Origin of the sequence: Nostoc sp. EspVER01 (assembly GCF_034530635.1) — a bacterium.
Classification (GTDB): Bacteria; Cyanobacteriota; Cyanobacteriia; order Cyanobacteriales; family Nostocaceae; genus Nostoc.
Window position 1 is genome coordinate 57,672 of record NZ_JAVRCS010000023.1, and the last position, 57,671, is coordinate 115,342.

Annotated in this window: 43 protein-coding genes (1 of these 43 only partly in view); 22 read left to right on the plus strand and 21 right to left on the minus strand. The window is 40.8% G+C overall.

Annotated features, from left to right (window positions below):
- The first annotated feature begins 252 nt into the window (after positions 1-252).
- Positions 253-2,403, plus strand: coding sequence for a PAS domain S-box protein (locus RMX69_RS19240; RefSeq protein ID WP_322638408.1), 2,151 nt, complete (start codon positions 253-255; stop codon positions 2,401-2,403).
- A gap of 37 nt (positions 2,404-2,440) precedes the next feature.
- Here the strand turns inward: RMX69_RS19240 and RMX69_RS19245 are convergent, their stop codons facing one another.
- The 5 genes from RMX69_RS19245 to RMX69_RS19265 all read right to left on the minus strand — a co-directional run bounded on the left by RMX69_RS19245 (position 2,441) and on the right by RMX69_RS19265 (position 9,497).
- A complete protein-coding gene (locus tag RMX69_RS19245) occupies positions 2,441-2,893 on the minus strand; it encodes a nitrate reductase associated protein (RefSeq protein ID WP_322638409.1) in 453 nt (150 codons plus the stop codon).
- A 113-nt stretch (positions 2,894-3,006) separates the two neighbouring features.
- On the minus strand, positions 3,007-3,465 hold the full coding sequence (locus RMX69_RS19250; RefSeq protein ID WP_322638410.1) for a phosphate-starvation-inducible PsiE family protein: 459 nt from the start codon (positions 3,463-3,465) through the stop codon (positions 3,007-3,009).
- 332 nt (positions 3,466-3,797) lie between these two features.
- Positions 3,798-6,038 carry a nitrate reductase gene (locus RMX69_RS19255; protein WP_322638411.1) on the minus strand — a complete coding sequence of 747 codons (2,241 nt, stop codon included), beginning with the start codon at positions 6,036-6,038 and terminating at the stop codon, positions 3,798-3,800.
- A 172-nt stretch (positions 6,039-6,210) separates the two neighbouring features.
- On the minus strand, positions 6,211-7,713 hold the full coding sequence (locus RMX69_RS19260; protein WP_289797987.1) for a NarK family nitrate/nitrite MFS transporter: 1,503 nt from the start codon (positions 7,711-7,713) through the stop codon (positions 6,211-6,213).
- Positions 7,714-7,901: 188 nt separating this feature from the next.
- Positions 7,902-9,497 (minus strand): ferredoxin--nitrite reductase, encoded by a 1,596-nt coding sequence (locus RMX69_RS19265; protein WP_322638412.1) that lies wholly within the window; start codon positions 9,495-9,497, stop codon positions 7,902-7,904.
- 510 nt (positions 9,498-10,007) lie between these two features.
- Here RMX69_RS19265 and RMX69_RS19270 point away from each other — a divergent pair.
- The 4 genes from RMX69_RS19270 to RMX69_RS19285 all read left to right on the plus strand — a co-directional run bounded on the left by RMX69_RS19270 (position 10,008) and on the right by RMX69_RS19285 (position 14,932).
- Complete coding sequence (locus RMX69_RS19270; protein ID WP_289797985.1) at positions 10,008-10,421, plus strand: ubiquinol-cytochrome c reductase iron-sulfur subunit; 414 nt, start codon at positions 10,008-10,010, stop codon at positions 10,419-10,421.
- A gap of 213 nt (positions 10,422-10,634) precedes the next feature.
- Positions 10,635-11,936, plus strand: coding sequence for a HEAT repeat domain-containing protein (locus RMX69_RS19275; RefSeq protein WP_322638437.1), 1,302 nt, complete (start codon positions 10,635-10,637; stop codon positions 11,934-11,936).
- Between the two features lie 894 nt (positions 11,937-12,830).
- Positions 12,831-13,724, plus strand: coding sequence for a WGxxGxxG-CTERM domain-containing protein (locus RMX69_RS19280; RefSeq protein WP_322638413.1), 894 nt, complete (start codon positions 12,831-12,833; stop codon positions 13,722-13,724).
- 230 nt (positions 13,725-13,954) lie between these two features.
- On the plus strand, positions 13,955-14,932 hold the full coding sequence (locus RMX69_RS19285) for a LysR family transcriptional regulator (protein ID WP_322638414.1): 978 nt from the start codon (positions 13,955-13,957) through the stop codon (positions 14,930-14,932).
- On the opposite strand, the gene RMX69_RS19290 is transcribed toward RMX69_RS19285, so the two are convergent.
- Both RMX69_RS19290 and RMX69_RS19295 read right to left on the minus strand, forming a co-directional pair.
- A complete protein-coding gene (locus tag RMX69_RS19290) occupies positions 14,900-15,790 on the minus strand; it encodes a DUF4157 domain-containing protein (protein WP_322638415.1) in 891 nt (296 codons plus the stop codon). The two genes, RMX69_RS19285 and RMX69_RS19290, sit on opposite strands and share 33 nt — an antisense overlap.
- Before the next feature lie 153 nt (positions 15,791-15,943).
- Positions 15,944-17,203 (minus strand): hypothetical protein, encoded by a 1,260-nt coding sequence (locus RMX69_RS19295; protein WP_322638416.1) that lies wholly within the window; start codon positions 17,201-17,203, stop codon positions 15,944-15,946.
- Positions 17,204-17,397: 194 nt separating this feature from the next.
- Between RMX69_RS19295 and RMX69_RS19300 the strand changes: the two genes are divergently transcribed.
- The 11 genes from RMX69_RS19300 (at position 17,398) to RMX69_RS19350 (ending at position 29,998) form a co-directional block, all read left to right on the plus strand.
- Positions 17,398-17,637 carry a hypothetical protein gene (locus RMX69_RS19300; protein WP_289797980.1) on the plus strand — a complete coding sequence of 80 codons (240 nt, stop codon included), beginning with the start codon at positions 17,398-17,400 and terminating at the stop codon, positions 17,635-17,637.
- Positions 17,637-18,161 (plus strand): phage tail protein, encoded by a 525-nt coding sequence (locus tag RMX69_RS19305; RefSeq protein ID WP_322638417.1) that lies wholly within the window; start codon positions 17,637-17,639, stop codon positions 18,159-18,161. Before RMX69_RS19300 ends, RMX69_RS19305 begins: the two co-directional genes overlap by 1 nt.
- 23 nt (positions 18,162-18,184) lie before the next feature.
- Positions 18,185-21,310, plus strand: a complete 3,126-nt coding sequence (locus RMX69_RS19310) for a hypothetical protein (protein ID WP_322638418.1) — start codon at positions 18,185-18,187, stop codon at positions 21,308-21,310.
- A 37-nt stretch (positions 21,311-21,347) separates the two neighbouring features.
- Positions 21,348-21,911, plus strand: coding sequence for a hypothetical protein (locus RMX69_RS19315; protein ID WP_289797978.1), 564 nt, complete (start codon positions 21,348-21,350; stop codon positions 21,909-21,911).
- Positions 21,912-22,027: 116 nt separating this feature from the next.
- Positions 22,028-23,761 carry a VgrG-related protein gene (locus tag RMX69_RS19320; protein ID WP_322638419.1) on the plus strand — a complete coding sequence of 578 codons (1,734 nt, stop codon included), beginning with the start codon at positions 22,028-22,030 and terminating at the stop codon, positions 23,759-23,761.
- 89 nt (positions 23,762-23,850) lie between these two features.
- Positions 23,851-24,348 carry a PAAR domain-containing protein gene (locus tag RMX69_RS19325; protein ID WP_289797976.1) on the plus strand — a complete coding sequence of 166 codons (498 nt, stop codon included), beginning with the start codon at positions 23,851-23,853 and terminating at the stop codon, positions 24,346-24,348.
- 52 nt (positions 24,349-24,400) lie between these two features.
- Positions 24,401-24,787, plus strand: coding sequence for a four helix bundle protein (locus tag RMX69_RS19330; RefSeq protein WP_181929858.1), 387 nt, complete (start codon positions 24,401-24,403; stop codon positions 24,785-24,787).
- Positions 24,788-24,926: 139 nt separating this feature from the next.
- Positions 24,927-25,340 (plus strand): GPW/gp25 family protein, encoded by a 414-nt coding sequence (locus RMX69_RS19335; protein WP_322638438.1) that lies wholly within the window; start codon positions 24,927-24,929, stop codon positions 25,338-25,340.
- Between the two features lie 85 nt (positions 25,341-25,425).
- Positions 25,426-27,624, plus strand: coding sequence for a putative baseplate assembly protein (locus RMX69_RS19340; protein ID WP_322638420.1), 2,199 nt, complete (start codon positions 25,426-25,428; stop codon positions 27,622-27,624).
- A 67-nt stretch (positions 27,625-27,691) separates the two neighbouring features.
- Positions 27,692-28,726, plus strand: coding sequence for a phage tail protein (locus RMX69_RS19345; RefSeq protein ID WP_322638421.1), 1,035 nt, complete (start codon positions 27,692-27,694; stop codon positions 28,724-28,726).
- 72 nt (positions 28,727-28,798) lie between these two features.
- Positions 28,799-29,998: a DUF4159 domain-containing protein gene (locus tag RMX69_RS19350; protein WP_322638422.1), complete on the plus strand. Its 1,200-nt coding sequence runs from the start codon at positions 28,799-28,801 to the stop codon at positions 29,996-29,998.
- Between the two features lie 516 nt (positions 29,999-30,514).
- On the opposite strand, the gene RMX69_RS19355 is transcribed toward RMX69_RS19350, so the two are convergent.
- From RMX69_RS19355 to serA, 7 genes are all read right to left on the minus strand, one after another.
- A complete protein-coding gene (locus RMX69_RS19355; protein WP_322638423.1) occupies positions 30,515-31,711 on the minus strand; it encodes a hypothetical protein in 1,197 nt (398 codons plus the stop codon).
- Positions 31,712-32,077: 366 nt separating this feature from the next.
- Positions 32,078-32,812, minus strand: a complete 735-nt coding sequence (locus RMX69_RS19360) for a hypothetical protein (protein WP_322638424.1) — start codon at positions 32,810-32,812, stop codon at positions 32,078-32,080.
- A 188-nt stretch (positions 32,813-33,000) separates the two neighbouring features.
- A complete protein-coding gene (locus tag RMX69_RS19365; protein WP_322638425.1) occupies positions 33,001-34,641 on the minus strand; it encodes a DUF4062 domain-containing protein in 1,641 nt (546 codons plus the stop codon).
- A gap of 217 nt (positions 34,642-34,858) precedes the next feature.
- Positions 34,859-35,350 (minus strand): hypothetical protein, encoded by a 492-nt coding sequence (locus tag RMX69_RS19370; RefSeq protein WP_322638426.1) that lies wholly within the window; start codon positions 35,348-35,350, stop codon positions 34,859-34,861.
- 997 nt (positions 35,351-36,347) lie between these two features.
- Positions 36,348-37,616 (minus strand): hypothetical protein, encoded by a 1,269-nt coding sequence (locus RMX69_RS19375; protein ID WP_322638427.1) that lies wholly within the window; start codon positions 37,614-37,616, stop codon positions 36,348-36,350.
- Between the two features lie 112 nt (positions 37,617-37,728).
- Positions 37,729-38,649 (minus strand): 50S ribosomal protein L11 methyltransferase, encoded by a 921-nt coding sequence (gene prmA / locus RMX69_RS19380; RefSeq protein ID WP_322638428.1) that lies wholly within the window; start codon positions 38,647-38,649, stop codon positions 37,729-37,731.
- A 78-nt stretch (positions 38,650-38,727) separates the two neighbouring features.
- A complete protein-coding gene (gene serA / locus RMX69_RS19385) occupies positions 38,728-40,308 on the minus strand; it encodes a phosphoglycerate dehydrogenase (protein WP_322638429.1) in 1,581 nt (526 codons plus the stop codon).
- An 840-nt stretch (positions 40,309-41,148) separates the two neighbouring features.
- Here serA and RMX69_RS19390 point away from each other — a divergent pair.
- The 3 genes from RMX69_RS19390 (at position 41,149) to RMX69_RS19400 (ending at position 44,073) form a co-directional block, all read left to right on the plus strand.
- The gene (locus RMX69_RS19390; RefSeq protein ID WP_289797966.1) at positions 41,149-41,346 is read left to right on the plus strand and encodes a hypothetical protein; all 198 of its coding nucleotides are present in this window, start codon (positions 41,149-41,151) and stop codon (positions 41,344-41,346) included.
- 18 nt (positions 41,347-41,364) lie between these two features.
- The gene (locus RMX69_RS19395; RefSeq protein WP_322638430.1) at positions 41,365-43,014 is read left to right on the plus strand and encodes a PRC-barrel domain-containing protein; all 1,650 of its coding nucleotides are present in this window, start codon (positions 41,365-41,367) and stop codon (positions 43,012-43,014) included.
- A 297-nt stretch (positions 43,015-43,311) separates the two neighbouring features.
- Positions 43,312-44,073 carry a Uma2 family endonuclease gene (locus RMX69_RS19400; protein WP_289797964.1) on the plus strand — a complete coding sequence of 254 codons (762 nt, stop codon included), beginning with the start codon at positions 43,312-43,314 and terminating at the stop codon, positions 44,071-44,073.
- 104 nt (positions 44,074-44,177) lie between these two features.
- On the opposite strand, the gene RMX69_RS19405 is transcribed toward RMX69_RS19400, so the two are convergent.
- Both RMX69_RS19405 and RMX69_RS19410 read right to left on the minus strand, forming a co-directional pair.
- Complete coding sequence (locus RMX69_RS19405; protein WP_289797963.1) at positions 44,178-45,032, minus strand: HIT family protein; 855 nt, start codon at positions 45,030-45,032, stop codon at positions 44,178-44,180.
- Positions 45,033-45,110: 78 nt separating this feature from the next.
- On the minus strand, positions 45,111-45,872 hold the full coding sequence (locus tag RMX69_RS19410; protein ID WP_289797962.1) for a Uma2 family endonuclease: 762 nt from the start codon (positions 45,870-45,872) through the stop codon (positions 45,111-45,113).
- Between the two features lie 206 nt (positions 45,873-46,078).
- Between RMX69_RS19410 and RMX69_RS19415 the strand changes: the two genes are divergently transcribed.
- Entirely contained in the window at positions 46,079-47,503 is a 1,425-nt protein-coding gene (locus RMX69_RS19415; protein ID WP_322638431.1) for a HEAT repeat domain-containing protein, read from the plus strand.
- A 154-nt stretch (positions 47,504-47,657) separates the two neighbouring features.
- Here RMX69_RS19415 and RMX69_RS19420 read toward each other — a convergent pair whose 3' ends face one another.
- Both RMX69_RS19420 and RMX69_RS19425 read right to left on the minus strand, forming a co-directional pair.
- Positions 47,658-49,814, minus strand: a complete 2,157-nt coding sequence (locus tag RMX69_RS19420) for a polyribonucleotide nucleotidyltransferase (RefSeq protein ID WP_322638432.1) — start codon at positions 49,812-49,814, stop codon at positions 47,658-47,660.
- A 101-nt stretch (positions 49,815-49,915) separates the two neighbouring features.
- The gene (locus tag RMX69_RS19425) at positions 49,916-50,461 is read right to left on the minus strand and encodes an N-acetyltransferase (RefSeq protein ID WP_322638433.1); all 546 of its coding nucleotides are present in this window, start codon (positions 50,459-50,461) and stop codon (positions 49,916-49,918) included.
- Positions 50,462-50,603: 142 nt separating this feature from the next.
- Between RMX69_RS19425 and RMX69_RS19430 the strand changes: the two genes are divergently transcribed.
- A complete protein-coding gene (locus tag RMX69_RS19430; RefSeq protein ID WP_322638434.1) occupies positions 50,604-55,319 on the plus strand; it encodes an SNF2-related protein in 4,716 nt (1,571 codons plus the stop codon).
- A 99-nt stretch (positions 55,320-55,418) separates the two neighbouring features.
- Entirely contained in the window at positions 55,419-56,255 is an 837-nt protein-coding gene (locus tag RMX69_RS19435; RefSeq protein ID WP_289797956.1) for an SWIM zinc finger family protein, read from the plus strand.
- 19 nt (positions 56,256-56,274) lie between these two features.
- Here the strand turns inward: RMX69_RS19435 and RMX69_RS19440 are convergent, their stop codons facing one another.
- The 3 genes from RMX69_RS19440 to psbC all read right to left on the minus strand — a co-directional run.
- Positions 56,275-56,919 carry a Uma2 family endonuclease gene (locus tag RMX69_RS19440; protein ID WP_289797955.1) on the minus strand — a complete coding sequence of 215 codons (645 nt, stop codon included), beginning with the start codon at positions 56,917-56,919 and terminating at the stop codon, positions 56,275-56,277.
- Between the two features lie 21 nt (positions 56,920-56,940).
- Complete coding sequence (locus RMX69_RS19445; RefSeq protein WP_289797954.1) at positions 56,941-57,129, minus strand: PCP reductase family protein; 189 nt, start codon at positions 57,127-57,129, stop codon at positions 56,941-56,943.
- Between the two features lie 129 nt (positions 57,130-57,258).
- Positions 57,259-57,671 carry the 3' portion of a photosystem II reaction center protein CP43 gene (gene psbC, locus RMX69_RS19450; RefSeq protein WP_289797953.1) on the minus strand. 979 nt of this gene lie beyond the right edge of the window, so 413 of the gene's 1,392 nt are visible here — the last part of the coding sequence; its start codon lies off the right edge, out of view; it ends in the stop codon at positions 57,259-57,261.

Sequence of the window (57,671 nt, forward strand, 5' to 3'; positions counted from 1 at the left end):
GGCAACAGGGAACAAATGAGACTGCGCAGATTTGTTCAGAAATCAAATATTAGTCCTATAGTTGAAGAGGTAAGGATATAGCTGCTACCTCTTGGAGACATTTAATGGACGTACTGATGCCTTCGAAGTTGTCCTCTTTTTACTACGATTTCCAACAGATAGATGTTATCAGAAAGAGGAATGTTATATTACCTAAATAATAGGGAATCCTAGATTTAAGAACCAAACAAATCTATTAGTCAGTTAGATAGGATGAACTTTCAACAACAAGGCATTCAATCCAGCAACAATTTTTCTGTAAACCAAGCGCTAAAAGTTGATGAAGTCAGTATAAATGGTCAAGAAATTGCACATCAATTAGCAGAACCAGATTTGAAACAGTTGCAAGATAAAATTTTATTACTTATAGAACGTAATCCTTTACCTTTAATTGAGTGGAATACAGCGTTTCAAGTAATACAATGGAATCCGGCTGCTGAACAACTATTTGGATACAGCAAAAGTGAAGTACTCGGTTGTCAGGTACCAGAAATAATTGTGCCAGAAAGTGAGAGATTACAAGTCATCAAAAGAATGGAGTTATTAATTGAAGAGAAAGTGGGAGGTAATAATCTCAGTAAGAACTTGACAAAACATGGAAGAGTGATTATTTGTGATTGGTGTCACACTCCTATAACTAACGTTGATGGCAAGGTAATTAGTATTGTTTCAACAGTGCAGGATATTACAAAAGTAAAATCTTTTGAAAACGCTCTGCGCGAAAACGAAAAGACCTATCAGCAAATTCTTGATGCAATTACAGATATGGTGCTGGTTAAAGGTGCTAAATCTCGAATTATTTGGGCAAATAAGGCATTCCGTGATTATTACGGTATGAATGAGGAACAGCTTCAAAATATGATTGATGCACCCTTCAACGAAGTAGATCATACCCTGCAATATATCAAAGATGATGCTTACGTATTTGAAAGTGGACAGACCCTAGAAATTCCCCAAGAGCCAGTAACTCGGTACGATGGCGAAGTACGCCTATTCCATACAATCAAATCTGCTATTCGTAACGAATTAGGTCAAACGATCATGACTGTTGGTGTATCTCGTGATATTAGCGAGCATAAACAAGCCGAGAAAGAACAGGCGAAGTTGTTGGCAATTCTAGAAGCAGCACCAGACTTTATCAGCACTGCTGACTTAACTGGGCGGGTTCTTTACTTTAATAAAGCAGCTCGCAAAATATTAGAACTGGGGGAAAAAGAATCTTTTCAGGAGAGAAATTTGTGCCAAAATCATCCGAAATGGGCAAATGATATTATCCATAATCAAGGATTACCAGAATCAGTTCGAGTCGGTGATTGGGTTGGGGAAACGGCTCTTTTAAAAGCAGATGGACGAGAAATTCCCATATCCCAACTGATTATTGCTCACAAATCACCTGATGGAAAAGTTGAATATTTCTCGACGATCGCCAGGGATATCAGCGAACTCAAAACTGCGGAAGAAACTTTACGGCAAAAAGCGGAAGATTTAGAGTGCGCTCTTAAAGAACTCCAAAGCACCCAAGCTCATTTGCTACAAAGCGAAAAAATGTCTTCTATTGGTCAATTGGTTGCTGGAGTTGCTCACGAAATCAATAATCCTACGAGCTTCATCTACAGCAATATTCAGCCTGCTAACGAATACATTAACGATTTGCTGCTTTTGATTGAGCTTTACCAAGAACATTATCCGAATCCCGTCAAGGTTATTCAAGAACAGATAGAAGCCATTGATCTAGAATTTTTAATGGCGGATTTGCCCAAGTTACTCTCGTCAATGAAAATGGGGGCAGATAGAATTAAACAAATCGTTCTTTCATTACGAAATTTCTCCCGTATGGATGAAGCGGAATGTAAAGCCGTGGATATTCACTTAGGGATTGATAGTACTTTAGTAATTCTAGAACATCGCCTCAAGGCACAACATAACCGTCCAGCAATTGAAATCATTAAGGAATATGGCAAGCTACCTTTAGTAGAATGCTATGCAGGGCAGCTAAATCAAGTTTTTATGAACATTCTGGTTAATGCTTTAGATGCATTAGAACAACGGGATGCAAAGCGGTCTATTGAACAGATGCAAGAAGCACCCAGTACTATCAATATTTTTACTCAATTATCTCCTCATGGGAAGGTCATGATTCGGTTTGTTGATAATGGAGTAGGAATACCAGAGAATGTACTAAAAAGATTGTTTGACCCTTTCTTTACAACTAAGCCAGTAGGGATAGGTACAGGGTTAGGGTTATCAATTAGCTATCAGATTGTAGTAGAGAAGCATAAAGGAAAACTTACGTGTTTATCAATACCAGAACAAGGAACTGAGTTTCAAATTGAGATACCTATTAGCTTGCCTTTAGGAGACTAAGAAGACGATAATTCAACGAATATGCTCTAATGGTAAATTAAAGCAGATGGAATTCTGCGATCGCTCTCTTAAAATTTTTGTTTTCATGTCCTGGCTGGCTAAGTTTAATTAAAGCAAAACGCTGTAAGGGTGTTAAAGCTGCCCAATTTTGCTGTGTCAAGGTTACACCTATTTCTTGAGCTTTTTCCTGAAGGCTAGCTGGTACAGTGGCAGAGTCTAGCCATGCAGGATAAGACTCAATGGGCAATTTTGTCGCTGGTGTACCTGTGCGTTGTAGAATTAATTGCTCGATATGCTGGCGGTAAGACTGAATTTCCGTTTCTGTAGTGCAAGGTAATTCGACTAAAGCTTGACGCTCGGCTGTAGTCATTTGATTCCAGTCAGGCAATTTTAACTTGATGCCACAGGTATCTAATTTACAACGCACCTGCATGGGGATGCAACGCAGAGAATCAACAAAGTCTGCTTCAAATTCAAAGAAATCTGTCATTGTTCGACAACCCCAAAGTTGATGGGGGAGTATGGGGAATAGGGAATAGGGAATGAAAAAAGTGGCAAGTTTTGTGGTGGGGTATAAATCACCATTACGAATTATGAATTACTTCAACTTGCATCTTTGGAATTACTGAAACGAATTATCAAATAACTAATTGATAAGGCAAGAATAGCTACACCTAGACCAATTATATCAATACCTCCAATTTTTTCTAAGTCAAGAATAATAATTTTTCTGGCAACAGCAATTAAAGAAGTGACAATCACTAATTCAACTTGAAAAACGTGTCTTCTTAAATAGGCTGTAATATTTTCTAGGATTTCTAAGGCAATTAAAATATTTAAAAATAAACCGAAAACCTTATACAGCGTTGTGTTAAACTTACCATAAGGTATTGTAAATAATTCTTTAAAAATAAAAACTCCTAAATCTGCGATCGCTACCAAAATTACGACCACCATAAAAATAGATAGAATTTTAGAAACTAGCACTTCTATGTTTTCAATGATGTGCATGAAGTTCTCATCTTTGGTAGCTCCTAGAATTCGCCTCACTAGTTTTCTCATCTGCTGCACCCGATTCTAAAATAAAAGAAAATCCTATAGATAAATCTAGAGGATTAAAATAATTCGTAATTCGTAATGACGCTCCTGCGTCGCTAACGCTGCGCTAACGTAATTCGTAATTCAGTTTTGCAACTCTTAGACATATCAAAAAACTTACCATTCACGCTTGTCAAACCTCTTGTTACTAGAGATTGTGACCCCTTAGATATAGTAATTGGTAACAGTCCAAATTAGAGAGTTATAAAAAATGATAATAACTATTGACTATTAATTATTGACAAAATTACTTATTGCTGGTTATAAATTACCGCTTTAGAGCTACACTTTGCAGTTTACCATTGTGAGGACTGGAGTTGATAATCTTTGATGGTAACTTCCACCGAAATTGGTATCAACTGCACAGCACAGGCTTTTAATTCTGGTTGCAGTGAATCGGGGCACGATTCTGGATGGGTGAGGGCGTTGGCTTCAGCATTATCTGCCCACAGTGAACCCCAGTGCATAGGGACAAAGACTGTACCAGGTGCGATCGCTTTTGTTACTTTAGCAGGAAACTTGGCTTTACCCCGACGCGATCGCACTTCTACATCCATATTATCGACAATACCTAGCCGAGCAGCATCACGGGGATGAATTTCGATAAACGGTTCGGGATGCATTTTGCAAATTTTTTCAATTCGACCTGTGCGTGTCTGCGTATGCCAATGTCCGTAAAGTCGTCCATTAGTTAGCACAAACGGATAATCTGGGTCTGGCGGTTCTGCCAATCCCTTGGAGTAATATGCCCCAAATCGAGCGCGTCCATCAGGGGTGTGGAAGCGGAGATTGGTGTAGAGGCGTTTGGAGTTAGGAGTTAGGAGTGAGGAGTTAGGAGTTGAAGATTCTAATTCATAACTCCTCACTTTTAACTCATCACTTTTTTCTGGGTGAGGCCATTGAGTCGGGCCTTGTGTCTGTAATTGCGCGTGACTCAGACCTGTCATATCGCAGGGGCGATTTTTAGTTAGTTTGACAAACTCAGCATAAACTTCCGCAGAGTTAGCAAAGGCAAATTCTCTCTCAAAACCTAATCTACGTCCAACTTCGGCAAAAATTTCCCAATCGGCTTTAGCTTCTCTTGGCGGTTGGCGAAATGCTGAACACAGAGTTACTACGCGTTCAGAATTTGTCATCACGCCAGTTTTTTCACCCCACTGGGCTGCTGGTAATAGAACGTGAGCGTAGGCAGAGGTTTCTGTAGGATAATATGCGTCTTGGTAAATGGTGAAAGGCGATCGCAACAATGCCTTTTTAGTCCGCTCTAAATCTGGCATACTTACCGCAGGATTAGTAGCCGCAATCCACAATAACTCTACAGCGCCATTTTCCAACCCAGTAATCATATCCCAAGCAGTCAAACCAGGATTGGGCGAAATCTGTCCCGGCTTAAGTCCCCAAAACTCTTCAACTTCTGCACGGTGCTGAGGATTTTTCACCACCCGATAACCCGGTAATAAATGTGCCAAACCTCCGGTTTCCCTTCCTCCCATCGCGTTCGGTTGACCAGTGAGAGAAAAAGGGCCAGCTCCAGGTTTGCCAATCTGTCCAGTCATTAGGTGCAGGTTAATAATCGTTCTTACTTTAGCCGTCCCTTCTGAGGATTGATTCACACCCATTGACCACAAAGACAGTACGCGCTGCGATTCACCCCAATAGCGAGCTGCTGTTTCTAAATCTTCAATGCTGATTCCACATTGACGAGCCACTACTTCTGGCGGGTAATGGCGAATTACTTCAGCATAAGCCGGAAAGTTGCTGGTGCAGTCGTCCATGAACATCGTATCAATGTAGTTCCAGCGCATCAACAAGTGGGCGATGCCGTTCAATAAATCGATATCTGTACCGGGACGAATGGCTAAATGCAAATCAGCGGCTTCTGCGGTTGGTGTGCGACGGGGATCAACCACAATCATTTTGACTTTGCGGTTCTTTTTGTGATATTTTTCCAGCCGATTGAAAACGATGGGGTGACATTCGGCTGTATTAGTACCAATTAAAAATGCACAGTCGGTTAATTCTAAGTCTTCGTAACAGCATGGAGGCCCATCTGAGCCAAAACTTTGAATGTACCCAGCCACAGCACTAGACATACATAAGCGAGAGTTGGCATCAAAATTATTAGTACCTAGACAGCCTTTCATGAGTTTCTGGGCTATATAATAATCTTCAGTTTGGAACTGACCAGAACCATACATACATAAGGCTTCTGGCCCTTGTGTGAAGCGGATAGTTTGAATACGTTTGGTGATGAGATCAAAAGCTTCATCCCAACTAACGCGGCGAAACTCTTGATCTAATGAGTCTCGCACCATTGGGTAATGTAATCTATTTTTATCTAAAGATTCTGCGATCGTTGCACCTTTGACGCAAACCATACCCTGACTAGATGGGTGGGCTTTATCGCCGCGCACCCGCCAAGTTGGATTTCCTTGGCTATCTCGATTAGTTGCTTTGCCAAGTTGGGCTGGAGGTGAAACTTCTAAACCGCAGCCAACACCACAGTAGGGACAGAGAGTTTTGGTAAATTCACTCATGGCAGTTGTACCATTTTGTTATTTTGATTGTGCAACCTCAGATGTAGCGCCAGGTTGAGGGTTTGTAGTAAGCAGTGGAGGCTCAGATCCCCGACTTCTTGAAGAAGTCGGGGATCTTTTTGTTTACTGCAAGGATTGCTATAGTGAGTTTTCTATTTCATCCTTGAATTGATTATTCTTCAGTTAAGAAGATAGGGTTTTTCGTTGCGGTTTCTGGTAATTCACCCTCAAATGTAGCGGCAAAGGAACCTTTTGGTTCTTTGAGGAAGAAGGCACACATAAAAGCACAGACTAGTGCAGCTAAACCCATTGTGCTAAATAGTGTTGGAGCGTCGGTTAAGCTAAAAATTGTCAGGTAAACTACGCCGCCAAAATTACCGTAAGCTCCCACATTTCCAGCAATTTGTCCAGTGGCTTCTTTCTTAATTAGGGGGACGATGCTGTAGGTTGCACCGCAGCCAGCTTGGGCAAAGTAAGCGGCAAACATTGTGACTGCGATCGCTACTGGAATCGGCCAATTACCATTAATAAAATGTGCAATCAAATAACTAACACCGATGCCGGCACTGATAATTGTCATTGTCCATTTACGGGAGCTAAATTTATCAGAAATTAAGCCACCACTGGGACGAGAAACTAAATTTAAGAATGGATAGGTAGCAGCAATCATCCCAGCTACAACATGTTCTAAAGCAAAAGTTTTTTCAAAGAATGCTGGGAGCATGGAAACAACTGCTAGTTCGCTGCCAAAGTTAGTTATGTAAGTGAATTCGAGTAAAGCTACTTGACCAAATTGAAAGCGTTCAGATGGAGCGTAAGTTTTCTTGCCAATTAGAAGTTCTCGGTTTACCTGCCAAGCTTGGTAACTTTGGTAAGCAAACAATCCTGCTAATACTAACCAAGCCAGATACATTTGGCTTAAAGTTAGGAAGTGAATGTTCTTTTGTTCCAAGCGCCAAGCTAATAAACCTAGAGCGAAAATTAAACCAAAATTCGAGACAATCAGCGCCCAAAAGCTTTTAACACTGGTTACTTCTAGAGAACCATTTTTCTTAGGTTTTTTGTAGACTTTACCTGTGGGCGTATCTTGGACACTGTTGTAATAAATTACGCCATAGATGGCTGTAATTATCCCTGTAAGTGCGATCGCAAACCGCCAGTTAGAAGCACCACCAGCGAAAAAACTCGTAGAAACTGCAAGTATCGGCAAGGCAAACTCTGCGCCAAAAGCCCCAAAGTTTCCCCAACCTCCATAAATACCTTGAGCAATTCCCATCTCCTTCGGCTCGAACCATTCGGCCACCATGCGGATACCCACCACAAACCCAGATCCGACAATTCCCATCAGCAAACGACTGATGACTAGTTGATTAAAGTCTTGCGCTAGTGCTGTCGCCAAACAAGGAACTACCGCAAACATCAGCAGGATTGAGTAGGTGATTCTGGGACCAAAACGATCCAGAAGCATACCAATAATTAGCCGTGCAGGGATTGTGAGGGCGAGGTTACAGATGCCCAAAGTTTTGATTTGCTCAGGCGCTAAACTTAGCTCTTTGCCAATGGTTGTAGCGAAGGGAGCAAAGTTAAACCAACATACAAAGGTGAGAAAGAAAGCAAACCAAGTCTGATGTAAAATGCGGTAGCGATCGCTAAATGAAAATAAGTTTTTAAGCATTCCAATCTTTCTAATTGAATAAAATACGGTGAAGAGGTAGCCGAAGTTGAGCCTTTAAGGTCGAAGGTTAAGCCTTTAAGGTCGAGGGTTAAGTCTTTAAGGTCGAAGGTTGAGCCTTTAAGGTCGAAGGTTAAGTCTTGAAGGTCGAAGGTTGAGTTTTACCCAATGCCGAATACCCCTAATAAGTACTAGCAGTTACCAACTAGTAAGGCTTCTTGCTTGAGTTTTGCCCCAAACTTTTGGATGAGTAAGTCTTGCAATATTGGTTGCAAATCTTCGCATGGTATGCCTTTGATGATGCAAGTTCCCAAATGGGCATCTTTGCCAACTTTGCCGCCCATATATATATCAACACCTTCCAAGGTTTTGCCATTTTTACGAGTTTTAGTTCCCATCAAGCCGATGTCTGCAACTTGCGGTTGTCCGCAAGAGTTAGGGCAACCTGTCCAGTGAATTCGCACTGGTTTGGTAAAGGTTAACTCTTCTTCTAAGATTTTAATCATTGCCAGGGCGCGGTTTTTGGTTTCTATGAGGGCAAAGTTGCAAAATTGTGCGCCTGTGCAAGATACTAGCGATCGCGCCAGTAAACCAGGGTTAATCGAAAATCTTTCCAGCAACGTTTCTGTTAAAAATGTTGCTAAACGTGAGTCAGCAATATTGGGAATAACAATGTTTTGCTCAACTGTGAAACGGATTTCGCCAGTGCCGTAAACTTCTGCTAGACGAGCGATTTCAAACATATCTTCGGCATACAACCGACCGACAGGAATGTTCAAACCTGCGTAATTTAATCCTGCTTGTTTTTGTTTATATACCCCAATGTGGTCGCGTTTTTCCCAGTCGATCTCGTCTTTAGGTGCTGCGGGTAATAATGATTTACCCAAACGGCTTTCTACTTCTGCTCGAAACTTATCTAAACCCCATTCATCGATTAGCCACATCAAGCGCGATTTTTGCCGATTTGCACGTGGCCCATGATCGCGAAATACTTCCAAAACCGCTCTACACACAGCGACTACATCTTCAGGAGCCACCCAAGCATTTAGAGTAATCGCCGCTTCACAACGTTTAGCTGAGAAAAAGCCACCAACTATAACGTTAAACCCAAAAATTTTGTCGTGGGAATGGGCAGACGGGAAATTTTGCTCCCCTGCTTCCTTAAATGCTGGCACAAAAGCTAAATCGTTAATTTCAGCGTGAACCGAATTGTCTCGTCCACCTGCGATCGCAATATTAAACTTCCGTGGTAAGTTGCTAAATTCTGGGTTTCCTTCCCCTTTATTGGTGAGCATATCTTGAATTTGCTGTACTAGCTCTCGCGTGTCGTACAACTCATCTGCATCTAACCCCGCCACGGGATCGCCTGTGATATTGCGAACGTTATCCATCCCTGACTGAACGCTGGTTAAACCAACTGCGTGAAATCTATTAAAGATATCTGGTAAATCTTCAATCCTAATTCCCCGTAATTGAATATTCTGTCTGGTAGTAATATCAGCGCAACCATCATCACCGTAACGTTGCACTACTTGGGCCAAAACACGCATTTGGCTGCTTGTAAGAATACCGTTAGGCATCCGCAACCGCATCATAAACTTGCCTGGAGTAACTGGCCGAAAAAACACGCCTACCCATTTGAGTCGATGATCGCGATCTGTTTCGTTCATCGCCTCCCAACCCAGAGCGGCAAATTTCTCTATTTCACTTTTGATGGCAAGTCCATCTTTTTCTGCTTTTAATTTCTCAAACTTATTAAGGTTAGTGGTAGTTGCTATGTCTGTCATGAGGCTGAATCTCGTTGCAAATTACTGATATGATCGGGAACTGTGGTCGTAATTTCCCAATACCAATCAATCCGTAGTTACATCAGGTGCTGTATCTACGAGGGTTAGGGAATAAAAACTTAATATTTAACTACGGCTGATTATTTTTACTCAAGAACATTCCAACGCGAAACTTCAAATCCGTGGTTAGTTAAAGAAAAGTTGTGGCCATTTACATCTTGGGAATTTGTCAAGCAGGTTTAGATAATGTTCATGTAACAATTTCGATACTCATAACTTAAGATGATTTTTTTGTTAAAATCGTATAAATTGTTACGTTTTTTGGTACAATCTTCCAAAAACGCATGAATAATATGCATTTTTTACATTAAAGTCACTAAGGAACGATGTAGAACCCTTAATCAACGGTATTTGAGATGACTAAAGCAATTTTGGAGTGCCATAGATTAATCTCAAATCCAAAATTGAATGGCAGATGTTAGCTAAAACTTAGATATTATTTCAGCAGCTATGAAACGTCGTGACTTTATTAATTGGGTAGGTTTGGGTTTGATTGCGAGTTCTCTACCTGTAGCGATCGCAGCTTGTTCTTCTCAAACAACTCCAGTATCTAAAGATTGGCAAACAGTAGGTACGTTGGCAGATTTAGATAAAACAGGTCAATTGCTGGCAAAAGACTCACCTGCTGGGCCTGTGCTGGTAGTCGGAACATCTAAAGCCGGAACTCTAACTGCTGTTAACCCTACCTGTACTCACGCAGGTTGCACCGTAGCATGGAAAGCTGATGCCAAAAAATTCGCTTGTCCCTGTCATGGTTCAGAATTTGGGGCTGACGGTAAAGTGCAAAAAGGCCCAGCGACAGAAGCGCTCAAAACTTATGCCGCCAAAATTGAGGGTAATTCGGTTGTAGTTAAGCCAACTTAGAAGATGTTTTAAAAGTGGTCAGATGTAATTTTAGGTACTTCTAGATCCCCCCTAACCCCCCTTCAAAAGGGGAGAACCCGGAATAAAAGTCCCCCTTTTTAAGGGGGATTTAGGGGGATCTAAAACGTTTTGTTACCGACCAAAGAACTTTTAAAACATCCTCTTAGTGGAGGCAGGGATGTAAGGGACAGAAGATAATAATTAAAGCAAGATATTGTGAGTAACATCAAACAGCTTTTGGTACAAGCCGAGGCAGCACATAATGCCGCTGATTGGTCATCACTAATTCAATATTTGCAACAGTTAATTTTAGGGACAGACTCGGAACATCCAGAGATAGTTAAAAATCGAGAATATCTCCTGAAATTAACACTTTCCATCTTAGAAATGGGGGATTTTCAACAACGCTGGGAAATCACCAAAGTATTGACTAACTTAGGAAATATTGCCATCCCACCTCTCGTTGAAATATTAGAAGATGAAGACGCAGAAGAAGAATTGCGCTGGTATGCAGCAAGGACTTTGGGCGAATTTAAACACCCAGAAGCGATCGCGTCAATAGTTGAATTGTTGAAAAATGATGAGGATGAAGAACTCAAAGCGATCGCAGCTACAGCACTAGCACAAATGGGTACTGTTGCCATTGCTTCACTAACTGAACTTCTATTAGACGAAAATACACGATTGTTAGCAGTGCGATCGCTTTGTTGTATTCGGCAACCAGAAACGATCGCTCCGCTGTTAAGTGTAGTGCAAGATCCACAAGCAGCAATCCGCGCCGCCGCAATTGAAGCCCTCAGCAGTTTTCATGACGAACGCGTACCGCCAGTATTGTTAAAAGCTTTGGATGATCCCGCCGCCACAGTGAGGCGTGCAGCAGTACTTGGTTTAGGTTTTCGTCCCGACTTACATCAAGCATTAGATTTAATAACGAGACTGCAACCCAAACTTTACGACTTTAACCTTGATGTTTGTTGTGCAGCCGCAGTGACCCTTTCTCGCATAGGTAGTGATGATGCTGCTAAACACTTATTTGATTTGCTGATTTCACCTCAGACACCGATAACGCTGCAATTAGAAACCATCCGCGCTTTAAGTTGGGTGGGGACGTTATCGAGTTTGGAATATTTGCAAACAGCACTGAATCAAAGTACATCAGAAACAGTGTGGCAAGAAATTGTCATAGTTTTGGGACGAGTCCAAAAACCGCAGTTAACTACACCATCTGCGGAAATCTTACTGCAAATACTGCGATCGCCACATCCGGCCACAGAGATTGTTAGCATCAAAAGTGCGATCGCTTTGTCTTTAGGACAGTTAGGCGAAATGCAAGCAATTGAACCATTGATTTCGCTGTTAGGCGATTCTAATGCATCGGTGAGACTACATGCGATCGCCGCCCTGAAAAATCTGGATGAGAAAGCCACACATCAACAATTGCAGCAGTTAGCAAATAATGACGCAATCACACCAGATTTAAAACAAGGAATCGCGATCGCTTTAGCCGAATGGTAAATTTCAGTGTCAACTTTTAATCGCGTAGCGTCTCGTTAGCGTAGTCACTGAGCGGAGTCGTACCCCTCCGGGGAAGCAAGCTACGCGCAGGGTCTGTCTGCGACACGCTGCGCGTTCGCGTAAGCGTCCCGCAGGGAACGTAGAGAAGTGCAGCCTTTCGTAGAGAAGAGAGGATTAAAATCCTTGCTACAAACCTTTAATTATTTATGCCATCCTACTGAACTGACAATAAAAGGGGAAAGGGTAAAGGGGAAGGGGAAAAGGGATGAATAGGTCGCCCTAACGTGGCGAGGTTTTTACCTGACCCAAAATACAAGGATTATTTCGCTTAACGTCGGGCGAGGTTTTTACCTTTCCCCTTTCCCCCTTCCCCTTCATATAAAAGTATTCCTTAAGTCTAAAGCAAGACACACCTGGAGTATGAAGTTATAAGTTCTCAGGTGAAATAATATTGTGAAGTATTCTTAATAGAATCTCAACTGCTAGCAGCATCTGGCTGTATAAAGTTTTTAGTTAAGTAGAAGTCCGACAAAAAACTAACACTCATACTATCTAACAGGAACAAAATAATTCATAATAAGTAATTAAATAAAATAGAATAAATAGAAGTAAATACAATATTTAGTTTCTGTTTTTCTGAACAAGCAAATTTTTTCGTAGGTTCTTAATCCTGAAATAGTAATTACTGATTATGAGTTATTTTGCTTAATGTGACGAATAGTAAGTTGTTGTGATATCTTCAAATCCTTTCGACTTTTCCAGAAGAAGCTAAGTAAAACACTCTTCAATCTATCTTGTCAGAATTTACCTAATTTAGTAGTGGATTGAAGAGACAATATTGCTTTTGTAAATCAATTAACCACACAAATCTAGAACATAAAAGGAACCATAAGCATGAAGCCTTTCGATTTATCTAAAGCTGTTTTAGCTACTGTCTTTGCCATCAGTTTCGCTTCTGTATCCTTACCTCCTTCAGTTTCTGCCCAAAGTGGAGGTTCCGGCAGTGGAGGCTCCGGTAGCGGAAGCTCCAGTGGTAGCACTGGCTCAGGCACTGGCGCTGGTACTGGAACAACAGGTACTGGCACTAGTACTGGAACAACAGGTACTGGCACTGGTACTGGAACAACAGGTACTGGCACTGGTGCTGGAACAACAGGTACTGGCGCTGGTGCTGGAACAACAGGTACTGGCACTGGTGCTGGAACAACAGGTACTGATACCACAGGTACTGGAACAACAGGTACTGGCACTGGTACTGGAACAACAGGTACTGGCACTGGTACTGGAACAACAGGCACTGGCACTGGTAATGGAACAACAGGCACTGGCACTGGTACTGATACCACAGGTACTGGAACAACAGGTACTGGCACTGGTACTGATACCACAGGTACTGGAACAACAGGTACTAGCACTGGTACTGGAACAACAGGCACTGGCACTGGTAATGGAACAACAGGCACTGGCACTGGTACTGATACCACAGGTACTGGAACAACAGGTACTGGAACAACAGGTACTGATACTACAGGTACTGGAACAACAGGTACTGATGCTACAGGTACTGGAACAACAGGTACTGATACTACAGGCACGGGCACTGATGCCACAGGTACTAACAGGAATACAGGCGTCGTAACTTCCGAAAGACCTAGCGATCGCGGTTTTAATTTGGGTTGGCTAGGTTTGCTAGGTTTAGCTGGTTTAGCTGGACTAGCTCGTAATCGCGAAAAAGTCCGGGCTTATAGCGATCCTGATGAAGTAGCAGGTTCTCGCTCCAGAAAATAGTATTTACCACACTCTAGGAGGGTACAAATTTAGTTTGTGCCCTCTATTATTTTTTTGGCGAAATTTACCGAAAAAATCGGTGCAAAGCGCATCATTCAAGACAAAGGCGGTCAAATCTGATTTACTTAAATGTCAATCATATAAAAAAAGCTGTAACAAACTATACTAAATTGTGGATAAAAATCCGTTAACTTAATAAAACTGATAAATGTAATTCAGGCTACATAAAAATGCGCCTAGAGCAGTTGCAAGCCTTTCTAGCGATCGCCCAAACCGGCAGCTTTCAACAAGCAGCGCGAACATCTGGTGTTACTCAATCGACGATTAGTCGCCAAATCCAAGCATTAGAAGCAGATTTGGGGATAGAACTGTTTCACAGAAGCACTCATGCCAAGCTAACGCTAGGAGGTGAACGTTTGTTACCCCGCGTCCGCAAAATTTGCCAAGAGTGGCAGACTGCCACAGAAGAATTAGCCGATTTAATCGCCGGAAAGCAACCAGAACTTTGCATTGCCGTGATTCACTCTCTCTGTGGATCTTACTTACCACCAGTGTTGCAAAAATTTTGTCATGATTATCCAGATGTGCAATTGCGAGTGACTTCATTGGGGAGCGATCGCGCCCTGAAAGTCCTCAAAGATGGATTGGTAGATTTAGCAATTGTGATGAATAATCGCTTTTTAACCACTAGTAGAGAAATGGTGGTAGAAGTACTTTATGATGAACCTATAGAAGTTTTAACCGCAGCCAATCATCCTCTAGCACAATATGAATGCGTCCCTTGGTCGGAGCTAATTCGTTATCCCCAAGTGGTTTTTAAAGATGGTTATGGGATGCAACGCTTAATCCAAGATAGATTTGAGCGAATGGAAGCTACACTCCAGTCGGCTTTAGAGGTAAATACCCTAGATGCCTTCCGGGGAGTCGTGCGCCAAGGAGAACTGATAGCTTTGCTACCTCAATCAGCGTTACTAGAAGCACGTCTTGACCCTACGCTGGCGATTCGTTCTTTAGCTAGCAATAACACTAGTGGTTTAGCAGATGGTTCGAGTTTGACTCGTCGGGTAGTTATGGTTACAACTCAAGACCGTCTGCAAATTCCCCCAATTAAGCACTTTTGGCAACTAGTGCAGGAAAATATTCCATTGCAAATTGACCAGCAGCGATCGCCTTCGTCACCTGCCATTTTGTTGGACAACGTGAGTTAACTCATGGGCAAGTAATTCCTTTCCTCCATGACTCTCTGGAGCATATTCTCCTTGACGGAAGAATATATCCTGTCCTGTAGTGAAGGCACGAGCCTGGATGGATTGGTTGAGTTGGTCAGAGCGGCTATCTGTGTGGATTTTGACAGCGCTGAAGTCAGTCCCAAAAGATTGTTCCATTGGTTGCCGGATATCGTCTGAGAGTGGCTGTCCACTTCCCCGTTCCTGTTGGATTGAAGTTTCTAGATCAGATGTGGCTGCAACTCCACCACCCTGACGTTGTAGCGAAATATTGGTATCCGCCAGAGATTTCATTTGTAATTCTTCTTCCTCTGGCAATGCTTCCCGTTGTAGCGAAATATTGGTATCCGCCAGAGATTTCATTTGTAATTCTTCTTCTTCCTCTGGTAATGCTTCCCGTTGTAGCGAAATATTGGTATCTGCCAGAGATTTCATTTGTAATTCTTCTTCTTCCTCTGGCAATGCTTCCCGTTGCAGGGAAATATTGGTATCTGCCAGAGATTTCATTTGTAATTCTTCTTCTTCCTCTGGCAATGCTTCCCGTTGCACAGACTGCTTACTTACAGGCTCACTCATCGTCTGCATTACCTGCTGTGCTACTCTATCAGCTTCCTGCTCGTAAACATCTCCTGGCTGGTTAACAGTGAGTTTTGTTTGGGGACGCAGTGATATGCGACTAATGTCGTGCATTAGTGGTTTGTTAAGAGGTTGCACCGATGGAACTGCTTGGGACGAAGCACTAGGGGAATCTAAACCAAAACCACGCGTCGGTTGTTTGAGTGCAGGTATTGAGAAGGAAGCAGTGGTTGCTTTTTTGGGCTGACTTACGCGTTCTCTCATGTACTTCTCCTGATGCCCGATCAGTCGGTGGATAAATATCTATGCTAGTTGATATCTTTAATCAGAGTACAGCGATCGCACTTTTAATACAATTCATCGAAAGTCTAAATTTTCGGCAACCCAATTTTTATAGTATCGGGCGATCGCACGTATTCAAGTTGAAGCTTCAGCAGGCGCATTATCTATCAGCCATGCCTCACCTGCTTTTTCACTGCTGCTATATCCCGTTGTATAGCCCCAAGGTGTTGCCGATACGCCCATAGCAATTAAGATACTTGGCACTAGCTTTTCATCTAATTCAGCAACCTGGAATTCGTTCTTTAGTTTCTCCAAAATAAATTGTCGTGGATATTTTGGCATCATACTTAAGGTCTCCCGACTCTTCTTCATTTCTTTCCAAATCTGATTGAAAGCAAACTTTTGACCAAGCTCCTTCCATTGCTCTTTACGTTTTCCATACTCTGCCTGAGCAGCAGCCAATCTTGTTTTGAGATCCGCTTCGCTGATTCCGCCCTTATTGTCTTTATTTTGTTGCATGAAGGCTAAAGTGCCAAGATCAAGAGAAGGATAGGTAACTTCTGCAAAATTGCTAACTTTTAAAGACCAATTATCCTTCGTGTAAATATGGTCAACACTATCTGAGGCTGTTAGGTCTAGCCATGCAATATAGTTGCTTCCTTTTTTTAACCGCAAAACTAAATCAGGACGGGTTCCACCCACCGTTACCTGTGTATCCACTGAATACTCTCCACCGATTTTGGGATGAAACTCCGAGTTTGAGTCACTCACCAATGATTCGATTACATATCCAAAGGCTGCTGCCATCAACTTCGGGCGCTTTTGCGATAAATGTTCATTCCACTTTTGAACCCAAAGTTTGGTATAACCGTTCAATTCCCCATAAGCTCCTAAACTAGGTACGGTGATTGCATAGTTATATGCTTTTTGAACAGTTTCATTATAGGCTGTGAAGAAAGCCTTAGATGCCTCGGCGCTTGTTGGATCGGATTTGTCATAGGTAGCATTTTCGATATCTCGCTGGATTATGGGTTCTCTTTTTTCACTACCTATCATTAACATCGGCGATCGCTGCACCATCGGCTTCATCTGTAATTCTTCTTCATCCTCTGGCGCTTGTTGTCGTTGTATGTCCAGAGATTTCATCTGCTGTGCGACGCTATCGGCTTCCTGTTCGTATTTGTCTTCAGGCTGGCTAATTGAGAGTTTTGCTTGGGTATGAAGTGGTATGCGACTGATATCGTGAGTCAGTGGTTTATGGAGTGGTTGTATTTTTGGAACCGCTTGGCGTGAAATTGCCGACGACTCCAAACCAAAACCGTGTGTTGGGTGTTTCAGGGATGGAATTGAGAAGCCTGTAGTAGTTTTTTTCTCTCGGCTGACGTGTTCTCTCATTTTCTTTTCCTGGTTGCCCAAGCAGTAGCTAGATAAATATTTTGCTCTTACTAACAATCTAGAATACTGCGATCGCACTCACAACACAATTTGTCGAAAGTCTAAATTTAGATAAAAACTTAAGTTCGACTTTTGGCTACTTTTGATTCTGATGCAGTACCTTTAGCCTGGATTTAGGGAGAGTTTTTTAATTTATGGACTCAAATCAGCAACAAAATCTTTTCACGTTCGATGGAGATGTTGGTGGTACTGCTGGCTACGCAGGAGTTTCAGTGACTTCTGATGCTAGGAAGGCGGCTAAAACGGCAAGTAAATATCTCAACAACTCACTGCTGCTGAACGAACTCGCAGAACGCGTATATAAACTTTTGCTAGAAGACTTGCGATCGCAGCGCGAAAGACTCGGTAATTATAATTCTCAAAGGTGGTTGTGATGGCTACAGGCGCTAATAACGGCAATATTACTCACGAATTAAATTATGTCACTACTAATCGTTTCTATGTAGAAATAGACAGTTCTATTGCTGCTTCTTTTGCGGAATGTACAGGATTAAGTATTCAAATTAAGAAAAATGTTTTTCAGGAAGGTGGTGTCAACGACCAACAAAGAATTTATTTAGGTCATACAGAATTTGCAGACATAACTCTTAAACGTGGAGTTACCGATCATCCAGGTTTTTGGAACTGGATGAATGCAGTTTTTGATGAACAAAAGAAAACATCTCGACGCAATGTCAATATTTTGATTTTCAATCAAGCCGGTGAAACAATGATGAGTTGGACTTTGATTGGTGCTATTCCTATAACCTGGAAAACACCTGCACTCCAAGCTGATGGTAAGGCAGTTGCCATTGAAGAATTAACTTTAGCTTATGAGGGTTTACAAGTTGCAAGGTCTACAGGAGGAGGCACTGCTGTACAACGGAATCAAAAAAGTGGATATTTCGTTTCTAGCTAAATGGCTATTTTTCAACGATAACTATGCAAATTATTCAATCTCCACTAGGAAACAATATTCATCCCTTGGGGATAATATCATCATTATCTACTTCTGATAGAATGGCATTGAGAAAACAGTCTCATTCTCTGCATTCACGAAGTAATTTTCTTAGTCCCATACAAACTAAACTACCATTAGTTAAATCCTCTAAAATTTTCTTATCTCGTGAACATGAAGCATCGATACAACCATTAATAGGTTGGGATAATCAAGATATAAATAGTGATTTGCCATTGCTTGAATCTGATTTTTTTGATTCAATAGCTCTCTCAGAAAATAGTCATGTTAATAATAATGAATTAGTAAAAGATAGTATTCCAGAGATACTGCCAAATCGGATTGATAAAAAAACGAGTGATGATACCTCGCAACAACTAAATATTAAAGATAAATCTAAATCAAAAAAAATAAATAAATCTCAAAAGCCACTTGAGAAAAAATCAAAATCCAAATCCAAAAAAGCAGTCAAATCATCTGTAGCTAAGAATATTGTTCAAAGCAATGTTGCTATTAATGGTCAAGAAGATAGCTTATTAACATCAGATGATCCTCTGTCTGTTGAGGCTAATTTGGCAATACCCACATTGCAACTGGATAATGCTGTCGTTGATAATTCTCTAGCTTTGCCATCAGTGCTTACCTCAGCCGATCTTGATGATGCACCTACTTTACTCCATCCTTTTGCGAATGATGAAAATACTGCAAGAGATCATATTGCTGTACCTAATTCTGAGTCTTCAGTTGCAAAAAATCCTATTGCACTACAACAAGAAATTGATTCCAATGTTTCAAATGAATTTCCAGCGAGTATACCTGTTCAGTTAACACCTACCTCAGCCAATATTGAAGACACACCTAATTTATTCAGAAATTCTGATAATAATGAAGCGTTAGTAATTTCAGAGTCACAGTCTGCTATGGTGGTTAATGTCTCAGATATCTCAGCAAATCTGACTTCATTACAACGTGACAGCTATCCTGAAAGTACTAATAGCGAGTTTACAGAAAGTCAGCCCATTTTAGTACCACCTGAGATTGTTGAAATACCAACAATTACTCCTACATTAACTGAAATTGGTGAAACTGCGATCGCACCACTTACCGCCACATCACCTGAGATTAGTGAAACTGCGATCGCACCACTTACCGCCACATCACCTGAGATTGGTGAAACTGCGATCGCACCACTTCTAACTACATCACCTGAGATTGTTGAAATACCAGCAATTAGTACAACATCGCCTGAGATTAGTGAAACTGCGATCGCACCACTTCTGACTACATCACCTGAAATTATTAAAACACCAACAATTACCGCCACATCACCTGAGATTGGTGAAACTGCGATCGCACCACTTCTGACTACATCACCTGAGATTGTTGAAATACCAGCAATTACTACAACATCGCCTGAGATTAGTGAAAGTGCGATCGCACCACTTCTGACTACATCACCTGAAATTATTAAAACACCAACAATTACCGCCACATCACCTGAGATTGGTGAAACTGCGATCGCACCACTTCTGACTACATCACCTGAAATTATTAAAACACCAATAATTACTCCTACATCATCAGAGATTAGTGAAAGTGCGATCGCACCACTTCTGACTACATCACCTGAAATTGTTGAAATACCAGCAATTAGTACAACATCACCTGAGATTGGTGAAACTGCGATCGCACCACTTTTTACCACATCACCTGAGATTGTTGAAACACCAATAATTACTCCTACATCATCAGAGATTAGTGAAAGTGCGATCGCACCACTTTTTACCACATCACCTGAGATTGTTGAAACACCAATAATTACTCCTACATCATCAGAGATTAGTGAAAGTGCGATCGCACCACTTTTTACCACATCACCTGAGATTGTTGAAACACCAATAATTACTCCTACATCATCAGAGATTAGTGAAAGTGCGATCGCACCAATTACCGCCACATCACCTGAGATTTCTGAAAAACCAACAATTACCGCTACATCGCCTGAGATTGTTGAAAATGCAAGTATTTTCAGGGAAATTATTGACAATGAACAAATAGTAGAATCAGAATTTACCTCTGCGGTAACAAATGAAGAAAATCCTGAAATATTAACCTTTGTTGATACCTCAGATAATCTCACCTCCCCACAAAATGAGGTAAACACACTACCTCAAATTGAGCAAAATGCGATCGCAGAAAATTTGCCAGCACCTAAAGGTTATGCTACTGGAGGCCACGTAACAGACTCCCACGTTGAAAATCGTCAGCAGATAGCACCCTCAGATACAGTACCTGCAATGCTTACACCTGGAGAATTTGTGATTAATACCAGGGATGCACAGAAGAATTTACCCCTACTACATCACATCAACACAGGTGGAACACCGCAGGATATTATCCTTCCAAGTTTACAGACATCCAATCCCACAGAACCAGAAGAAGAAACTTCTCCAGAGACTCCGACTAAAGTCGATTCTTTTTCAGACACTTCATTACAACTAAAAAGCGCTGAGACTGATTCACCTGAGATATCGAATTCTTTAATTCCTTCTTCCTTGGGGTTAAACATTAGTAAACAGAAACTTTCTATTCTCAATTCTCCAGAGATTCATACCCTTCACAATGAAACAATTGATGTAGGTGAATCCTCACCCCAATACTCATCACCTCCCCTGATTTTCCGAAAAGCAAATTCCACCACTAAGACATCTTCCCAATGGTCAAATACACCTTCTCAATGGTCAAGTGTGGAAGATTTATTAAATGGAAATGATGATGAATTCACTAGCTTTAATTTTAATGATGAAGAATCTAATAGCCAAAATTATGAATTTTCTCACGTTTCAGAATCACCACAAGTTTTTGCTAAACACCTTCCTTCAGCTAGAGGCTTTGCTGATGGGGGAGAAGTTACTCCACCCGACATATCTAGAGAAATAGCACCAGTAACTGAGACGATAGAGAGCGCATCCTCATTTTCTCAAGAAGATGATAAAGATGATACAGCCGATCTTGAAGCTCTAGCTCGTGAAGTTTATAGCAGATTACGACAACGGATAGAAATTGAGCGAGAACGTCATGGTGGTTCCTCTGGTAGATTACCTTGGTAAATTTGTATTCAAGAATTAATTTTAGGAGAATATTCAAATGGCAAGTCCAGCAATTATTGTTATTCAAAAGCGTCAACCGCAACTTGAGAAAGCCAAACTTGTAGCTTATAACGGTGAAGCGCCAGATATTGAATTAATGTTTAATCCTACAGATATTACTTTCGCTCGGACTGTCAAGTGGGAAAGTAAAGATGGTAATAGAGGAACTACTCTACTTCCAAAAGTAAACTTTTCTGGAGTTGAACCTTACAAATTTACGCTCAAACAGTTACTTTATGATACTTATGAAACAAAAGAATCGGTGATGAAGAAATATATAGATAATATTAAAAAAGGTGTAGAAACTATCAGTAAAGCAACTGACAAGCGACCACCTGTTTATATATTTACGTGGGGAAATGAGTATTTTTATTGTGTAATCACGAGTTTAACCTACACTTTAAATATGTTTTTGAGTGATGGTACACCAGTAAGGGCACTGGTAGATATAGCCTTGCAAGAAGTAGATAAGAATAACCTTCCTGGAGGACGTGAATCTGCTTCTACAGGAGATGCTCGTGCGGGAGATCCAAAAGGACAAACACTGAGTAAAACAAAATAAGTAATACCAATTTGAAAAAAGAATGCGACAAATAGACCATTTGTAGAGACGCGATGAATCGCGTCTTTAGCCAAAGAGGTGTTACTGAACATTCCATAATTTATAAAGTAATAATTATGCCTGCAAAAAAAAGCCTTTATTTAAGCGAACCTAAAATACAAATAGATGGAAAACAGGCTTCTCCTGAATTAATGAAGGATTTGTTGCAAATCACAATCGAAGAAAGCCTTCATTTACCAGCAATGTTTACGCTAGTAATCCATAACAGCTATATTCCCGCATCTGACCGGCCAGAAAACAAAGCTTGGCGACATGAGCCTTTATTTAAAATTGGTAAAAAAGTGAAATTGGGTTTTACTTCTAGTACGACTCTAGATAATAACTTCCAAGAAGAAGTAGGAGAATTCCTCATTGAAGGCGAAATTACAGCGATGGAAGTTAACTTCAATGAAAAATCTGAAGCTGATATCATTGTTCGCGGTTATGATATTTCTCATCGTCTGCACAGAGGTCGTTATAATCGTTCTTTTTTAAATAAAACTGATAGCGATATAGTCAAGCAAATAGTTAAAGAAGTAGGCATAAAGCTTGGCAATATAGAGGCAACTGGTGAAGTTCATAAGTATGTATTTCAAGAAAATCAAACCAATATGGAGTTTTTGCGAGAAAGGGCTGCTCGCATTGGTTTTGAGTTATTTATTACAGAAGAAAAGCTCAATTTTTGCAAACCAAAAACTCAGGGATCTTTATCATTAAAATGGCTAGTTGATATTAATAAATTTAGTACCCGCGTTACCAGTGCTGAACAGATAAGTTCTGTAGAAGTACGCGCCTGGGACTATACCCAGAAAAAATTAATTAGTGGAACCGCCAAGAAAGAAAAGCAAATAACCGAGACAGGTAATCGGCTAGGAAGTAGTACTAGTAATGCATTTTCTAATCTTAAGTCTCCCAAAATGATTGTTGTAGATAAACCTGTTGCCAGTAAAAAACAAGCAGACACAATGGCTCAGGCTTTGTGTGATGAACTAGGGGGAGAATTTGTTTATGCAGATGCCAAAGCAGAAGGGAATCCTGAGATTCGTCCTGGACGGGTTATTAATCTTGAGGGTATGGGCGATCGCTATAGTGGTAAGTATTATGTTACAGAAACCCGCCATTTCTTCAGTCAGCGCGTTTATGAAACTTATTTCAGCGTGCGGGGACTACGTTCTGGTAGCTTATTCACAACTCTATCTCCAGAAAAACGTCTCCAACCATCTGAGACTTTATTAGTCGGAATTGTCACTGATAACAAAGACCCAGAGGCATGGGGTAGGGTGAAGGTTAAGTTTCCCACGCTCACAGAAGAACATACAAGTGACTGGGCGAGAGTTGTAGCTGTGGGAGCAGGCCAAAATAGAGGTTTTGACTGTTTACCAGAGGTAAACGATGAAGTTTTAGTAGGTTTTGAGCATGGCGATATCCACCGTCCCTACGTTATTGGCGGAGTATGGAATGGCAAGGATGCACCACCAGAAAAAGTAAGGGATTCAGTTACAAGTGGTGTAAGATTACGCACCATTAAAACCCGTGTAGGTCATACTCTACAATTTGTTGAAGAAGATAAAGGAAGTAGTAAAAAAGGTATTCGTGTAGAAACTGAATACGGTCACAAAATATATCTCAATGATAGTCAAAGGTGTATAGAGATTGAAACTAAAGGCGGTCATAGAATCAAAATGGACGACATGGGTAAATCTGTTTCAGTGGAGTCAAAAGGTAATCTGTCATTGGATGCTGTTGGAAATATAGACATTTCAGCCAAGGGTACGATTACAGTTAAAGGTGCGTTGATTCGACTTAATTAATTCGTAATACTTCGACTTCGCTCAGTACAAGTTCGTAATTCGTAATTTTTGACGAAAACAGTTAATTAAAAAGACTATGGGAGGTTGTGATGGGTAGACCAGCAGCAAGAATTACCGACAATGTGGCGCACCCCTTACCCCCAGTTTTAACAGGAGGGCCGGGTAGTCCGAATGTGTTGATTGGGTCTTTACCTGCGTGGCGGGGTGTGCTTGCAGCAGCAGTACCAGGTTTGCAGTCTGCTAAAACATCTTCTGATATAGCTATCAAAACGGCTGAGGCTGCTACCCTAGCGGCGGCTGGTACGCCAGGCGCGCCTGCTGCTTTAGCTGCTGAACAAACTACAAAGACAACGGCAGCTGCTACTATGGGTAGTGCGATCGCAGCAGCAGCAGCCGGTGCTGATATTCATAATTGCGCGACACCATTGCCTGTCCCTCCTCACGGCCCTGGGGTTGTGATTGACGGTAGTCAGACTGTGTTAATTAACAATCTACCTGCATCTCGGATGGGCGACACCGTTTTAGAAGCATTAGGGCCACCGAATAAAATTATCAAAGGTAATCCTACTGTTTTGATTGGCGGCTGATTGAAGAGGCAGGGGGCAGGGAGCAGGGAGCAGGGGGCAGGGAGCAGGGGGAATGGAAAAAGAACCAATTAAAAGTCATGAAGACTTGGAAGTATACAAAATGGCATTTGATACAGCCATGAAAATATTTGAACTATCCAAGAAGTTTCCTGTAGAAGAGAGATATTCGCTGACCGACCAAATTCGTAGATCGTCACGTTCTGTATGTGCAAATCTGGCGGAAGCATGGAGAAAACGTCGATATGAAGCTGCTTTTGTAGCTAAGTTAAATGACTCGGAAGCAGAGGCAGCAGAGACTCAGACTTGGTTAAAATTTGCTGTCAAGTGTAGTTATTTAGATGTTGATACAGGTAGAGAACTTTATGGAAATTACAACCGAGTTTTAGGCATTCTAGTAATCATAATCAACAATCCATCTCCCTGGCTCATAAAACGCTAATTATCCATCATCTCCCTGCCCCCTGCTCCCTACTCCCTGCCCCTCTGCCTCTTCATCCTCGACCTTTGGCGAATAGGCTTAAAGCCTTTGTGCCGATATCTTTGAAGATATCCATGTAACAGCTGTCTAAGTGCCAGATATGGTTTATGGTCGCGATCGAGCCTATTTGGGAACAGGTTGGGCTTATCCACTGCATTTAAGTGTGCAAGGTGGGATACAACTTAGCCGTGAAGATCAAAAAGTTAAGGAATCTATTTGGATTATCCTCCGCACGGGAGTAGGTGAGCGGGTTTATCGGCCTACCTTTGGTTCACGCTTGTCAGAACTGGCGTTTGCACCTTTGAATAGCGATACCCTACTGCGAATCCGTCTTTATGTCTTGGAAGCTTTAGAAGTTTGGGAACCACGCATTACTATCGATGAAGTTGTCACCGATCCCGATCCAGTGCGTGGCAGAGTGGACATCATCATCAATTATCGGCTCAAAGACAGTCCCGATATTTATAGTTTTGTTTATCCTTATTATTTGGTGTCAGCTGGGGAGGAAGCGTGATACGAATTAAAAATTGAAAATTAAAAAAGCTAAATTTTATCTGGGTTTCTAGGCTTGCATCTGCCACATTCTTTTTTTAATTGGTATGAACTTTGACTTTTTACCGAAATTACCTTCTTCCAACTTAGACGATCGCGCCTTTGATGATTTGGTGCAAGAATGTATTATGCGTATTCCTCGCTACTGTCCCGAATGGACTGACCACAATCTCAGCGACCCAGGAATTACGCTCATTGAGTTATTTGCTTGGTTAACTGACCAAATGTTGCTCAGATTCAACCAAGTACCTCGAAAAAATTATGTCGCTTTTTTAGAATTACTAGGTATTCGTCTCCACCCTCCCGCCCCAGCCCGCACAGAATTAACTTTTTATTTAAGTGCTGCACTACCTGAAGCCTACACGATTCCCGCAGGATTAGAAGCTTCAACTATCCGCACTGAAACTACAGAAGCGATAACTTTCAGCACAGATTCTCCTTTAATTATCGGCAAACCCCGCATCCAACATTTTTTAACTGCCCAAACTACCGAAGATATTCCCCAATCTCTGCGCGAAAGAGTCACAACTTCCTGGACTCGTCAATCTAACGGTTACTGGACAGGTAATGAACAACCGATTTTTGAAGAGGAACCCCAGCCTGGTAATTGCTTTTATTTAGCAATTAATTCTGACGATCCTTTAGATGCTAATGTTTTAGAAATTATTTTCCAGGGAGCTGCGGCTACTCCTGCTGGGATTAACCCCAATCAACCACCCCGCAAGTGGGAAGCCTGGGATGGGGAAAATTGGCAATCAGTTTTATTGCAAGAATCAGATGATAAAACTCGCGGCTTCAGTTTTTACGAAATCGCCCAAGAAGGTGAAAACCCTTCTCAAGGTGCAGAGGTACGTCTGCATTTACCTCAAATTTGGCCTGTGGCTAATTTTACCTCTTACCGAGGTCGCTGGTTACGCTGTAGCTTTGTTTCCACGGAAGCGAATGAATCTGGTTACAATCGTCCGCCACGAATTATTGGTTTAGCAGTGCGGTCAATTGGCGGTACTGTTAGGGCTAGCCATAGTACGCTGATTCAAGATGAACGATTGGGAATTAGTGATGGTACACCCGGTCAAAGTTTCCAGTTACAAACAGCACCAATTTTAGAACGCCGAGAAAATGAGTATATTTTAGTTACTCCCGCTGGTGGTTTGCCGCAAAAGTGGATTGAGGTGAGAGATTTTGCTGATTCTGGCCCGCATAACTTCCATTACACCATCGATTCCATCACTGGTACAATCCAATTCGGGCCGCTGATTCGGGAACCTAGCCAACTTAAACAGCAAACTCAGGTAAGAACGCGAATCCAGCAACCATCACTGGATGACACATCTGTACAAGTTCTGGAAAATAACCAGTCGGAACATCAATATGGGGCAATTCCTCCCCGTGGTGCAGAGATTAGGATGGTTAGTTATCGTACAGGCGGCGGTAGAGAAGGCAATGTTCAAACTGGGGCAATTCAGTTTTTGAAGTCTGCGTATCCATATATTGCTAGTGTGGTCAATCGCGTACCAGCAATCAATGGGGCGGATGCCGAATCGCTGGAACAGGCTGTGATGAAAGCTCCCCGCATCCTCCGCACGCGCGATCGCGCCGTCACTGCCGAAGATTTTGAAGTTTTAACTCAACAGGCGGGTGCTGGTGCGATCGCCCGCGTCCGTTGTTTACCAGCAAATTCCCGTAGACAAGCTGGTATAGTTAGTTTACTGGTAGTTCCTTATGCAAATACAGATGCGATCGCCCAAGGCAATGGCATGACACCAGAAGATTTTGCCCTCAGTAATGCCCTGCAAGAGCAAATTTTGAGTTATTTAGATGAAAGACGCTTATTAGGGGTACAAGTAGAGTTACAAGAGCCGAATTACGTAGGTGTTTCGGTACAAACAGAAGTTGCTTTAGAGCCAGCATACAATAATCCTTTTGCCAGCGAAGAAATTCGCCGGAATTTAAGGCGATCGCTATATAAATATTTAAATCCCTTAACTGGAGGAATCGACGGCAAAGGTTGGCCATTTGGGCGACCAGTTTATACATCAGATATTGTCGCATTACTGCAACAAACCCCAGGCGTGCGTCATTTAGGCCCCGTCTTGCTATTTCCCATCCGCAAGCAAGGAGAAAATTGGCGGCGACAACCATCACCAGAACAATTGATCGATCCGGGATCGGAAGGTTTGATATGTTCTTGGGCTGATACAAATCTGCGTTCCAATCACGACATCCAGATAATTCGTAATTCGTAATTCGTAATTTGTCAGGAATTATTTTCTCCCCTGCCTCCCCTGCCCCCAATCCCCAATCCCCAGTCCTATGGTTCAAAGTCGCTCTAGTCCAGCTGTAAGCATTCAATTAACACCAATGCAAATTCCCGAAGCTTTACCTGTGGCAGGTTTAGCATTTGCAAATGCGGAAAACATCGATGTAGCTGGACGTAATTTGCTCTTGCATCCTGGACATCCCAGCGAGATGATTGTGCAGGTGCAAAACTTAGAACAACGTCCTTTACGGGTAAGATTAAGCGTTGAAGGAAACTTCCCGTTGCAGTGGTGTCAGATTGGTACAGAAGGCAGTGAGATACCGCCTCATGGACAAATGGATGCTGTTCTCTACTTCTCAATTCCCGACACATTTTTTGAAGACCAAGAGGCTATTTTTCCTGGGAAAAAAGACAAACTAACGCTCAATTTTCGCAGCCTAATTACTCTACACATAGACCCAGGCACAGACAACGAACAAATAGAGAGAAGCGAGTATTTCGATTTATACATTCGTCCCTACACTGCCTACATGGAATTCCTGCCAATTTTGTATCGAGAAGTAGACTTTATTGGTCGCTTCATGAAAATATTTGAGCAAGCTTTTCAACCAATAGTTAATAGTTACAACGTCATGTGGGCAAACCTCGACCCCTTGACAGCACCGCAAGCATTACTACCCTTTATGGCTCATTGGGTTGCTTGGCAAGTAGATTCTGTTTGGGATCTCCAGCAACAACGGCGTTTAATTCGCCGAGCCGTAGAACTTTATCGCTGGCGAGGAACTCGTAAAGGATTGCGTCTCTACTTGCATCTTTATACTGGTTTACCGTTAGACGAACATTTACCGAATGAAGCTGATAAACATATTAGTATTACAGAACCTTTTGGCCCAAGTTTCATTATCGGAGATGCACAATTAGGAAATGCAGTTTTAGCAGGCGGACAACCATATCATTTTATAGTGCGTTTGCGTTCAAATATTTCTAGTGGCATCATCAACGAAGAACTTATTCAAAGAATCATAGAACAAGAAAAACCTGCTTTTTGCACATACGAATTATCTATCGAAACTCCTTCTAGCCAATAAAATTTTAAACTTCTTCTCCCTGACCTCTTCCTAAGCTTTTCTTAATTTTGAATTTTGAATTTTGAATTAATTATGTCCCATCCTTTCCCACCTCCACCAATTAAATCCTTTGAACGCCTGCAAGCAGCAGACGGCTTACTAATTAATGCGGAACGCTGGCGCACAGCCCATGAATATCACCGTAATCGGCAAAATGCTCAATATCAAAGTTTAAATCAACCAGGAATTGTCTGCGGTTTAGGAGTGCGAGATGTAACTGCCCCAAGCCAAGTTGAAGCTAGATATCGAGATGGACGTTGGGTACAAATTCAACCTGGGATTGCAATTGATTTAGCAGGTAATCTAATTGTTGTACCGACTTCTTATGATTTTCCCATCGATTTAGAAGTAGTAAGTTCTGAACCGCTCATGATTTACTTAGTAGTTAGCTATGTAGATCCCGATGAATTGCGGCGCGGACAGCAAAGAGATATTGTTCAAGAGACTTATCGAATTGACCAAATAAACTCTACACCAGCCAGTTCAGAAATAGAAATATGTCGAATACTCCTACAACCAGGACATACTGACATTACCCAACCTGCGGATGCTTTTTTCCCTGGATATAATAATATTGATTTGCGTTATCGTCGTCAGGCACAAATGCGTCCTCAAGCACTTGTATGTATGGCGCAAGCGACTCATAGCGATCCTGAATGTGCGCGTAATTTTTTCAGCCTTTCATATTTATTACAAGCAGTAGAACCCCTATACCCAAGTTTGCGAGGGGCTGATGAACCAGGTCAGGTTTCTTTAGCAGAAAATATCCAAGACTATGACATCCTTTATCTCACAGGTGGACAAGCAATATCTTTAAATAGTCTCGAATTTGAATCTCTCAGAAATTATTTGAATTTAGGTGGTGTGCTTTTAGTTGATGCGCCAACAAATGCTAATCCTTTGATTGAAAGTACTCAAGCTTTGGCACAACAGCTAGAGAGTCCTTTAAGACCTTTAGAAGAATTGCAACGGAGTCATCCTTTAAGGACAAAACCTTTCTTATTTGCTGCCTTGCCAATGGTTAATCAGCAGCAGATTAAACTGTTAATCGGTGGCGGAATTATTTTAGCAATTGGAGATTTAGCAACCGCTTGGGGACTGGATAGAGATTTGAGTTTACCCAGATTGACTATTCGTACAGCTCAGGAATTAGGCATTAATATTCTTCACTATGCTTGGAAGCGGCGACAGTTGATTGGGTTGCAACAGGAAGATAATTCAGGACAGTGGTGAAAGGCAAGTTAGTAGAGTGGACGTTTGGAAGCTGGCAGCTTTTTGTTCAGATTTGGCTGCCCTATAAAGCAATACGGTTCAGCTAACGCTCAAATACATATAAATTAGAAAATGTTGTGAAGTATGAAAATGAAATGCAGTGCATCTCAAGGAATTTTCTATTGGTATCTCTTAAAATACAAATAAAGTACTGAGCTACTTAAAGCAATAGAGGCAGTTATCCCTGCTAATTCAATCGAACAGACGATGCCTGCGGCGGGCTACGCCTACGCTAAAATTAAAGTCGAAGAGGAACGTTATTGTTTGTTACCAGCACAACTGATAGTTTGTCCGATAAACGATATCTTTAAATCTCATATTGGAGAATATAGTTAGTCAAGATGATAATGTCTTGTGTAAAATTTGCAATCAACTGCCGCTCAAATTCCAATCAAGATATGAGAGCATATATTTATTAAGAAATTTGCTCATGAAGGCAAGCTGCGGAGCAGGGGAGATAGTAGGGCTGATTATTAGTTAATCTAATATGTTTATACCAAGGCAGTAAAGCATTGCTTCGTATGGTGTTATTTCTAGTACGTTAGCAGTGTCCATAATTTTGTCAATCCAAAAACTAACTACATCTCTAACAATCGTGTTAGCTAATCGCTTGTTAAAAACTTGGCCAGGATTTGATTGCCGCCAAAACCACTCTAGCCTTGAAGTTAAAGCTCCTCCTAATGTTAGTAATTGGCCTGGTATGACAATAATATCAAGTTCTGCAATAGTTCGCATAAGTTTTATACCATTCTGTGAAGGAGGTATAGCAAGGTTATGTGCTAAAAACAAAAAAGTTCCTGGAGGAATAATTTGCCAATTTGAGTTTTCTAATTCCTCACCAACAGTTGTCGTAACTATTATTCCTCCTCGTCTTAAACAAGTATCTGTAAATTTGCCTGCTTGAGAAGGTAGTACGGAAAGGTCAGCAAACTGTGCATAATTAGAGAAATTACCAGCGTCATATACTAAATCACAAACTGCAATACTCTTAAATTCTTCTCTTATAAAATACCTAAGCATATCACTACCCAGTTCACCAGCAGAACCAATTAGGGTTATATTAGTTTCTTTTAGCTTAGATAACTTTGTTCGTTCAATCGCTGCAATTATTCCTGTTGTGGTATATGAAGACTTGCCGCCACATCCACCATTTTTAGTACTAACGCCCAATACATGAGGAGTAAATTTTGCTAAGATATCTGAAAGATCAGCAAAACGTCCAAAATCAGGTGTTAGTTTAATTCTTCCATTTTCTTTATTAAGTACTTGTCCTATTAAATCAAATATTTTTGTAATTTTTATATAAAATTCAACATTTTTGCGATTATTTAGAATAGCAGCAATTTCTTGATTTCTAGGTTTAATAATGCAACGAGCACCACCAACTACGCTGTCTAAAAATTCTTTCGGTAATTGTTCTGCATAACTAGATAATAAATTACTTCTAATAGCAATATTAATTAACTGGTTTTTGATTTTACTCTCATACAACATTAACCTTTTGAGAAGCTCATCAAGTTGTAAAAGCTCTGCATCCCAATTCACTATTCTTGTACCACCATAGAAATAGTTGGCATCAGGTTGTTCATCACAAATGATATAAATGTCTGCATCATCATGAATAATCTCCATTACTTCTGTTTTTCTAGATAATTCTATATCAATCTTTTTCAATATCATATTTGATACTAGTAATTGTGGATCTAAATACGAGTACAGCATGACGTAAATAAAGCCTACCATTTCAACATCAACTTCAAGCTTGTTATAGATGGTATTTAAATTAAATACATCAGTGCTACTTTAATATTTTAAACACTTTAACCTTAATCGTAAAGTAGAGAAAATAACTTATATATTATCTGGCTTGAGAAATATTTTCACATTTTATATCAATTGGTATATATCATATATATATACATAAGATTTAGTTCCTCTTTTAAAAAAGTAACTAAATATAAATAGATTGTAAATTATTTTAGTAAAACTATCAGCTTTCAAGTGAAACCTGTTTGTTACTTTATAGCATTAAGTATTAATTTAAGTAATGTCAGGATACGGGCTGTCATATTCATTTAAAATATTCTTTGCCTGTTCTAAAGCTTGCTTATATACATAAATTGAACCATTACACCATGCTTTTTTGTAGGCATTTGTTGCGGCAGATATTGCTTCTTTTATATTACCTTGTCCTTTTTTAATTTTTGCTAAAATTAAGCAGGCATCCGCTTGTATCAGCCTGTAATCATCATTTGATATTACTTCATAAATAATATTTTGAGCTTCATTATATTTTCGTTCAAATAGATAAATCTCTGCTTGCGTGTTTAAATTTAATAGGTACCTTTCAACATGATTTACCTCAGCAGCTATTGAACTTAATAGTTCTGTTGTATTCTTAATATGCGCTATTTCATCAATCATATTATCTGTATTATGAAAAGAATTTATCATTGCTAATTTCTCTTTAATTCTTACTTGTAATGCTTCTTCTTGGGCACCTCGTATTATCATCAGATGGTCAAGCATCTTCAAACACAAAACTTCCCAAAAATAGTGTTTTCCATTATTGAATATCATTATTGAATCTTTTATTCTTTCTTCCCCTTCTCTTAACTCACCTAATAGATAAAGCTCATATGCAAGATAATATTGACCTTTAGCGGCATGAATAAGATAATGTGATTCTTTGCGGACCTTAACATGATTTTCACTTAATGAAAGAGCCTTTCTTATTTGCCCAGAAAGTAAGTAGCCTCTCACCAAAGAAGCCATAGTAATTGCTTTTTTATCACACTCAAGATTTGGATTTTTATCTAGTAATGCTGGATACTTATCAATTCCTTGAGGAAATAATTTTTCTAATAATTCTATTCGTAATGAATTATATTTTTGTTCAAAAGTAATTATATTTAAACGCCCAATAAATATTTCATAAGCGTCGTTATAGTATCCATTAACAATTAAAATATTATATTAAATAATCTTGTTGCTATTTCAATCTGCTGTTCAGTCGTTTGTTGTCCCCATCCAGCATCAATAATGAGTTGATGGATACGATAAGAATATGTATTTTCCATCTCATTGTCTTCATCTTCGGATATTCGATTAATTAAACCACGAGCTTGTAAGTCTTGTAAAGAAATAGATAATTCCTGTTCATTAAATCCCCTTTCCGACATTAAAGTCGAAAGTACATTGTAACGACATGGACAATAAAAAGCAGATATAGTTAATAATACTTCCCTGGAGAGATGACCTAATTTTTTATTTAAAAGATTAGATATCCAGGCAGAAATATCTCGTAATTTTCCAAGCTGATTATTTTTGTTATAAGTCCACCATATTTGAAAATTTCCTCCACTTCTTACATCTTGCTTTACTTCGCCTGCCAATGCACGTATAAATAAAGGATGATAGTCAAATTTTCTGATTAATGATAATAAATTATCTTTTATAATTCCTTTCGGAATATTAAGACCAACTCCTTGCCACAATTCAAGAGCTTCATCACTACTTAACTGACTTAATCTATGTTTATAAACTCTCTCGTGAGCTTCTCCATTATTTCTCAATAAAGTTTTTGGGATACAAGTTGTAGTAATTAAAATTTTTGAATTAGGTGTATCTAGTTCTCTAAATTTTTTTAAAAATCCTTCTATAGGGGCATCAACCGTATGTTTATCTATAGCTATACTCTTTGATTCCTCATTTACTAAAGCGTGTTCTAAACCATCCAAGACAATTAAAAAAGGTTCTATTTTTAAAGCTTCTAATAATATTAATGTTCTTGCATCCGTACTTAAATAACTAATTTCCTGTTCTCCCTTACCAACAAAATTAACTAATGTTTCTTTGAGAAATGTCTCAAAATCTTCTTTTTGATAAATGCTCCACCACATTATTCTTCGCCAAATTCTGTTGGAGATGGCATTAAACCATTTCCAAGCCAGCAATGATTTTCCCATACCACTACTAGTTACTATAATGTATAAACTGGCTTTGTACTCTTCTGATTTAGTATCTACAACCCATCTGTTTAGACTAGACAAAGGCTCTTTTCTACCTATCAAATCATCCAGGTCATATCTTTCAACATGATGAGGTAGATATTTAAACTTTTCTGCTAAATTAGTTTCACGGAGATAATGATGTATACTGATGGCTATTTGACTGCGCAATTCTGCTGGTGAGTTAAAGTGCCGAACTACTCTGTCTTTTTTTATTAATTTTTTAAGTTCTTCTAATTCTTTACTTTTATCTCCTAAATCAATCATGTTAATTGTTACTAGATGTTGCTCATCCATGCAAAAAATTAAGCGCGGAATATCTCGCTTGTAAGCATGCAGATATTCCTGATGCGTAATTGAGATATTATCACCTTCAGGTATTGAGCCGTATCGATAGCCAAAAATACCAATATATATATCTGCCTCATCTACCATCTGCAATGACACTTCCAATGCGGTCATATTAATGGCTGGAAGCGTTTCCATTACTAAAGGAAATACTTTTTCTTGCAAGCAGGCGAGAATTGCCTGCTGACGATGATCTTTCAAATCTATAAAAGTACTGCTGATCATTGCTTTGATGAACTTAGCCATTATCTTAATCTTCAAGAGAAATACGGCAAAAGTGAATAGTAAGCTTCTATTTACTGGAAATACATTATTGCCTACCAAGGCTTATATTTATGTTTGCATATTAAATTTTGAAATCATAAAAATTTAATGAATTATAAATATTGTGTAATTTGTTAGTATTTAAATCTCAATTCTTTGATCACAACATCACTATGTAATCGTAATCCCAAAATAATTTTTATCTTATAAAGGCAATCAACGAGTAAATTAACAAAATTAAATATGGAATAGCAAGAATAAAAGGAATATATTTTTCAACTAGAGTCTGCTCCACATACACTTTGTATTCTTTATCCTTTTTTAAAATTTCCCATTCTCTTTCATAAATAGGAAAAGGCATATCCTTTTCTATTTCAGTAATAACTTTGAACTTTGCAGAATTAAGTAGCTTATATGAGCCAATATTACTATGCCAAATCCAACATAAAATTAGTCCAAGCAACCCCATTAAAAATAACATAGTATATTGTAAATTTGTATTTTGCAATTTAGCCAATATATCTTTATTTCCAAATATAGAAAGAATAGCAAGTAGTCCAGATAATAAAGATATATAAAAGCTATTAATTTGAATTCTCCTGGCACTAATCCTATCTGCCATTTCTACATAAAGCTTATATTGTTCTAAAAGATGATTTTGGTAGTTTTCACCGTAACTTTGTTTATTCATTTTACCTACTTAGTACTTGTCACGAAACAACCTTGCCTTTTTTAGTTAGAAATGCTTTCTAGTAAGTTTTGTAGATAGCTAATTGTAAAAGTTTTTTTGACAGGATCTTAATTGATTTAATAGCTTGATAATAATAGGACTCATATTTAATTTTTGAAAAAATAAGTACATTTCTACTCGCCTTGTTCACTGTTACCGATTTTATCACTAGACAAGTATGTTCAGTAATCAAACCGATTCTTAAATATTCAACTGTAAACATGGAAATTCCAGAAATTAGGCTGTTATGTTTACAATTTCACTTTTTGAAGACTGTAACCCTTGATATATAGAGAATGCTTTCTTTGGAAAAGTAAAGCCGTAAAAGCTTATCATTTCATGTATTAGCTAGTTATATAAATAATATTTATTATTTATACTAGCACCAATTGCAGCTTAAAAGTAAGAGATGTGATGGTCTTTAACCTGCTAATTGATACTGACTAAAATTTCAGCGTTGAAGCTGCCGATTCTAAATCCTCATCCAACACCTCTAAATACTGGACTTTAGACTAAAAAAGAGCGATCGCGTTTGTAGTAGCTGTGCAAAAAAAGAAAGGAATGCTTGTAATCATAAGCACCCTAGTAACGGAAGATAAAGAATTCGCTATTTAATTGTTAAAAAACGTACTAGTAATTCACGTAAAGCCGAGCAGAAACCTGCTTGATTTCTAATTTTTTTAATTTTTATTTTTGCTTCTGCTCAAATCACCTTCCCTGAGTCATTTTATGCTTTTTAGTCTAAATTCCAGATTTTAAGCACTTCGCATTTGATTTACCAATGGAATAAGGTTATACCAATTCGTAATTTGTTAATTATGAGGCGTCAGATTTTCTAGCGGTATGCAAAGGAAGCGGTGACAGTTCGTAGTCTAGACCTTGCTTTGAATCATATTCAAATGATGTCAACATTTTTGAGAAATTTTCATCCTGCAATATCAAATTGTAATTATTGATTTTACTTGTTTGCGATCACAGTATTATTTTTATCATGTTCAAGTTCTCTCATTAGAGAATCAAAACCACTGGTATTGTTTCCGCTTTGGGCAAATAAAGACCGAATTTTATTGATTATCCCACTCATGCTATTGGAGAAAAAGCGACCGAGATTATTAATAAAGTTTTTCAGTTTTTCAAAAATCGTCACATCTACAGTAGAATACTTATTAACAATTGGATATACAATTTTTCCTTTTTCTGTTTGATAGTATTCTTGTTCAGGCATCAACATCGATGTCAGTGGTTGCACCTGTTTTGCCATATCCGCTTCGGTTCGTTTATTGCTGAGGAATAAAACATCATAAATTTTTCCATTCCAGCTAGCCCAATAATGGTTTTGGAAGAACCATCGTTTACCATCATCACAATTGGGCTTTTTCCCTTGGTATGGGGTTACTCCAGCTTCACTCAAAAAAGGTTTGGCGATACTTTCAATTGTTATTTTCTCAATACCAAAATATTCTTCTGCAACTTTTTTAAAAGCACGGGCTAATGTCTGACAATCTCCTTCTGGAGAGCCTTTTAATAGAGTTTCTGGACTCTTGCTCACCATTGTGTATTGAAATTGGATATTTACAAAGTTTTTGAAAAGTTGTTCCAGGATTTTATCTTGTGGCAATGTGTCATCTATACCATTGACTAGTGTTTTCGCTAGCGAATATTCTTGTAAAAATTTTTGTTTTTTATCTGCTGAGTTATTTACTACTAATATTTCTTCAGACTTTGCTTGTTCGTTCTGATTAGCTGGTATCGTCTGCTGTGCATCCTGGTTTTGCAGAGGAGATCGATTAATTTGGTTGACTACAGAAGTAGCGACACTATCCGCCTCTTGCTCATATCGATCTCCTGATTGACCAATAGTCAGTTTTGGCTGTATTTCTCTTCTTGACGCGCTATCAGCACGTTTTATCGCCATTTTGCTCAGGTTATGACCAAACTGCGAAGAGTGTTCCTTACCTTGCTGCAACGACTCATTCATCTTTGTTTGCAAAACAGTGAGTCGCTCCTGTCCCTCTGGCGTGATAGTGCCATGCTTGGCTTGTATTTGGAGTTTCGTTGCCTCAAACTGATATTGTTGAAATTTCTGATTTTCTACCTTTGCCTGTACTATAGGCTTGTTGGAGCTAAGTTGAGAGTGGGTAGTTAATAAATGTGATTGCAACTGACTTTGCTTTGGCGAATAAGCGGATGAGTCAGCTTTTTTGTGGATTTGTAGCCGTTCTTTCATCGCTAGTTTTAAAAGTCAATAGTGGGTAATCTATATATTATGTCACTTACTTAAATATCCCCGACTTCTTAAAGAAGTCGGGGATCTGCGGATTGCAATAATTTCTACTGGCTTAAGAACGCCGTACATTTAAGCAACACCATTCTTTGCGTTTCCACAGGGTAGCGACAACCCAACCATTTTCTTCTAAAGCGTCAGCAACAGCTTTAGATTGTTCTAGTAAAATACCACTGAAGATCGCCCAAGTTTCAGGTTTAGCGATCGCACTCATTTCTGGAACCAATTCAATAATTACATGAGCCAAAATATTGCAGACAATACCATCCACTGGGCTTTCAATTAGTTTTTTCAAAACGTCTACACTTCCCTGTGCAGGTAGTAAACGTTCTGAGCTAATATTATTCAGCGTACCATTACTGATAGTTGATTGCACCGCCAAAGGGTCAGTATCCACTGCATAGACTTTCTCAGCACCCAATAACAGCGCCCCAATAGAAAGGATACCAGAACCACAGCCAATATCCGCAATTACCAGATGTTCATGTTTGCCACTATTACCCACAAAGGACTGCGAAACTCCACTTAGCCGCATTTCCAGCGATTCCAAACATAGCTGAGTGGTGGCATGGTTGCCCGTACCAAATGCTACACCAGGATCGAGGCGAATTACTAATCGTTCCGTTGTTTCTGGTAATGGTAGCCAAGCTGGGTTAATTAGGAAGCGATCGCCTATTTCCTGCGGATGCCAATATTGTTTCCAGCTAGTCGCCCAATCTTCCTCGTCAATTAACTGCCATTGCAAAGAAGGAGATGGAACTCCTACACAGATAGCATCTTGACGCAGCCACAGCGACAGAGCTGCCAAATCTAGTAGCTGCGTTTGAATTGTCGGCAGATAAGCCCTTACTAAAGATGAATTTCCTTTATTTTCACTAGCTGTACCACGACAACCAAAATCTTCCAGTCGCCAGAAGATCGATTCTTCTAGGTCTGGCTCACATAAAATATTCAGTTCCCACCAGGTGTTTGCCATTTTTCAGAATTCAGGAGTCAGAATTCAGGAGTCAGGAGGAATTATTTATTCTGACTCCTGGCTCCTGACTTCTGACTTCTAAAGTGTTACTGTATATGCGTCTCGGATACCAGGGACTTTTATAATCTCATCCAAAATGCCCTCTGGTAAAGGGTCATCTATACTCAGAGCCATGACGGCATCACCACGGACGATTTTACGACCTACTTGCATACTGGCAATATTCACATTAAAACTGCCGAGTAGGGAACCAAGTTTGCCGATAATCCCCGGCATATCGCGGTGCAGGGTAAACAACATATATTTGCTGGGTGGGACGTTAATCGGGAAACCGTCAACGTCGGTGAGGTGGATTTCCCGCTCACCCAACAAAGCACCTGTTACAGAATGAGTACCTAAAGTACCCGTGGCTTCTAGATGCAGTGTGCCGGCATAGTCTCGAATGGAAGCATCGCGGGTTTCAATTACCCGAATTCCGCGTTCTTTGGCTTCTATGCTGGCATTTACGTAATTTACTCGTTCCCGCAAAGCTTGGTAAAGTAGTCCTTTGAGGGCAGCGACGATTAAAGGTTGACTTTTGTTGGTCGCGAGTTCCCCTTGCAGTCGAATATTGAGTACTTCTACCCGTCCGCCAGCTAGCTGTCCTACCAGATTACCGAGAGTTTCTGCTAGTTGCATGTAGGGTTTGAGTTCTTCCAACACATCGGGGCCGAGTCCGGGAATGTTGACGGCGGAACGTGCTGGTAGTCCTAAAAGGACATCGCGAATTTGTTCGGCAACATCAATGGCCACATTCACTTGAGCTTCTGTAGTAGAGGCTCCCAAGTGGGGAGTGAGGATAACTTCTTTACCTAGCGATCGCAATTCCGATTCACCCAGTGGTTCTGACTCGAACACATCCAAAGCTGCACCGCCGATTTTACCCGCTTTCAGAGCTGCTGCTAAAGCTACTTCATCAATGATCCCACCACGAGCGCAGTTGATAATCCGGGCTGTGGGTTTCATCTTTGCCAAGGTTGTGGCATTGATTAAGTGGGTGGTTTCTGGGGTTTTTGGAATGTGGAGGGTGATATAGTCTGCTTGCTGGAAGAGTAAATCTAGCTCCACTAACTGACAGCCAATTTGTTCGGCTCGTTCGGTAGAAATAAATGGGTCATAAGCTAGGAGTTTCATCCCCATTGTCTTAGCTACCGCAGCAACATGGGAGCCAATTTTACCCAAACCGACAACGCCGAGAGTTTTTTTGTAGACTTCCGCGCCAACAAAACTATTGCGATCCCACGCACCGCGTTTCACCGAGGCGTTAGCATCGGGGATGTGGCGAGACAAAGCCAAAATCATTGCTAGCGCGTGTTCGGCAGCGGCAATTGTATTTCCCTCTGGAGAATTGACTACCACGATTCCCCGGCGTGTGGCAGCGGGAACATCCACATTATCCACACCCACACCCGCACGACCGATGATTTTTAGCTGGGTGCCGGCATCAATGATTTCTTGAGTTACACGCGTACCAGAGCGAATCATTAGCGCGTCATACTCACCAATAATTGCGATCAGTTCCGCTGGTTTTAGACCTAGTTTGACATCAACGGTTGCAACTTGCGAAAGAATGTCAATTCCAGCTTGGTCAATCGAATCAGAGACAAGAACCTTAGACATGATTACTTCATTTAAAGCTACAGGTTTTGCTGCACAAGACTTTTTAGTTTAGTCTTTATCTGTCGCAATTCAGCAAAAATTATTCGTTTGAATATCGACTTAACCTTAACTTACACTATCTGGTGGTGGTATCAAAGCATTAGTTGCTTCTGGTGGATACTACCTCCTAAGTATTTGAAGGTGAGTGGCTATTTACATCATCCTGTCGCTAAATATAAAGCATGAATAGCACTAAGCACCGATATATTTATTAATAGTTAAGAGTTACCAAAATTTTATCGGCTGAAGCAACTTTCTGAGTGGGGTAAAAAATACCTGGATTCTTGACTGGGCTGCAACTTTAGATCGGGCAATGCTATAGATAACCACGAAACGAGCGAGTAACTATTATATCTATCAAATCTTGGCTATTTCTAGATACCACAAGTGGTATCCCTTAGTCAAAGCAAAATATTGCAACTTTTATCCCGAACAGGCGTTTCAATTCACCAACCGATTGGCTTTTGATTTGTTCGTATCGCATATTACCATTAGCTTTCTGGTAAAACCTCCATTTTACCATAAAATATTTGTGCAATAATCTAAGGAAGTCGTGAAAGCTTTCTGAGAAGTTTGATGTTCTCTTGAAGATGAATAAAGCTCAATTAACTAAAAATAGTTACTTCCAAAAGATTGAAGGCAAACAGAATCGTATCTATCTTTAGAAAAGATAACCTTTATTTTTTATTCCTAAAGATTAAAGTTAATCAGGGCAAATTGTAGATAAAAAATATATTAATAGTCTTGTATGATTTTTTCAGTAAGGTTAGCCCTAAAAAACAACAATAAATAAAAGAACAAATGCCTAGACTTGTAGGACAACGCTCTAATACTGGAGCGAATATCACCAGCTTAATCATTCTGCTGGCAATATTTGGGGTACTTTCCGAATACTTTGGTGTGATTGATATAGTTCCCGGCTTTGGACGAGAAGGACAATATTTTCAACTGAAATTTCGGACTACTAACGAACAAATAATTCAACAACCAAATCAATAAAAAGACCAGGGATATATAATGCTTAAAGGTACTGATATTCTCGATAAAGTGGTCGTCACCTACGACACAGGTAAGAAAATTGTCCGAATCATCGATTTAATTGTCGATCGGGAACGCAATCAACTTTTGGGTTTTCTAGTTGCAGAGAAGGGACTATTTCGAGACGCAAAAGTGATTCCTTTACAAGAGGTACAAGCCATCGGGTCAGATGCGATCGTAGTTAAGTCGAAAAAATCTGTTGTGAAGGCACATCGTGTCCCTGTAATTAAAGAGATTCTGCACCAGAATATCGTCCTGAAAAAAAAGAAAATTCTAACTACAGAGGGACTTTATCTGGGTGGATTGGTCGATTTGTTCTTTGATGAGCATAGTGGACTGGTGGAAGGATATGAAGTTTCTGGCGGTGTATTTGCCGATGCTTATTCGGGGCGATCGTTTGTTCCTGCTAGCGAAACACTGAAAATTGGTGATGATGTTGCTTTTGTACCTCCAGAAATTGCTCAATTGATGGAAGAACAGGTTGGTGGTATCCGAGGAGCCGTTCAGGCAACTGGAGATAAATTGCAGGACTCGGCCCAGACTACTAACCGCAGACTGCAAACAGCAGCTCAAACTGTGAATGAGCAACTACAAAGCTCGGTAGAGAAAGTGAACCGCGGGCTACAGTCAGCAAGCCAGAATGCAGGTGAGCAATTGCAAGCTGCAACTGATGCTACTAGCAGCAAACTACAAGACTTCAATCGAGATGCAACTGCTTCTGTGACTAACAATTTGGTCGATCCTGCCGAACAAAAAGTATATGTGATTGGCAAGCGTCTCGAGCGGGATGTGCTGACTCCAGATGGGAATGTACTGCTACTAAAGGGTCAAGAAGTCACCCTACTCAATGCAGAAGCAGCCGATCGCCTGGGCATCCTTGATGAACTCTATCGAGCCACGGGTGGCAGTCTGACTGCCAACATCAGCCGCAATTTACAAGCAGCAACAGCATCTGTTGGCAATCGAATTGGCAGCGTAACTCAGAGCAGCGCTGCTAGTCTGCGTCACTCAGTTGATTCCTTGGCAGCAAATGTAGCGATCCAGCAGGCAAGAGGGCGTAGAGTCCTGCGAACAGTGCGTACTGACGATGGCTTAATTATTGCGGCATCTGGGCAGATTGTGACAGAATCCCTTGTCGATCGCGCTCAGATTTACGGTAAAGAAGCAGAATTGCTCAACGCTGTCGGTCTGAATCTGGCAACCGCAGTCCGTTCTACTGCAAGTGACAGATGGTTAGAAAACAAAGTTCAACTGGACGATCGAGTAAGCATCGCTCAAGAGAATCTCAACACTTTCTGGCAAGCCTTGAAAGCGAAGGCAGAAAAGTTACAAGGACGCAGCAGACAGGCAATGAAAAATCAACGGATTGAACAAGCATTGGGTCGTCCAGTTACCCGTGTCATTCTTGACCCAGAAGACAACGTGATATTGAATGTAGGTGAATTGATTACACATCGCGCCGTCAGCCAAGCTGAAACAAGTGGAGTTCTGAATATCTTACTAAGTTCAGTCTATAGCAAGGAGCCACAAATCTCTGACAAAGAGTTACGTGCTTCAGAACATGGAACAGCAGCCTTAGTGCATCATGGTAATGGGCGATCGCAACTTGAATCCAAATCGTTCTTGTGACTTTGGCCATAAAATAATCAAAAAGGTCAAGATATTTATTTATCGTCTGCAAGTAAATTAGGTAGAGAACTTCCAACAAATAAATTACCCAATCTTGTGGGGTGGGCGACACGAGCGCCCTTTTATATGGGCGCTCATGTTGCCCACCCCACAAGAAGTAGTTGAGTATTTTTTTATTTGGAAGTCCCTAGAACAAAAATATGCACTAACGACTGATTTCTGCGAAGACATCGCTAGCAGATAAATCGCTATAATTCTGGTGAGCCAAATATCCTTTGAGTTTTGGGGAAACCAGCCATGTTAGAGTACAACTTGCCAAGGTACTTGCCCTCAGCCGAGGAACTACCAGACTCTGATGAAACGCCTGTGGATAATGAACTACAAGAATTAATACCAGGCTTGCTGAAGGCGATCCTGCTGATACTTTGGTCAGAACGCATGGACTGGTTGTTTGGCATAGATATGGGTATTTATTATCACCCAGATAAACCACCAATTGTGCCAGATGGGTTTTTGAGCTTAGGGGTAGAGCGGTTTTATGATGAGGAACTGCGTCCCAGTTATGTGCTGTGGGATGAAAATGTTGTACCGATTTTCGTGCTAGAAGTAGTTTCCCAAAATTATCGCAAGGAATATACTACTAAATTGGCTGAATATGAGGCTTTGGGTGTACTTTATTACGTAATTTATTCCTCTCGTCGCCGCCGCAAACCGCATCTGGAAGTACATAAGTTAGTTAATGGTAAATATGAATTGCAAGAGGGAAACCCTGTTTGGCTACCAGAAATTGGCTTAGGAATTGGTTGCGAAAGGGGCAACTATTGCGGCGTAACGCGGGAATGGATGTATTGGTATGATGAGCAAGGACAACGGTATCTCACGCCCGCAGAACAAGTCAAACAAGAGACACAACGCGCTCAACAAGAGACACAACGCGCTCAACAAGAAGCACAACGCGCTCAACAAGAAGCACAACGCGCTCAAATTGCAGAACAACGGGTGCAACAATTGACGGAACAATTAAGAGCGCTGGGAATAGATCCAGATAATCTGGATTAACTGAAATATTTTGCAATATTTTTAACAAGAATGAAAATCAGGTTTTTCAGATTTATGCATTTTCCATAAATCAAGATTTACTACTGCAAGCTGCCAGTAAAAAACTATTGCTTTTTAGGAATAACGTTCCTGATTCCACTTTTAGAGCCAACAGTATCACCTTTGTAACGAGGGATAATATGAATACTGGCGTGCATAATATTTTGACCTGCGGCTCGATTGATGTTCATTCCTATATTAAAGCCATCAGGTTCAAATTCTACTTTGAGAATTTCTTGTACTTTGTTAACCATGAACCAGCAAGCAGATTGTTCTTTAAATGGTAGTTCAAAATAACTGCCAACATGACGTTTGGGAAGAACTAAAACATGGCCTTTACTTATAGGATAGCCATCAAAAATTGCATAAGCAGTTGCTGATTCAGTTAATAGTTTGAGACTTTTACGAGGATTACAAAATATACAATAATTAGATGAATTGCGTTGATGGTTATAGTGAACATATTCATAGACTTCACGATGTTCATCTAAACAAACTGAAGTAAAGGGAAGTTTGACAATACACTGATAAGTAGGTTTTTTGTGAACGTAATGTTCTCTAAAACCTTGTTTCTTGAGATCCCTTCTTACAGCATAATAAGCTTTGCCTCCTGGTTTTAATAAATGTGATACTTCCATAAGAACCTTAGTTTGTTCTTCAGTCAATAAAACATTTAAAACATAAAAGCAAATTATTGTATCAAATTTAGTATCAGGATATTCTGGAAAATAATAAGGGTCATAACCTGTAATATCACAACCTTTTTGGCGCAATATTTTAACATCATTACCAAAGCCACAACCAAAGTCTAGTATTTTGCCTTGTAGAAGGTTTTGATTTAATAAAAACTGTGCCGGAAATGATAGATAATTTCTTTCGATCGCAGTAAGATGGCTGAATTGATTTTTTTGCTGTTTCATAGAATTTTGGTGCTGATGTCCCAAAATTATTATTCCCAGCATCTCTTTAGGTTATGCGATGTCTACAACGGGCTACGCCTACGCATCAGGGTCAATACCTAGCTCACGTAACTTAGCTGCTAATATATCAGCACGTTGACGTTCTTGTTCAGCACGCTGGCGTTCCTGTTCAGCACGCTGGCGTTCTTGTTCAGCTTGTTCGCTGCTCCACAACAGCAAATTTCCTTCTGTATCCCACCAGCGCAGCCAATTCATGGTTTGGCATAATCTTTCACCTTGCCAAATTCCGAGAAATAACTCTAACTCAGGAATCCAAAAGCGTCCATTGGCGTCTGCTTGCTGCAAAGTATATTGTCCATTTTGCAAGCACCGTAGTTCTATACTTGGTTCGTAAGGGTCGTAGGTTACGTAGGTTGGAACTTGGAGAATCTTTTCGTAATAATAGAGTTTACCGTAGGGCGGAGTTGAGCGGACTGATAATTCTCCACCTTCTGTGTCTGAGAGAAATTCCATCACTACAGCTACAGCAGCGCCTTCTAAATTTGGGGTGTAGCTGCGACGAACTACATTTGTTCCCACAGACTGTACTTGAGGGACATAAAACCAGTCTGGTGCTTTGACAACGATTTTTTTGTTGACTGTGGCTACAAGTCCAAAATTAGAGCCAATCAGCATTTGAGGTTGGATGCGTCCTGTGCTTCCCAAAGCATCGGTAAGCGCAGCAGCGATCGCAGGTTGTTGAATATTTTCCACTGGCTCGTCGGGTAAAATGAAGTCGGCTGGAAGTGCTTCCCAAGTAACAATTGGTTCTTTTTGGATGGGGTTAACTTGTAGAACCATAAAATTACTCCTAATATTCATGCACAGTATATAGTTATTTTTAACAAATCTTCAGGTAGCATAGAGGTGCGATCGCAGCATATAAATTCAGATAATCTTAAGTTTTGGATGAATAGACTCGCACTGCCTAAAAACCCAGAAATCTAGAAAGATTTCTCAAACTGGTCTATATACTCGTAGTCAAGCACTTAGCAGGCGTGAGTATTATGCTGGAATGGTTTATTGGCTGGATAGCAAGCAATGCCTTTCTGCATCGGAAATTTTTAGAATATTTCTGTGCTTGGGAGTTTGTCTGGCAGTTTGAGAAGGAAGGCAGTATTTCAATTGACGATCTCAAAACTGAAGTTTTTGGCAAACACTGGCAAGATGAAACTTGGCATGAGGTATTACAGCTAATTGCCGGAATGATTGATGCAAAATTTGTTGGTGAAATTCTTGATTACTTGATGGTGCAAGATGGCGAAGAGAAAAAATTTATCAACTTGTTTTTAGCGGCTAAGTGTCTTGCAGAAGTGAGAAATCGCTTGATAATTGCACCAGTGGCTAATAAATTATTTGGCAAGGTAAAAGACTTAACCAAATATGACCTCTGGTATTATTACACCTATGACAATGCAAAAGAAACTAAGCTAGTTCAGGAAGTTCGCATTCGAGCAGTTGTAACAATCGCCACAATTTGGAAAGATAACCGTGATGCCTTACACTGCCTTAAAGACCGCGCCACTATTTATAATTATAATTATCAGTATGTGCAATATGCAGCCATCGAAGCATTAGCTAGCAATTTCAAAGATGACCCAGACACCCACTCGTTTCTCAAAGACCTCACTACTGCTGATAATAAAAACTATGTCAGATGTGCAGCCATCGAAGGATTAGCCAGGAATTTCCCAGATGACCCAGACACCCGCTCAATTCTCAAAGACCGTGCCACTGCTGATAATGAAGGGTATGTGCGACGTGCAGCCATCGAAGTATTAGTCAGCAATTTTAAAGATGACCCGGACACCCACTCGATTCTCAAAGACTGCGCCACTGCTGATAATGAAGGGTATGTGCGACGTGCAGCCATCGAAGTATTAGCTAGCAATTTCAAAGATGACCCGGAAACCCTCTCGTTTCTCAAAGAACTCACCACTGCTGATAATCAATGGTATGTGCGACGTGCAGCCATCGAAGCATTAGCCAGCAATTTCAAAGATGACCCAGAAACCCTCTCGTTTCTCAAAGACCACGCCACTGCTGATAATCAATGGAATGTGCGAAGTGCAGCTATCGAAGCATTAGCCAGTAATTTCCCAAATCACCCGGACACTCGCTGGATTCTCAAAGACCGCGCCACTGCTGATAATCAATGGAATATGCGAAGTGCAGCAATCCAAGCATTAGCCAAACACTTCAGATATCAGCCTGAGTTGTTTGAAATTTACTATAACTGCGCTGTTAATGACCCCTTTAAGCGTAAGCGAGACTATGAAACCAATCCTCGACGGGTTGCACTAGAGATAATTATCAAGCAATTTCCTCAACATCCCCAGACTTTAACACTATTGCGCGACAAAGCAGAGAATGACCCAGATCAGCAAGTGCAAAACTTTGCTCAACAGAAGTTGGCAGAATTAGAGAAGTAAAAGAGTTTCAAAAATATGAACAACATAGAAGTTCGTAATTCGTAATTCGTAATTCGTAATTCGTAATTTTTCAAATTAGAGAAGCATACGGCGATGCCTTCACGATAGGCATCGCGGATTTTAGATTTAATCTAATCTAAAATCCCAAATCGAGTTACCGATTCACCGCCGCTGCTTCTCTTGCTGCTGCTGCTTGATCTGGGTGGATACCCAAGCGAGTGAGATTAATCCGACCTTTGTTATCAATTTCGCGCACTTTGATAATCACTTCATCGCCTACCGCTACTTCATCCTCAACTTTGCCAACGCGGTAGTCAGCTAGTTGAGAAATGTGAATCATGCCTTCTTTTCCTGGCAAAAATTCCACAAATGCACCTATCGGTATAATCCGAGTAATGCGTCCGGCATAGACATCCCCTTCGTGCAACTTGCGGGTCATGCCTTGGATGATATTTCTGGCTCTCTTGGCCTTGTTCTCATCCACAGCAGAAATTGTCACGGTGCCATCATCTTCGATGTCAATTTTTGCACCAGTTTCCTCTGTGATACCCTTAATAGTCTTGCCTCCAGGCCCGATTACCAAACCAATCATGTCTGAATCAATCTTGATCGTTAACAGACGTGGGGCATAAGGTGAAGTTTCAGTCCGTGGTGTGTCAATGCACGCGAGCATTTTCTCCAGAATGTGCAACCGGGCTGCTTTCGCTTGGTGAACCGCTTGGGCAATAACCTCCAAAGACAAACCGGAGATTTTCATATCCATCTGCAAGGCGGTAATCCCGGTATCCGTCCCGGCAACTTTGAAGTCCATGTCGCCCAAAAAGTCTTCAATGCCTTGGATATCCGTTAGGACTCGTACTTCGTCCCCTTCTTTAATCAGACCCATTGCTGCCCCACTAACGGGTTTGAGAATTGGTACACCAGCATCCATCAAGGCGAGGGTGGAACCGCAGACTGAACCCATTGAGGTGGAACCGTTGGAGGAAAGTACTTCCGATACGATGCGAATCACGTAGGGAAATTGTTCTTTGGACGGTAGCACAGGTATTAACGCTCGTTCTGCTAATGCTCCGTGACCAATTTCACGCCTTCCTGGGGCCCGCATTGGCTTGGTTTCACCAACTGAGAAGGGGGGGAAGTTGTAATGATGCAGATAACGCTTGTGCTGATCTAGCTGCATGTCATCGTTGAGGTTTTGAGCATCCCCAGGTGTACCCAGAGTACAAGTGGATAATACCTGAGTTAGTTCCCGGTTAAATAAACCGCTGCCGTGGACTCGCTTTGGTAAGACATCAACTAAACAGGAAACCGGACGCACTTGATCGAGTTTACGACCATCAACGCGGACGTTATCTTCGATGATTTGTCGCCGCATGAAGTGTTTGGTAATATCTTTAAAAGTGTTACCAAGTGCCTTCTTATTTGCAGTTGCAGCAACTCGAATGGGGTCTTCTTCTGGCAGTTCGGTAATCGTCGCGGCAATTTCATCCTTGACGACATCTAAAGCTGCATCGCGTTCGGGTTTGGTCAAACTAAATTGAGACAGGATTTTCTTGATCTGACCGTTGGCGCGATCGCGGATATAATTTTCTAGCGTCTGGTCTACTTCTGGTGGTGCTTCTTGCACTATTACCAGACCCAGTTCTGCAATTAAATCTTGCTGCGCTTTGATTAAGTCCCGCACTGCTTCATAACCAAAGTCAATCGCCTCAAGAATATCTCGCTCTGGCAACTGATTGGCTCCCGCTTCCACCATGATCACGCCATGTGGTGAACCTGCTACTACCAGATCCAAATCTCCAGCTTCAGTTTCAGCATAAGTGGGGTTAATGATGAAATCATCTCCCACTAAACCAACCCGCACTGCTGCCATTGGCCCATTAAAAGGGATTTGAGCAATCAGGGTAGCGATGGAAGCGCCTGTAACTGCTAACACATCGGGTGGAACTAACTCGTCCATCGACAGCGTTAAAGCAATAATTTGTAGGTCATCCCGCAACCATGAGGGGAACAAAGGACGCATGGGACGGTCTATAAGACGGCTGGTGAGAATTGTTTTTTCTGGTGGGCGACCTTCCCGCCGCATGATCCCGCCGGGAATCCGACCAGCGGCATATAGCCTTTCTTCGTAATCTACTGTAAGAGGAAGAAAATCAATGCCTTCTCTGGCTTGCGATCGCGTAGCCGTCACTAAAACGGATGTGTCCCCTGATTCTATCAAAACCGACCCACCAGCCTGGGGAGCAAGTAGGCCTACTTTCAGTCGAATATCCCTTCCATCGAAGGATATTGACTTGTCAACTTCTGCCATTCAGTTTTTTTTCCTTCTCTTTCGCTATTCTCTTTCTGTGGCAATCCTAACATTTATGCCCTATGGCTGACTTCTGGTACATACAAAGATAGACAAGTCGTTCAATACAAAGCGCGATACATCATCAGCGCGTCTACCATCTGCTCATTCTCTAGCTTCGCCGCACCTGGAATTCGCCCAATAATCTCAAATCCTAACGACTGCCAAAGTGTAATTGAAGGTATATTAGTCTCAAAGACCAAATTAAACATTACTGCTTCGTAGCCCAGGTTTGCTGCTGTCAAAAGCATAGCCTCTCCCATGAACCGCCCTATACCCTGACCTCGTAACCCAGGTTGTACAATAAAACCAGCATTGCAAATATGGCTACACCGACCGGGAAAGTTTGGCTTTAAATAAAACGCCCCTAATATTTCTTTTGGCTTGTGTGTAGGATCTACAACAGATGTTCTGACAACAAAGGCATCTTTGCTTAACCAGTAAGCAGAAAATTCTGCCTGAGACAAAGGTTGCTTTTGCGGATAGGTTTTACCTTCAACAATGACAACATTCAGTAATGCTCTTACAACCTCATGCTCTTGAGGATGTATATAATCTAGTTCCACTAATATTCCATTTTTTAAAACTTTAATTAGGGGAAATTTCATTATTAACAATGTTATGTGGAATAATTACTTAAATATTTATTGTATGCACAACTTTGTCAAAAAGTCTTCTTGATAAAATGCAAAAAGTAGAATAGTTGCAATTTTAATTATTGAGTTTTGGGAAAATATAAGTAATTAGCAAATGGCGATTTTACACTGTAATTGGTTACTAAGAAATCAAAATAGTCGTTTATTTATTTGGGGGGAAACTTGGCGATCGCCACGAGTAAATTTAGAGCCTAGTGGATCTGGAGATATAGCACTACATCCATTGGCAATGACATCGGTTGAGTTGAGTGAGTGGTTGCGATCGCAGAACATGGCAATTACCAACTTCATCCAAAAACCCCAAGTTGCGTTTGCCTCTGGTGTTGGCAAAGCGATCGCAACTACTGGGCGAACACGCAAAGCCGCCAGTGCCACTGAAATCAGTTTGCCAACGCACTCCCAAATCATTGCCCTACCAACTTATATCCCAGAAAGCAGTGATGAAGGAACAACAGCGATTTTCCCTGTACATTCTGTCAGCTTGGGGGAAAATACAGACTCCCCACAATATTTACAACCGTGGCTAGTTGAGGGTTTTTGTCTCAACCCCAGCGAAGCAGTAAAATTTCTCGCTGCTGTTCCCTTAAATGCTGCTAAAGGGGAAGATGCCTTTTTGGGTGGAGATTTACGCTTTTGGTCACAGGTTGCCCGCTGGAGTTTAGATTTAATCTCACGGTGTAAGTTTTTACCAGCAATTGACCGACAATCAGATGGTGCATTTGCTGCCAAATGGCAAGTACTTCTAGATAGCGCTGTAGATGGAACCCGCCTAGAAAAATTTTCTGCAACTATGCCGTTGGTTTGTCGCACTTATCAAGAGGGAGTGGGGAGTGGGGAGTGGGGAGTGGGGGGAGATGAGGGAGCAGGGGGAGTAAGATCCTCCTCATCCTCCTTATCCCCTAACCTAGCAGTAGACTTTCCAGCCGAACCTCAAGAATTACTTTTGGGATTTCTCAACAGTACGATAGATGCCCAAGTACGAGAAATGGTAGGTTCTCAACCTCCAATTGAAGCTAAGGCAATCGCATCTTTACCAGCTGGGGTGCGACAGTGGTTGCAAGCCTTAACTAGTACATCTGGCACTGTCAATGCAGATGCCATTGAAGTAGAACGACTGGAAGCGGCACTCAAGGCTTGGACTATGCCGCTACAATACCAATTAACTCTTAAAACTCTATTTCGTACCTGTTTTCAACTGCGTTCTCCAGAGTCCGGTGAAACAGATTGGACGTTAGCATATTTCCTGCAAGCGGCTGACAATCCTGAGTTTTTAGTGGATGCGGCAACTATTTGGAACAATCCAGTTGAACGATTGGTTTATGAAAATCGGACAATTGAGCAACCACAGGAAACATTTTTGCGAGGTTTGGGTGTAGCTTCCCGATTATATCCAACAATAGTAGGCAGTTTTGAAAGCGAATATCCCCAATCTTCTCGTCTCACCCCCATTCAAGCTTATGAGTTTATCAAAGCTGTAGCTTGGAGGTTGGAAGACAGTGGTTTAGGAGTAATTTTGCCTCCCAGTTTGGCAAACCGTGAAGGATGGGCAAATCGTTTGGGTTTGAAAATTACTGCCGAAACCCCAAAAGGAAAGCAGGGACGTTTAGGGTTGCAGAGTTTACTAAATTTTCAATGGCAATTGGCAATTGGCGGACAGACTATTTCCAAAGCCGAGTTTGATAAACTTGTGGCTTTAAATAGTCCCCTAGTAGAAATTAACGGCGAGTGGGTAGAATTGCGCCCCCAAGATATCAAAACAGCCCAAACCTTTTTTACCACTCGCAAAGACCAAATGGCGCTTTCACTGGAAGATGCCTTGCGTTTCAGTACAGGGGATACCCAAGTAATTGAAAAATTACCAGTGGTTAGCTTTGAGGCATCTGGGGCATTGCAAGAGTTGATTGGGGCGCTAAATAATAATCAAGCGATCGCACCTTTACCGACACCAGCAGGCTTTAAAGGACAGTTGCGACCCTATCAAGAACGAGGCGCTGCTTGGCTATCCTTCTTGGAACGTTGGGGCTTAGGTGCATGTCTCGCTGACGATATGGGACTCGGTAAATGCGTAGCGAATGATACTCTAGTAAATGCAAGTGGACTGTTACGCACAGCCGAGACAATCTGGACAACTCATGCTGGAGAAACAGAATTTGACGGCGAAGGATTTTGGTCTAACCCCACAGAGCAATTACTAGTTAATTCCATAGATGAAAAAACTGGCAAAATTGTCCAAGCTAATGTCAGACGATTGTATCGGCAGCAAGTCTGCGAAAAATTGCGAAAAATCACGCTAGAAGACGGTAGCAATATCACAATCACTCATCGTCACAAGCTGCTAACAAGTAAAGGTTGGACAAATAACTTACAGGTGGGTGATTACGTTTGTGTACCAGGTAAAACGCTCTGGAATGGACAACCACAAGACCCTGATTTAGTCAAGTTTCTTGCTTGGCAGATTGCTGAAGGGCATGAACTACCCGATGTGGGAAGAGTCACAATATCCCAAAAAGACACCAGAGTATTAGAGGATCTACTCCAGACTTGCCAACGCATTCAAAAGCGCTATAACCTCAAAATTAACAGCCCTAATATCTCTACCTTCCCTAACAGAGTTGCTTCTCTTCGAGTTAATAGCCAAGCCTATCGGGAATTCTTAGAAGCTAAAGGTTATATTTGGGGAAAACTATCGGCAGAAAAATCTATTCCGCCCTTCATTATGCAAGCAGACTTGGATAGTGTGCGGATATTTTTACAAAACTATTTCGATGCTGAATCTGCTGTTGTTTTTAGTATGCGGAGTATTGAGATTTCTACAGCTTCAGCTTTACTAATTCAGCAACTTTCTGCACTGTTGCGGCGCTTCGGCATTTGGTTGCGAATATCGCCCAAACTGAAGTGTGCCACTAATGGAACTCATACTTTACGCACTTACTATATTGGTGTAATTGGAGGGAATTCTGCCCGCAGATTTATCCAAGAAATTGGTTTTAATAACTTAGAAAAACAGAGCAAGTTAGAACGAATTTGTCAACTGGTCAGTAACACAAATATTGAAGGAATTCCTGCTTCTGATATGGTTGCCCAAACAGTCATAGCAACGGGACTCCCATTGCGGCATTTTGGGATGCACAACACTGTTTACATTAATGGTTCACAGCAATTTTCTAGAGATAGTTTACGGCGAGTAATAGCTGGGATGAACCGTATTATCAGTGGAGAAGCCCAAGAACAGTATCAGCTACTCAAACATTCCAAGTGGACAACTCAAACCCTGACAGCATATAGCAACCTAGATTTAGAACAGTTGAGCTTAACAAGACAGTCTTTGCAATGTCTTCTCGACCAAGAGGTATTTTATTGCCGGATAGAATCAATAGAAGAGATAGATTATGATGGATGGGTTTATGACTTTGAAGTTAGCGAACATCATAATTTTGTCGCTAACAATATTATTTGCCATAACACTGTCCAATTCATTGCTTTTCTGCTGCACTTAAAAGAACAAGATGCACTAGAAAATCCAACACTGCTAGTTTGTCCAACTTCGGTTTTAGGCAACTGGGAAAGGGAAGTCAATAAATTTGCACCAAGCCTGAAAATTTTGCAATATCACGGTGACAAACGCCCAAAAGGGAAAGCGTTTTTAGAAGCCGTGAAAAAGCACGATTTAATCGTTACCAGCTACTCACTTCTTCATCGAGATATCAAATCATTGCAAAGTGTATCTTGGCAGATAATAGTTTTAGATGAAGCCCAGAATGTGAAAAATCCAGAGGCGAAGCAGTCAAAAGCAGTGCGGGAATTAGAAGCTACATTTCGCATTGCATTGACGGGGACACCCGTAGAAAATAGACTGCAAGAATTATGGTCTATTTTGGATTTTCTCAATCCTGGGTATTTAGGCAATAAGCAATTTTTCCAGCGTCGATTTGCCATGCCAATTGAAAAGTATGGTGATACGGCTTCTTTGACTCAGTTACGTTCATTAGTGCAACCATTTATACTGCGGCGATTGAAAAGCGATCGCGACATAATTCAAGATTTACCAGACAAGCAAGAAATGACCGTATTTTGCGGTTTAACTGGTGAACAAGCTGCACTTTATCAACAAGTTGTAGAACAATCTTTAATAGAGATTGAATCTGCTGAAGGATTGCAACGTCGGGGGATGATTTTGGCTTTGTTAATCAAACTCAAACAAATCTGCAATCACCCAGCCCAATATTTGAAACAAGCGACATTAGAGCAACATAATTCAGCCAAACTTCTGCGGCTAGAAGAAATGTTAGAAGAAGTTTTAGCAGAAGGCGACAGAGCTTTAATCTTCACACAATTTGCTGAGTGGGGTAAATTACTTAAACCCTATTTAGAAAAACAGCTAGGGCGAGAAATATTCTTTTTATATGGCAGTACCAGTAAAAAACAACGTGAGGAAATGATCGATCGTTTCCAACACGATCCTCAAGGGCCGCCAATTATGATTCTTTCTCTGAAAGCGGGTGGTGTCGGACTGAATTTAACACGAGCAAATCATGTATTCCACTTTGATAGATGGTGGAATCCAGCCGTGGAAAATCAAGCCACAGATAGAGTATTTCGGATTGGTCAAACCCGGAATGTGCAAGTACATAAATTTGTTTGCACAGGCACTTTAGAAGAAAAAATTCATGACATGATTGAAAGTAAAAAACAACTAGCTGAACAAGTTGTAGGTGCTGGTGAAGAATGGTTGACCGAAATGGATACAGACCAACTTCGGAACTTATTACTACTCGACCGCAGTGCAGTGATTGATGATGATGCAGAATAAGTTCGTAGTAAGGACTCTAGTCCTTAATTTGAGTGCTAAAGCACTCACTACGAACCTCATAAAATTAATAAGACAGACTACTAAGTTTTTAAATTGATTATGACTAATTACACATTACAAGCAAGCCGCGAATGGTGGTCACAACAATGGCTAGATTTGCTAGATTCCTATCGCTTTAAAAAGCGTTTAGAACGTGCGAGAAATTATGCTCGTCAAGGAAATGTTCTCAGTATTGAATTTAAAGGTGCAAAAGTATTAGCTAGGGTGCAAGGTAGTGAAGTAGAACCTTATAAAGTTTCCCTTTCCCTTGAACCTTTTAGCGATGAGCAATGGGGTTATGTAATTGAAACCATGTCCCAAAGGGCAATTTTTGCTGCCAAGTTACTAGCAGGAGAAATGCCACAAAATATAGAAGAAGTGTTTACGGCTAATGGTCTTTCGATATTTCCTTTTACCCTTGGTGATGTCCAGAGTAAATGCTCTTGTCCTGATAAAGCAAATCCCTGTAAACACATTGGTGCGCTGTACTATCAGTTAGGCGATCGCTTCAGTGAAGACCCCTTTGTACTATTTCAATTGCGCGGACGTACCAAAGAGCAAATCATCAGTGATTTACGCCAATTACGTAGTGCCAATAAGGAACCCAATACTACAGAAACGCCTGATGTTCAACAGTCAATTCCTAATAATAAATACTCTATAAGAATTGATTACTTTTGGCAATATAATGAGCCACTAGAGTCATCCTTGGTAGTTATTGCGCCGTCCACGAGTGAGATGGTATTAGATGTATTAGGAGCAATCCCCCTTGCGAAGGAAGAGGAAAGCGCAGTAAATTCAACTTCAAGTGATGTAGTAATGAAGTATTTAAATACAGTTTATAGAGATGTGAGTCAAAAGGCTTTTTTAACAGCGATGAATGTGGGAGGAAATTGATAATAATTCGTAAATTATGTTAACTGGGTAGTTCACCCTTCCCGCCTTTTTTCACCCATTCCCGAACCGCCTGACGAATTGCCCGTCTGCCATTTGCCCGATTTTGCTCAATCAGTTTCGGCAGATCCCGAATTGCTAAAGTAGGAAACACCAGACTCTTCTCTGACTCGACATATTCCCCATTTTGCAGGAGATAAATCTTGAGTTCACCGGAATCATAACACCAGAGTTCTGGTACTCCCAGGCGGGCATAAATGGGAAAACGATTTAAAGACTTACTGGTAACATCAATTTCCAGTGCCAAATCAGGCGGTGGGTCTTGTCTCAAGTCCAGATCCAATCTACCCCGAACCGTAGCTTCATTCTGGAAATAGAAGCAGTTATCTGACTCTAACCCTGCCATTCGGCTTTCTCGTTTCCAAGTAGTCGAGCCATAACTTTCATAGTCTAAATCCAGCACATCAGCGATTTCTTTGACTAAATCACTAATTACCTCTTTGTAATGTTCGTGTTCAGGTAAAGGTGTCATAATTTCCAAAGTAGTGCGATCGTAAGCTAACCGTGCTGCCCGATGCTCCCCCAAGTCTTTTAGAAGATTTTCAAACTGTTGCCAGCTAATGTCGTAAAGCATTACTCGGTCTGCTCGATTCTTGGCGACTGTCATTGTTACGACCTCCAGAATGTTTTATTGTCCAAACTCAAGCCTAGCCTGTTCTACCAAATCAGCGGTAACAACCTCTTGAACTGCTTCACGAGCTAGCTGTTCAATTCTGGCTTTAGCTTGAGAGCGGACAAAAAAGGGAATATTTTGTAACTTTTCCTTAGCTTCAGATGTCCATCGCAAAGCATCAATAAAATTGGCATCATCATTCATAGATTAGTTACCTTGGCAAATCGCTCACTTTAATCAATAGATTACTAATTTTCCTATAAAAAAAGCCCTTGCTTTTATGCAAGAGCCTTTAAATTACTTAATTGTCAGTGATGAAATAAACTTTACAACCTAATCTAGGTCGTCCATGAACATCACTGGCTCAGTGTCACGGTTAATTCCTTTCTCAAAACCACCAGCCGCAGCCCGTGCGCGACCAGCGTGCCACAAGTGACCAACTAAGAAGAAGAATCCTAGTACGAAGTGAGAAGTCGCCAACCAAGCGCGAGGAGATACGTAGTTGAAAGAGTTAATTTCAGTAGCCACACCACCCACGGAGTTCAAAGAACCCAGAGGAGCGTGGGTCATGTATTCAGCGGCGCGACGAGCTTGCCAAGGCTGAATATCATTCTTGATTTTTTCCAAATCAAGACCATTAGGACCACGTAGAGGCTCTAACCAAGGGCCACGGAAATCCCAGAAGCGCATGGTTTCACCACCAAAGATGATTTCACCAGTTGGAGAGCGCATCAGGTATTTACCTA

Excerpts from the sequence above, each read along its gene's own strand:
- RMX69_RS19415 (WP_322638431.1), top strand. The coding sequence starts at position 46,079 with ATGCTGGAATGGTTTATTGGCTGGATAGCAAGCAATGCCTTTCTGCAT.
- RMX69_RS19425 (WP_322638433.1), bottom strand. The coding sequence starts at position 50,461 with ATGAAATTTCCCCTAATTAAAGTTTTAAAAAATGGAATATTAGTGGAA.
- RMX69_RS19255 (WP_322638411.1), bottom strand. The coding sequence starts at position 6,038 with ATGAGTGAATTTACCAAAACTCTCTGTCCCTACTGTGGTGTTGGCTGC.
- RMX69_RS19315 (WP_289797978.1), top strand. The coding sequence starts at position 21,348 with ATGGCAAGTCCAGCAATTATTGTTATTCAAAAGCGTCAACCGCAACTT.
- RMX69_RS19270 (WP_289797985.1), top strand. The coding sequence starts at position 10,008 with ATGAAACGTCGTGACTTTATTAATTGGGTAGGTTTGGGTTTGATTGCG.
- RMX69_RS19400 (WP_289797964.1), top strand. The coding sequence starts at position 43,312 with ATGTTAGAGTACAACTTGCCAAGGTACTTGCCCTCAGCCGAGGAACTA.
- RMX69_RS19245 (WP_322638409.1), bottom strand. The coding sequence starts at position 2,893 with ATGACAGATTTCTTTGAATTTGAAGCAGACTTTGTTGATTCTCTGCGT.
- RMX69_RS19375 (WP_322638427.1), bottom strand. The coding sequence starts at position 37,616 with ATGAAAGAACGGCTACAAATCCACAAAAAAGCTGACTCATCCGCTTAT.
- RMX69_RS19325 (WP_289797976.1), top strand. The coding sequence starts at position 23,851 with ATGGGTAGACCAGCAGCAAGAATTACCGACAATGTGGCGCACCCCTTA.
- RMX69_RS19420 (WP_322638432.1), bottom strand. The coding sequence starts at position 49,814 with ATGGCAGAAGTTGACAAGTCAATATCCTTCGATGGAAGGGATATTCGA.
- RMX69_RS19435 (WP_289797956.1), top strand. The coding sequence starts at position 55,419 with ATGACTAATTACACATTACAAGCAAGCCGCGAATGGTGGTCACAACAA.
- RMX69_RS19430 (WP_322638434.1), top strand. The coding sequence starts at position 50,604 with ATGGCGATTTTACACTGTAATTGGTTACTAAGAAATCAAAATAGTCGT.
- RMX69_RS19445 (WP_289797954.1), bottom strand. The coding sequence starts at position 57,129 with ATGAATGATGATGCCAATTTTATTGATGCTTTGCGATGGACATCTGAA.
- RMX69_RS19350 (WP_322638422.1), top strand. The coding sequence starts at position 28,799 with ATGTCCCATCCTTTCCCACCTCCACCAATTAAATCCTTTGAACGCCTG.
- RMX69_RS19285 (WP_322638414.1), top strand. The coding sequence starts at position 13,955 with ATGCGCCTAGAGCAGTTGCAAGCCTTTCTAGCGATCGCCCAAACCGGC.
- RMX69_RS19440 (WP_289797955.1), bottom strand. The coding sequence starts at position 56,919 with ATGACAGTCGCCAAGAATCGAGCAGACCGAGTAATGCTTTACGACATT.
- prmA (WP_322638428.1), bottom strand. The coding sequence starts at position 38,649 with ATGGCAAACACCTGGTGGGAACTGAATATTTTATGTGAGCCAGACCTA.
- RMX69_RS19360 (WP_322638424.1), bottom strand. The coding sequence starts at position 32,812 with ATGGCTTCTTTGGTGAGAGGCTACTTACTTTCTGGGCAAATAAGAAAG.
- RMX69_RS19335 (WP_322638438.1), top strand. The coding sequence starts at position 24,927 with ATGGTTTATGGTCGCGATCGAGCCTATTTGGGAACAGGTTGGGCTTAT.
- RMX69_RS19295 (WP_322638416.1), bottom strand. The coding sequence starts at position 17,203 with ATGAGAGAACACGTCAGCCGAGAGAAAAAAACTACTACAGGCTTCTCA.
- RMX69_RS19265 (WP_322638412.1), bottom strand. The coding sequence starts at position 9,497 with ATGACAGACATAGCAACTACCACTAACCTTAATAAGTTTGAGAAATTA.
- RMX69_RS19300 (WP_289797980.1), top strand. The coding sequence starts at position 17,398 with ATGGACTCAAATCAGCAACAAAATCTTTTCACGTTCGATGGAGATGTT.
- serA (WP_322638429.1), bottom strand. The coding sequence starts at position 40,308 with ATGTCTAAGGTTCTTGTCTCTGATTCGATTGACCAAGCTGGAATTGAC.
- RMX69_RS19345 (WP_322638421.1), top strand. The coding sequence starts at position 27,692 with ATGGTTCAAAGTCGCTCTAGTCCAGCTGTAAGCATTCAATTAACACCA.
- RMX69_RS19390 (WP_289797966.1), top strand. The coding sequence starts at position 41,149 with ATGCCTAGACTTGTAGGACAACGCTCTAATACTGGAGCGAATATCACC.
- RMX69_RS19310 (WP_322638418.1), top strand. The coding sequence starts at position 18,185 with ATGCAAATTATTCAATCTCCACTAGGAAACAATATTCATCCCTTGGGG.
- RMX69_RS19280 (WP_322638413.1), top strand. The coding sequence starts at position 12,831 with ATGAAGCCTTTCGATTTATCTAAAGCTGTTTTAGCTACTGTCTTTGCC.
- RMX69_RS19365 (WP_322638425.1), bottom strand. The coding sequence starts at position 34,641 with ATGGCTAAGTTCATCAAAGCAATGATCAGCAGTACTTTTATAGATTTG.
- RMX69_RS19395 (WP_322638430.1), top strand. The coding sequence starts at position 41,365 with ATGCTTAAAGGTACTGATATTCTCGATAAAGTGGTCGTCACCTACGAC.
- RMX69_RS19410 (WP_289797962.1), bottom strand. The coding sequence starts at position 45,872 with ATGGTTCTACAAGTTAACCCCATCCAAAAAGAACCAATTGTTACTTGG.
- RMX69_RS19370 (WP_322638426.1), bottom strand. The coding sequence starts at position 35,350 with ATGAATAAACAAAGTTACGGTGAAAACTACCAAAATCATCTTTTAGAA.
- RMX69_RS19405 (WP_289797963.1), bottom strand. The coding sequence starts at position 45,032 with ATGAAACAGCAAAAAAATCAATTCAGCCATCTTACTGCGATCGAAAGA.
- RMX69_RS19290 (WP_322638415.1), bottom strand. The coding sequence starts at position 15,790 with ATGAGAGAACGCGTAAGTCAGCCCAAAAAAGCAACCACTGCTTCCTTC.
- RMX69_RS19260 (WP_289797987.1), bottom strand. The coding sequence starts at position 7,713 with ATGCTTAAAAACTTATTTTCATTTAGCGATCGCTACCGCATTTTACAT.
- RMX69_RS19330 (WP_181929858.1), top strand. The coding sequence starts at position 24,401 with ATGGAAAAAGAACCAATTAAAAGTCATGAAGACTTGGAAGTATACAAA.
- RMX69_RS19305 (WP_322638417.1), top strand. The coding sequence starts at position 17,637 with ATGGCTACAGGCGCTAATAACGGCAATATTACTCACGAATTAAATTAT.
- RMX69_RS19340 (WP_322638420.1), top strand. The coding sequence starts at position 25,426 with ATGAACTTTGACTTTTTACCGAAATTACCTTCTTCCAACTTAGACGAT.
- RMX69_RS19250 (WP_322638410.1), bottom strand. The coding sequence starts at position 3,465 with ATGAGAAAACTAGTGAGGCGAATTCTAGGAGCTACCAAAGATGAGAAC.
- RMX69_RS19240 (WP_322638408.1), top strand. The coding sequence starts at position 253 with ATGAACTTTCAACAACAAGGCATTCAATCCAGCAACAATTTTTCTGTA.
- RMX69_RS19320 (WP_322638419.1), top strand. The coding sequence starts at position 22,028 with ATGCCTGCAAAAAAAAGCCTTTATTTAAGCGAACCTAAAATACAAATA.